This is a genomic window from Streptomyces sp. NBC_00212, from assembly GCF_045206365.1.
Lineage (GTDB): Bacteria > Actinomycetota > Actinomycetes > Streptomycetales > Streptomycetaceae > Streptomyces.
Window position 1 is genome coordinate 3,858,885 of sequence record NZ_CP108115.1, and the last position, 55,650, is coordinate 3,914,534.

The 55,650-nt window shown below is 70.5% G+C and carries 57 protein-coding genes and 1 pseudogene (2 of these 58 running past the window's edge); 25 read left to right on the plus strand and 33 right to left on the minus strand.

Annotated elements, in window-relative coordinates; translation table 11 throughout:
• The 4 genes from OHA17_RS17540 to OHA17_RS17555 all read right to left on the minus strand — a co-directional run.
• Window positions 1-590: the 5' portion of a hypothetical protein gene (locus OHA17_RS17540; RefSeq protein ID WP_406507397.1), read on the minus strand. The gene continues 409 nt to the left of window position 1, outside the view; 590 of the gene's 999 nt are visible here — the first part of the coding sequence; it begins with the start codon at window positions 588-590; the stop codon falls past the left edge of the window.
• Window positions 591-676: 86 nt separating this feature from the next.
• A complete protein-coding gene (locus OHA17_RS17545; RefSeq protein WP_398877683.1) occupies window positions 677-1,660 on the minus strand; it encodes an ABC transporter substrate-binding protein in 984 nt (327 codons plus the stop codon).
• Between the two features lie 84 nt (window positions 1,661-1,744).
• Window positions 1,745-2,413, minus strand: coding sequence for an ABC transporter permease (locus OHA17_RS17550; RefSeq protein ID WP_406507398.1), 669 nt, complete (start codon window positions 2,411-2,413; stop codon window positions 1,745-1,747).
• Between the two features lie 3 nt (window positions 2,414-2,416).
• A complete protein-coding gene (locus OHA17_RS17555; RefSeq protein WP_406507399.1) occupies window positions 2,417-3,097 on the minus strand; it encodes an ABC transporter permease in 681 nt (226 codons plus the stop codon).
• Between the two features lie 135 nt (window positions 3,098-3,232).
• Between OHA17_RS17555 and OHA17_RS17560 the strand changes: the two genes are divergently transcribed.
• A complete protein-coding gene (locus tag OHA17_RS17560) occupies window positions 3,233-4,378 on the plus strand; it encodes an ABC transporter ATP-binding protein (RefSeq protein ID WP_406507400.1) in 1,146 nt (381 codons plus the stop codon).
• Here OHA17_RS17560 and OHA17_RS17565 read toward each other — a convergent pair.
• Window positions 4,365-5,477, minus strand: coding sequence for an alpha/beta hydrolase (locus tag OHA17_RS17565; protein WP_406507401.1), 1,113 nt, complete (start codon window positions 5,475-5,477; stop codon window positions 4,365-4,367). The two genes, OHA17_RS17560 and OHA17_RS17565, sit on opposite strands and share 14 nt — an antisense overlap.
• A gap of 150 nt (window positions 5,478-5,627) precedes the next feature.
• Between OHA17_RS17565 and OHA17_RS17570 the strand changes: the two genes are divergently transcribed.
• The gene (locus tag OHA17_RS17570; RefSeq protein ID WP_406507402.1) at window positions 5,628-7,469 is read left to right on the plus strand and encodes a phosphatidylglycerol lysyltransferase domain-containing protein; all 1,842 of its coding nucleotides are present in this window, start codon (window positions 5,628-5,630) and stop codon (window positions 7,467-7,469) included.
• Between the two features lie 449 nt (window positions 7,470-7,918).
• Here OHA17_RS17570 and OHA17_RS17575 read toward each other — a convergent pair whose 3' ends face one another.
• A complete protein-coding gene (locus OHA17_RS17575) occupies window positions 7,919-9,394 on the minus strand; it encodes an MFS transporter (protein ID WP_398877673.1) in 1,476 nt (491 codons plus the stop codon).
• A 131-nt stretch (window positions 9,395-9,525) separates the two neighbouring features.
• On the opposite strand from OHA17_RS17575, the gene OHA17_RS17580 reads away from it, so the two are divergent.
• From OHA17_RS17580 to OHA17_RS17605, 6 genes are all read left to right on the plus strand, one after another.
• Window positions 9,526-9,984, plus strand: coding sequence for a MarR family winged helix-turn-helix transcriptional regulator (locus OHA17_RS17580; RefSeq protein ID WP_406507403.1), 459 nt, complete (start codon window positions 9,526-9,528; stop codon window positions 9,982-9,984).
• Window positions 9,985-10,000: 16 nt separating this feature from the next.
• Window positions 10,001-10,861, plus strand: coding sequence for a dihydropteroate synthase (folP, locus tag OHA17_RS17585; protein WP_406507404.1), 861 nt, complete (start codon window positions 10,001-10,003; stop codon window positions 10,859-10,861).
• Window positions 10,858-11,319, plus strand: a complete 462-nt coding sequence (locus tag OHA17_RS17590; RefSeq protein ID WP_406507405.1) for a nuclear transport factor 2 family protein — start codon at window positions 10,858-10,860, stop codon at window positions 11,317-11,319. Before folP ends, OHA17_RS17590 begins: the two co-directional genes overlap by 4 nt.
• Before the next feature lie 197 nt (window positions 11,320-11,516).
• Window positions 11,517-11,876 (plus strand): dihydroneopterin aldolase, encoded by a 360-nt coding sequence (gene folB, locus OHA17_RS17595; RefSeq protein WP_053731208.1) that lies wholly within the window; start codon window positions 11,517-11,519, stop codon window positions 11,874-11,876.
• Window positions 11,873-12,487 (plus strand): 2-amino-4-hydroxy-6-hydroxymethyldihydropteridine diphosphokinase, encoded by a 615-nt coding sequence (folK, locus tag OHA17_RS17600; RefSeq protein ID WP_053731209.1) that lies wholly within the window; start codon window positions 11,873-11,875, stop codon window positions 12,485-12,487. Before folB ends, folK begins: the two co-directional genes overlap by 4 nt.
• A gap of 49 nt (window positions 12,488-12,536) precedes the next feature.
• A complete protein-coding gene (locus OHA17_RS17605; RefSeq protein WP_406507406.1) occupies window positions 12,537-13,019 on the plus strand; it encodes a DUF3180 domain-containing protein in 483 nt (160 codons plus the stop codon).
• 42 nt (window positions 13,020-13,061) lie between these two features.
• Here OHA17_RS17605 and OHA17_RS17610 read toward each other — a convergent pair whose 3' ends face one another.
• The 7 genes from OHA17_RS17610 to dacB all read right to left on the minus strand — a co-directional run bounded on the left by OHA17_RS17610 (window position 13,062) and on the right by dacB (window position 21,538).
• The gene (locus OHA17_RS17610; RefSeq protein WP_406507407.1) at window positions 13,062-14,024 is read right to left on the minus strand and encodes a hypothetical protein; all 963 of its coding nucleotides are present in this window, start codon (window positions 14,022-14,024) and stop codon (window positions 13,062-13,064) included.
• Between the two features lie 68 nt (window positions 14,025-14,092).
• Complete coding sequence (gene folE, locus OHA17_RS17615; RefSeq protein ID WP_406507408.1) at window positions 14,093-14,698, minus strand: GTP cyclohydrolase I FolE; 606 nt, start codon at window positions 14,696-14,698, stop codon at window positions 14,093-14,095.
• Window positions 14,699-14,813: 115 nt separating this feature from the next.
• A complete protein-coding gene (gene ftsH / locus OHA17_RS17620; RefSeq protein WP_053731212.1) occupies window positions 14,814-16,841 on the minus strand; it encodes an ATP-dependent zinc metalloprotease FtsH in 2,028 nt (675 codons plus the stop codon).
• 202 nt (window positions 16,842-17,043) lie between these two features.
• Window positions 17,044-17,583 (minus strand): hypoxanthine phosphoribosyltransferase, encoded by a 540-nt coding sequence (gene hpt / locus OHA17_RS17625; protein ID WP_053731222.1) that lies wholly within the window; start codon window positions 17,581-17,583, stop codon window positions 17,044-17,046.
• 75 nt (window positions 17,584-17,658) lie between these two features.
• Window positions 17,659-18,729 carry a tRNA lysidine(34) synthetase TilS gene (tilS, locus tag OHA17_RS17630; protein ID WP_398877662.1) on the minus strand — a complete coding sequence of 357 codons (1,071 nt, stop codon included), beginning with the start codon at window positions 18,727-18,729 and terminating at the stop codon, window positions 17,659-17,661.
• 219 nt (window positions 18,730-18,948) lie between these two features.
• Window positions 18,949-20,088 carry a zinc-dependent metalloprotease gene (locus OHA17_RS17635; RefSeq protein WP_406507409.1) on the minus strand — a complete coding sequence of 380 codons (1,140 nt, stop codon included), beginning with the start codon at window positions 20,086-20,088 and terminating at the stop codon, window positions 18,949-18,951.
• 49 nt (window positions 20,089-20,137) lie between these two features.
• A complete protein-coding gene (gene dacB / locus OHA17_RS17640; RefSeq protein ID WP_406507410.1) occupies window positions 20,138-21,538 on the minus strand; it encodes a D-alanyl-D-alanine carboxypeptidase/D-alanyl-D-alanine-endopeptidase in 1,401 nt (466 codons plus the stop codon).
• 132 nt (window positions 21,539-21,670) lie between these two features.
• On the opposite strand from dacB, the gene OHA17_RS17645 reads away from it, so the two are divergent.
• Both OHA17_RS17645 and OHA17_RS17650 read left to right on the plus strand, forming a co-directional pair.
• Window positions 21,671-22,165, plus strand: a complete 495-nt coding sequence (locus OHA17_RS17645; RefSeq protein ID WP_053731216.1) for an inorganic diphosphatase — start codon at window positions 21,671-21,673, stop codon at window positions 22,163-22,165.
• Between the two features lie 125 nt (window positions 22,166-22,290).
• On the plus strand, window positions 22,291-23,946 hold the full coding sequence (locus OHA17_RS17650; RefSeq protein WP_398877655.1) for a threonine/serine exporter ThrE family protein: 1,656 nt from the start codon (window positions 22,291-22,293) through the stop codon (window positions 23,944-23,946).
• Between the two features lie 74 nt (window positions 23,947-24,020).
• On the opposite strand, the gene OHA17_RS17655 is transcribed toward OHA17_RS17650, so the two are convergent.
• A complete protein-coding gene (locus tag OHA17_RS17655; RefSeq protein ID WP_406507411.1) occupies window positions 24,021-24,719 on the minus strand; it encodes a DedA family protein in 699 nt (232 codons plus the stop codon).
• A gap of 136 nt (window positions 24,720-24,855) precedes the next feature.
• Between OHA17_RS17655 and OHA17_RS17660 the strand changes: the two genes are divergently transcribed.
• Window positions 24,856-25,221, plus strand: a complete 366-nt coding sequence (locus OHA17_RS17660) for a YbjQ family protein (protein WP_406507412.1) — start codon at window positions 24,856-24,858, stop codon at window positions 25,219-25,221.
• Between the two features lie 51 nt (window positions 25,222-25,272).
• On the plus strand, window positions 25,273-26,703 hold the full coding sequence (locus tag OHA17_RS17665; RefSeq protein WP_406507413.1) for a glutamate decarboxylase: 1,431 nt from the start codon (window positions 25,273-25,275) through the stop codon (window positions 26,701-26,703).
• 62 nt (window positions 26,704-26,765) lie between these two features.
• On the opposite strand, the gene OHA17_RS17670 is transcribed toward OHA17_RS17665, so the two are convergent.
• The 6 genes from OHA17_RS17670 to OHA17_RS17695 form a co-directional block, all read right to left on the minus strand.
• The gene (locus OHA17_RS17670; protein WP_406510745.1) at window positions 26,766-27,506 is read right to left on the minus strand and encodes an ABC transporter permease; all 741 of its coding nucleotides are present in this window, start codon (window positions 27,504-27,506) and stop codon (window positions 26,766-26,768) included.
• A 35-nt stretch (window positions 27,507-27,541) separates the two neighbouring features.
• On the minus strand, window positions 27,542-28,501 hold the full coding sequence (locus OHA17_RS17675) for an ATP-binding cassette domain-containing protein (RefSeq protein WP_406507414.1): 960 nt from the start codon (window positions 28,499-28,501) through the stop codon (window positions 27,542-27,544).
• A gap of 113 nt (window positions 28,502-28,614) precedes the next feature.
• Entirely contained in the window at window positions 28,615-29,256 is a 642-nt protein-coding gene (locus OHA17_RS17680) for a PadR family transcriptional regulator (RefSeq protein ID WP_406507415.1), read from the minus strand.
• A gap of 75 nt (window positions 29,257-29,331) precedes the next feature.
• A complete protein-coding gene (locus tag OHA17_RS17685; protein WP_406507416.1) occupies window positions 29,332-29,868 on the minus strand; it encodes a DinB family protein in 537 nt (178 codons plus the stop codon).
• Between the two features lie 136 nt (window positions 29,869-30,004).
• Window positions 30,005-31,462, minus strand: coding sequence for an aldehyde dehydrogenase family protein (locus OHA17_RS17690; protein ID WP_406507417.1), 1,458 nt, complete (start codon window positions 31,460-31,462; stop codon window positions 30,005-30,007).
• An 81-nt stretch (window positions 31,463-31,543) separates the two neighbouring features.
• Window positions 31,544-32,443, minus strand: a complete 900-nt coding sequence (locus OHA17_RS17695) for a helix-turn-helix domain-containing protein (RefSeq protein ID WP_406507418.1) — start codon at window positions 32,441-32,443, stop codon at window positions 31,544-31,546.
• A gap of 302 nt (window positions 32,444-32,745) precedes the next feature.
• On the opposite strand from OHA17_RS17695, the gene OHA17_RS17700 reads away from it, so the two are divergent.
• Window positions 32,746-33,246, plus strand: coding sequence for an ATP-binding protein (locus OHA17_RS17700; protein ID WP_398877639.1), 501 nt, complete (start codon window positions 32,746-32,748; stop codon window positions 33,244-33,246).
• Between the two features lie 113 nt (window positions 33,247-33,359).
• On the opposite strand, the gene OHA17_RS17705 is transcribed toward OHA17_RS17700, so the two are convergent.
• The 5 genes and pseudogenes from OHA17_RS17705 to rpmG form a co-directional block, all read right to left on the minus strand.
• Window positions 33,360-33,599: a DUF397 domain-containing protein gene (locus tag OHA17_RS17705; RefSeq protein WP_053724624.1), complete on the minus strand. Its 240-nt coding sequence runs from the start codon at window positions 33,597-33,599 to the stop codon at window positions 33,360-33,362.
• A 280-nt stretch (window positions 33,600-33,879) separates the two neighbouring features.
• A complete protein-coding gene (gene rpsR, locus OHA17_RS17710) occupies window positions 33,880-34,119 on the minus strand; it encodes a 30S ribosomal protein S18 (protein WP_398877637.1) in 240 nt (79 codons plus the stop codon).
• A 3-nt stretch (window positions 34,120-34,122) separates the two neighbouring features.
• A pseudogene (locus OHA17_RS17715) lies at window positions 34,123-35,269 on the minus strand (CobW family GTP-binding protein).
• Entirely contained in the window at window positions 35,266-35,553 is a 288-nt protein-coding gene (locus tag OHA17_RS17720) for a type B 50S ribosomal protein L31 (RefSeq protein ID WP_406507419.1), read from the minus strand. Before OHA17_RS17720 ends, OHA17_RS17715 begins: the two are co-directional and overlap by 4 nt.
• A 6-nt stretch (window positions 35,554-35,559) precedes the next feature.
• Complete coding sequence (rpmG, locus tag OHA17_RS17725; protein WP_053724628.1) at window positions 35,560-35,724, minus strand: 50S ribosomal protein L33; 165 nt, start codon at window positions 35,722-35,724, stop codon at window positions 35,560-35,562.
• Window positions 35,725-35,827: 103 nt separating this feature from the next.
• Between rpmG and rpmB the strand changes: the two genes are divergently transcribed.
• From rpmB to OHA17_RS17740, 3 genes are all read left to right on the plus strand, one after another.
• A complete protein-coding gene (gene rpmB / locus OHA17_RS17730) occupies window positions 35,828-36,064 on the plus strand; it encodes a 50S ribosomal protein L28 (protein WP_406507420.1) in 237 nt (78 codons plus the stop codon).
• Window positions 36,064-36,369 (plus strand): 30S ribosomal protein S14, encoded by a 306-nt coding sequence (gene rpsN, locus OHA17_RS17735; protein ID WP_398877629.1) that lies wholly within the window; start codon window positions 36,064-36,066, stop codon window positions 36,367-36,369. The genes rpmB and rpsN overlap by 1 nt, the downstream gene beginning before the upstream one ends.
• Window positions 36,370-36,433: 64 nt before the next feature.
• Window positions 36,434-36,910: a hypothetical protein gene (locus OHA17_RS17740; protein WP_406507421.1), complete on the plus strand. Its 477-nt coding sequence runs from the start codon at window positions 36,434-36,436 to the stop codon at window positions 36,908-36,910.
• Between the two features lie 21 nt (window positions 36,911-36,931).
• On the opposite strand, the gene OHA17_RS17745 is transcribed toward OHA17_RS17740, so the two are convergent.
• Together OHA17_RS17745 and OHA17_RS17750 are read right to left on the minus strand one after the other, a co-directional pair.
• Window positions 36,932-38,992 (minus strand): FUSC family protein, encoded by a 2,061-nt coding sequence (locus OHA17_RS17745; protein WP_406507422.1) that lies wholly within the window; start codon window positions 38,990-38,992, stop codon window positions 36,932-36,934.
• A 698-nt stretch (window positions 38,993-39,690) separates the two neighbouring features.
• Entirely contained in the window at window positions 39,691-40,815 is a 1,125-nt protein-coding gene (locus OHA17_RS17750) for a DUF2786 domain-containing protein (protein ID WP_406510746.1), read from the minus strand.
• A 391-nt stretch (window positions 40,816-41,206) separates the two neighbouring features.
• Here OHA17_RS17750 and OHA17_RS17755 point away from each other — a divergent pair, with 391 nt between their 5' ends.
• On the plus strand, window positions 41,207-41,872 hold the full coding sequence (locus OHA17_RS17755; RefSeq protein WP_406507423.1) for a DUF4232 domain-containing protein: 666 nt from the start codon (window positions 41,207-41,209) through the stop codon (window positions 41,870-41,872).
• Window positions 41,873-41,897: 25 nt separating this feature from the next.
• On the opposite strand, the gene OHA17_RS17760 is transcribed toward OHA17_RS17755, so the two are convergent.
• Entirely contained in the window at window positions 41,898-42,407 is a 510-nt protein-coding gene (locus OHA17_RS17760) for a carboxymuconolactone decarboxylase family protein (protein WP_406507424.1), read from the minus strand.
• A 48-nt stretch (window positions 42,408-42,455) separates the two neighbouring features.
• Between OHA17_RS17760 and OHA17_RS17765 the strand changes: the two genes are divergently transcribed.
• The 4 genes from OHA17_RS17765 to OHA17_RS17780 all read left to right on the plus strand — a co-directional run bounded on the left by OHA17_RS17765 (window position 42,456) and on the right by OHA17_RS17780 (window position 45,288).
• On the plus strand, window positions 42,456-42,995 hold the full coding sequence (locus OHA17_RS17765) for a MarR family winged helix-turn-helix transcriptional regulator (protein WP_406507425.1): 540 nt from the start codon (window positions 42,456-42,458) through the stop codon (window positions 42,993-42,995).
• 46 nt (window positions 42,996-43,041) lie between these two features.
• Complete coding sequence (locus OHA17_RS17770; RefSeq protein ID WP_406507426.1) at window positions 43,042-44,052, plus strand: aldo/keto reductase; 1,011 nt, start codon at window positions 43,042-43,044, stop codon at window positions 44,050-44,052.
• 88 nt (window positions 44,053-44,140) lie between these two features.
• A complete protein-coding gene (locus OHA17_RS17775; protein ID WP_406507427.1) occupies window positions 44,141-45,133 on the plus strand; it encodes an aldo/keto reductase in 993 nt (330 codons plus the stop codon).
• Window positions 45,134-45,165: 32 nt separating this feature from the next.
• Window positions 45,166-45,288, plus strand: coding sequence for a hypothetical protein (locus OHA17_RS17780; RefSeq protein ID WP_398877612.1), 123 nt, complete (start codon window positions 45,166-45,168; stop codon window positions 45,286-45,288).
• 2 nt (window positions 45,289-45,290) lie between these two features.
• Here OHA17_RS17780 and thpR read toward each other — a convergent pair whose 3' ends face one another.
• Entirely contained in the window at window positions 45,291-45,860 is a 570-nt protein-coding gene (thpR, locus tag OHA17_RS17785; RefSeq protein WP_406507428.1) for an RNA 2',3'-cyclic phosphodiesterase, read from the minus strand.
• Between the two features lie 116 nt (window positions 45,861-45,976).
• On the opposite strand from thpR, the gene OHA17_RS17790 reads away from it, so the two are divergent.
• Window positions 45,977-47,185 (plus strand): FG-GAP repeat domain-containing protein, encoded by a 1,209-nt coding sequence (locus tag OHA17_RS17790; RefSeq protein ID WP_406507429.1) that lies wholly within the window; start codon window positions 45,977-45,979, stop codon window positions 47,183-47,185.
• A gap of 115 nt (window positions 47,186-47,300) precedes the next feature.
• Here the strand turns inward: OHA17_RS17790 and OHA17_RS17795 are convergent, their stop codons facing one another.
• On the minus strand, window positions 47,301-48,638 hold the full coding sequence (locus tag OHA17_RS17795) for an MFS transporter (protein ID WP_406507430.1): 1,338 nt from the start codon (window positions 48,636-48,638) through the stop codon (window positions 47,301-47,303).
• A gap of 27 nt (window positions 48,639-48,665) precedes the next feature.
• A complete protein-coding gene (locus OHA17_RS17800) occupies window positions 48,666-49,109 on the minus strand; it encodes a MarR family winged helix-turn-helix transcriptional regulator (protein WP_053724836.1) in 444 nt (147 codons plus the stop codon).
• A 157-nt stretch (window positions 49,110-49,266) separates the two neighbouring features.
• Between OHA17_RS17800 and OHA17_RS17805 the strand changes: the two genes are divergently transcribed.
• Window positions 49,267-49,449, plus strand: a complete 183-nt coding sequence (locus OHA17_RS17805) for a ribbon-helix-helix protein, CopG family (protein ID WP_053724844.1) — start codon at window positions 49,267-49,269, stop codon at window positions 49,447-49,449.
• A 23-nt stretch (window positions 49,450-49,472) separates the two neighbouring features.
• Here OHA17_RS17805 and OHA17_RS17810 read toward each other — a convergent pair whose 3' ends face one another.
• On the minus strand, window positions 49,473-50,927 hold the full coding sequence (locus OHA17_RS17810) for an NCS2 family permease (protein ID WP_406507431.1): 1,455 nt from the start codon (window positions 50,925-50,927) through the stop codon (window positions 49,473-49,475).
• Window positions 50,928-51,131: 204 nt separating this feature from the next.
• Here OHA17_RS17810 and OHA17_RS17815 point away from each other — a divergent pair, with 204 nt between their 5' ends.
• Together OHA17_RS17815 and OHA17_RS17820 are read left to right on the plus strand one after the other, a co-directional pair.
• On the plus strand, window positions 51,132-51,422 hold the full coding sequence (locus OHA17_RS17815; protein ID WP_053724834.1) for a DUF2530 domain-containing protein: 291 nt from the start codon (window positions 51,132-51,134) through the stop codon (window positions 51,420-51,422).
• Window positions 51,423-51,528: 106 nt separating this feature from the next.
• Entirely contained in the window at window positions 51,529-53,946 is a 2,418-nt protein-coding gene (locus tag OHA17_RS17820; protein ID WP_406507432.1) for a cation-translocating P-type ATPase, read from the plus strand.
• Between the two features lie 108 nt (window positions 53,947-54,054).
• On the opposite strand, the gene OHA17_RS17825 is transcribed toward OHA17_RS17820, so the two are convergent.
• On the minus strand, window positions 54,055-55,650 hold the 3' portion of the coding sequence (locus OHA17_RS17825; RefSeq protein WP_406510747.1) for a sacsin N-terminal ATP-binding-like domain-containing protein. It continues 1,512 nt past the right edge of the window; only the last 1,596 of its 3,108 coding nucleotides appear in the window; its start codon lies off the right edge, out of view; it ends in the stop codon at window positions 54,055-54,057.

Genomic DNA, 55,650 nt, shown 5'->3' on the forward strand with positions numbered 1-55,650 from the left:
GAGCTGGCCGCACCGGCCTCGGCCCGTGCCTTCGCCTGGCGTTCGGCGCTGAGCGAGAGGCACTCCAGGGCTCGGGCAGCTGCGAGGTAGGAGGCCGGCGTCGGCGTGCTGCCCGACGGCATCAGCGCCTTGGGGCCCGCCTCCAGAGCGAGCTGACGCCGGCCTTCGAGGGCGCTGGCCCGCTCGGTCTCGGCGTTGGCGTAGCGCCGCAGCAGGGCCGCGTGCTCGCCGCGCAGCCCGGCCAGCTCCATGCGCTTGGTGCGCAGCTTGGCGTCGAGGCGGCCGCGCAGCTCGCGCGACTCCTCCAACTCGGTCTCCAGCTCGGCGATCCGCTCCTCGGTGCGCCACTGGTCGGCCGCGCGCGAGCGGGTCAGCTCGGCGACGCGGCGGCCCGCGGCCCGGTCCCAGGCGCGCATGAGCACCGAGCCGGTGACGCAGGCCGCAGCGGCCGCGGCGGCCAACGCCCGCAGCGCCGTGGGTTGGTCGAAGAGCCAGGCGCCACCGGCGCATATGACCGAGACGCCGGCGACGGCCGACGGCTGGAGGAGCCGGTGCAGCGGAGGGGAATGACGGTGGCGTCCACGTGGCATGGCCTGAAATTTACCGTGCGTAGACACCATATGGACCCCCGCCCGTCAATCTGTTCCCCTGTAGTTACTCGAATCGCCAAATTCGGCTACTTCTTGATCAGTCCCTTCGACTGGAGATAGGTCTTCGCGACATCGGCCGGCTTGGCCCGCTCGGCGTCGACCTTGCGGTTGAGATCGACCAGATCGGCGGTCGTCAGAGCCTTGGTCAGCTTGCCGAGCGCATCGGCTATCTCCTGGCCGCCCGCGTCCTTGGCATTGACGACCGGCAGCACGTTGTCCGCGTTCTGCAGCTTCTTGTCGTCCTGGAGCAGCACGAGTCCGTAGGTGTCCAGGGTCGCGTCGGTCGTGGTGGTCAGGACGAGCTGGTCCACCCCGTCCTTGACGGCCTGCTTGGCCTGCGGGGTGCCGACGCCCTTGGGGTCGATGCCGGTGACGTCGATGCCGTACTTGGAGGTCAGGCCCGGCGCGCAGAATGGCCGGATCTTGCACTCGTCACCGGCGGCGATCTTCACCTTGGCCTTGGAAGTGCCCAGGTCCGAAAGGGTCTTGAGGTTGTTCTTGGCGGCGAATTCCTTGGTCACCGCGAACGCGTTCTGATCCACGGCCTCACCCGCGGGCAGAACCTTCAGTCCGCGCGGCCCGGCGAGCTTGGTCAGGGCGGTCACGGTGGCCGCGACGTCGCTGGAGGCGACGGGCTTCGCGTTGGCGCCGTTCGCCTTGGCGTTGAGGAATTCGGTGAGCGTGGCCGCGTATTCCGGCACGACGTCGATCTCGCCCTTCTCCAGGGCGGGTTCGTACAGTTCGCGGTTCTTCACGGTGGTGACCGAGGTCGAGTACCCGGCGTCGGCCAGGACCTGCGAGTACAGCTCGGCCAGGACCGCGGACTCGGTGAAGCCGGCCGCGCCGATCACCAGCGAGCCCTTCTTCCCGCCGCCCGTACTGCTGGACCCGCCGGAACCGCTCGAACTGCTCTTGCTCTTCTCCAGACTGTCGCCGCCGCACGCGGCGAGCGTGCCGGCCAGGGCCAGGGTGCCGAGTGCCAGACCGGTCGTACGCAGGATCTTGCTCATGGAAAGGTTCACCATTCAGGAGACGTCACGGGATCAACGGGACCACGGGTACTGCGAGATCACAGGAGTCGCTGGAGCACGGGGTCACGCACGCTTGCGCAGCGGGCTGAACAGGCGGTCGACCGCCACCAGGACGCCCTCCACCAGCAGGGCGAGCGCCGCCACGAGCATCGCCCCCGCCACCACCTGCGGGGTGTTGTACACCGCGAACCCCTCGGTGACTATCCGGCCGAGCCCGCCGAGGCCGGCCATCGCGGCAATCGTCGCGGTGGCGATGATCTGGACCGCCGCCGAGCGGAGGCCCGTCATGATCAGCGGGTAGGCGAGCGGCAGTTCCACCTGGAGGAAGAGCTGACGCCCCGACATCCCCATGCCGCGGGCCGCCTCCACCGCCGCCCGGTCCACCTCGCGCATGCCGACGTAGGCGTTCGTGAGCAGCGGCGGCACCGCGAAAAGGACCAGGGCGATCACGGTGGGCAGATAGCCCGCGTTGCGCAGCGGGGTGACCATGAACAGGGCGAGCACCGCGAAGACGGGTATCGCCCGGCCGACGTTGGAGATGTTGACGGCGAGCGCGCCGCCCTTGCCGATGTGCCCGAGCCACAGCGCGAGCGGCAGGGCGACCAGGCAGGACACGACGAGGGCGAGCGCGCTGACGTACACGTGCTCACCGAGCCGGTGCCAGGCGCCGTCCTCCCCCGACCAGTTGGCGCCCGTGGTCAGCCACGTCCAGGCCTGTGTGAAGACTCCCATCGCTCAGACCGCCTTCGCCGTACGGATCCGGGTCCACGGGGTGAGCAGCCACTGGAGCCCGAGGAGCAGCAGGTCGGCGGCGATCGCGAGCGCCACGCACAGCACGGAGGCGGTGAGGATCTGCGCCTTGAAGAAGGTGGGCAGGCCCTGCTCGATGAGGTTGCCGAGGCCGCCGTGGTCGACGAGCGAGCCGATCGTGGTCAGCGCGACGGTGGCCACCGTCGCGATCCTGAGCCCGGCCATCAGCGCGGGCAGCGCGAGCGGCAGCTCGACCTCGAAGAGCAGCCGTATCCGCCCGTACCCCATGCCGCGGGCCGCCTCCAAAGCGTCGGAGGGCACCGATTCGAGCCCGGCCAGGATGTTCCGTACGAGAATCGTCAGCGAGTACAGCACCAGGCCCGTGACCACCAGGCCGGCCGAGAGGCCGAACACCGGGAGCAGCAGGGCGAACATCGCCAGCGACGGGACGGTGTAGAGCACGGTCGTGAAGCCGAGGACGGTGGCTGCGACGCCCTTGCGCCCGCGCGCGAGCAGCGCGAGGGGGAAGGCGATGAGCAGGCCTATGAGGACCGACACCGCGGTGATCCATACGTGCTGGACCGTCGCGTCGGTCAGCTCCTGGCTCCGGGAGCTGACGTACTCCCAGCAGATCCAGTCGTTCGCCGCCAGGCAGTTCTGCGCCACTCTCCCACCTCCCCCTGGTGTTCGATTCGTTCCTGAAGACCCTATCCCCGAGCACCGACAATCGCCTCGGGCCTTTGCATTACAGCAACATGGGCTTCACACAAGCGCGCCCGCCAGCCTTCACAATGGGGACCCATGATCCGGTTCGAGCACGTCACCAAGCGGTACGCCGACGGCACCATCGCCGTGGACGACCTGTCCTTCGAGGTGGCCGAGGGTGAACTGGTCACCCTGGTCGGCCCGTCTGGGTGCGGCAAGACCACGACGATGAAAATGGTCAACCGGCTCATCGAGCCGACCAGCGGACGGATATTCCTGGACGGCGAGGACATATCGACCGTCGATCCCGTTCAACTGCGGCGCCGCATCGGCTATGTGATCCAGCAGGTCGGGCTCTTCCCGCACAAGACGGTCCTGGAGAACACCGCGACCGTCCCGCACCTGCTCGGCGTGAAGAAGGCCGCGGCCCGCGAGCGCGCGGCCGAACTGCTCGACCTGGTGGGGCTCGACCCGACGACGTACGGCTCGCGCTACCCGGACCAGCTCTCCGGCGGCCAGCGTCAACGGGTGGGCGTGGCAAGGGCGTTGGCGGCCGATCCGCCCGTGCTGCTGATGGACGAGCCGTTCGGCGCGGTCGACCCGGTGGTGCGCGAGCGGCTGCAGAACGAGTTCCTCAGGCTCCAGTCGCAGGTGCGCAAGACGGTCCTGTTCGTCACCCACGACATCGAGGAGGCGGTCCGCCTCGGGGACCGCATCGCCGTCTACGGGCAGGGCGCCATCGAGCAGTTCGACGCCCCCGCCGCGGTCCTTGGCGCCCCCGCGACCGAGTACGTGGCGGACTTCGTCGGTGCCGACCGGGGGCTCAAGCGGCTCTCGGTGACCCCCATCGAGGAGGGCGACCTGGAGCAGCCGCCCGTGGTCCACCTCGACGACCCGCTGCCCGCCGACGTCGCGCGCTGGGCGGTCGTCCTGGACGGCGAGGACAACCTGCACGGCTGGATCTCCGCGGAGCAGGCCCGGGTGGGCAAGGGCACGGTCCGCGAGCACGCCCGCCGCATGGAGGCCTGGCTTCCGGTGGGCGCCTCGCTCAAGCAGGCCTTCGCGACGATGCTCCAGCACGACGCGGGCTGGATCGCCGTGATCGACCGCGAGGAGCGGGGCCGTTTCCTCGGCGTCCTCACCCCGGCCCGGCTCCACGAGGCGCTGCGCCGCTCCATCGACGCGGACGCCCAGGCGGTGCCCCGGACCGAGGTGAAGGTCGAGTCGGTCAGCTCGCGCTGAGCCGCCCGCTGATCCACTCCAGGGTCGGCGGGATCTCGCGGCGCCAGGTGTTGAAGTTGTGGCCGCCGTTGTCGAGGGTGATCGAGGAGACGCGTCCGGGCGCCTTGACCTTCTTGATGAAGGCCTGGGTCGGCTTGAAGTTCTCCTCGCCCGACAGCGAGCTCGTGACCAGGAAGGACGACTTGCCGGGCTTGATGTGGTCCAGGCTCCACAGCAGGTTGGCGCGGTTCTCCTCGTGCTTGTTGCCGTGGAAGAGGTCACCGGTCGTCGGGTCGTCGGCCGCCTTGTAGTACGCCGAGAGACCGGCGCTCGCCGCGAACTGCTCGGGGTGGTGCATGCCGATCTTCAGGGCGCAGTAGCCGCCGGTCGAGTTGCCGATGAAGCCCCAGTTCTGCGGCTTGGTGCCGACCCGGTAGTTCGCGGAGATCGCGCCCGGCACGTCCTTCGCGAAGAACGTCTCGGTCTGCGGGCCGCCCGGTATGTCCACGCACTCGGTGTCCCGCTGGCCCGCCACCGTCGGCCGCATCATGATCAGGATCATCGGCTGCATCTTCTTCTGCTTGGCCTGCGCCCAGGCCGTCTTCGGGTACCTGAGGCCCTTGAGCAGGTTCTCGGCGGTGCCCGGGTAGCCGGTCAGCACGATCGAGGCCGGGAAGGTCTTGTTCTCGTACGCCTTCTGGAAGTACTCGGGGGGCAGATAGACGTAGGCCGGGCTCGTTATCTTCGACTTCGCGCCGGCCAGCACGATCTTCTGGATCTCGCCGCCCAGCTGCGGCTTGCCCGCGCCCGGGGTGTCCGGCTTCTGCTTGCCGACGACCTGGATGTTCTTGCCGCCCGCCGAGTGGTCGACGACCTTGCCCATGTCCTGCTCCTGCCCGAACAGGTCCGCCCAGGACCCGTAGAACAGGAACGAGTTGTTCGCGGCCAGACCGACCGAGGCGAAGATCGCCAGCTGGGTCGCGAGCAGCAGCCCGATCCGGCCCGTCACGGCCTTCCAGCTGCGACGCGCCAGGCGCGGCCACAACCAGATGGTGACCGCGAACAGCACCACCGCCAAGAACACGGCGAGTGCCAGAACCTTGTTGCTCGTGAGACCCATGAGTCGATGAAACTTTCTGGCTGAGATTTTCCTGAGACCGAGGGAACCCGCCCCCCTGAAGTCCCGTCCTAGAGGGCGCAAATTGTCCGGCTGGACGGTGCGGACGCCGTCCCCCGGCCAACTGAATCTCTCGCGGAGTCACGGGAAGCGATGTCTGTCAGGATAGATGGGGACAAAAACGGATCGGTTCCGACTCGTGTACGAAAGGTCCTCCGCGGGCCGCGCCCCGAGTCGGTTCCCAAGCTGGTCGGTACGGCCTGCACGATCGTGGGCCTCCTGGACGTCGCGGCCGGAGTCTTCGATCGCGTCCGGCACAGTCGGTTCCACACCGTCAGCGAGGTGCTGCCGGGCACCTTCGGCCCCTTCGCGGCGGCCGTGGCGCTCTGCGCCGGCATCCTCCTGCTGCTCCTCGCGCACGGCCTGAAGCGCCGCAAGCGGCGAGCCTGGCGGGCCGCCGTGGTGCTGCTGCCCATCGGGGCGGTGGCCCAGTTCTGGTACCGGCACTCCATTGTGGGCGTGCTGATCTCATTGGTACTTCTCACGCTGCTCATCCGCCACCGGAGCGAGTTCACCGCGCTGCCCGACCCGCGCAGCCGCTGGAAGGCGGTGGCGAACTTCTTCCTGATGGGAGCGGGGTCGCTGGGCCTGGGCCTGGTCATCGTGAGCGTCCACCCCAACCGCACCGTCGGCAACCCGAGCATCGTGGACCGCATCCAGCACGTGATGTTCGGCCTCTTCGGCTTCGAGGGCCCGGTCGAGTACCAGGGCAAGACCAGCTGGACGGTCGGCTACTCACTCGGCGCGCTCGGCCTGCTCACCGCGGTCACCACGATCTACCTGGCCTTCCGCCCCGAGCACCCGGCCGCCCGCCTCACCCAGGACGACGAGCACAAGCTCCGCGAGCTGCTCGCCAAGCACGGCGCCCGCGACTCGCTCGGCCACTTCGCGCTGCGCCGCGACAAGGCCGTCGTCTTCTCGCCCAGCGGCAAGGCGGCCGTCACCTACCGCGTGGTCTCCGGCGTGATGCTCGCCTCGGGCGACCCGATCGGCGACGTCGAGGCCTGGCCCGGCGCCATCGAGCGCTTCATGGACGAGGCCAAGGCGCACTCCTGGACCCCGGCGGTCGTCGGCTGCTCGGAGACCGGCGGCGAGGTCTGGACCCGCGAGACCGGGCTCGACGCCCTGGAGCTGGGTGACGAGGCGGTGGTGGACGTCGCGGATTTCTCCCTCGCCGGACGCGCGATGCGGAACGTACGCCAGATGGTCAAGCGCATCGAGCGCAATGGCTACGAAACCCGCGTACGGCGCGTTCGTGACCTCTCCGACGGGGAGCTGGAGCGCATCCGCCGGGCCGCCGAGGACTGGCGCGGCACGGACACCGAGCGCGGCTTCTCGATGGCGCTCGGCCGCATCGGCGACCCGAACGACGGCGACTGCGTGATCGCGACGGCTCACAAGGCCGACGACGAGGGCGCGGCACCCTCCCCCTTCGGCGACCTGAAGGCCATCCTGCACTTCGTCCCCTGGGGCAAGGACGGAATGTCCCTGGAGATGATGCGCCGCGACCGCTCGGCCGACCCCGGCATGAACGAGCTCCTGATCGTGGCCTCGCTGCAGGCCTGCGAGAAGATCGGCGTACGTCAGGTCTCCCTGAACTTCGCGATGTTCCGCTCGGCGCTGGCGCGCGGCGAGAAGATCGGCGCGGGCCCGGTCCTGCGCATGTGGCGCGGCCTCCTGGTCTTCCTGTCCCGCTGGTTCCAGATCGAGTCGCTGTACAAGTTCAACGCGAAGTTCCAGCCGCGCTGGGAGCCCCGCTTCATGGTCTACCGGGCCCACGCGGACCTCCCCCGCATCGGCTTCGCCGTGATGCAGGCGGAGGGCTTCGTGAACCTGGGCCTCCCGGGCCCGCTCGCCCGCCTCACCCGGGCGGCGCGGCGGGACCGGGCGTGCGCGCACGTGGCCCCCGCGGAGCGAGAGGTAAGCGCGGCGTAGCACCACCCCAGCGCCCGAACCCCGGTCTGGGTCCCCCTGCGGGGGGCTCGGGCCGGGGTTCTGCGTTTTCCCCACCCCGCCCTTCCCTAGACCCTCCGGGGGTGGGGGGGTGCTGAGCTGCCCTCCTGGGGCTCCGCCCCAGACCCCGTTCGCGCCGTAAGGGCCCTCGTCCTCAATCACCGGACGGGCTGGGGATGCCTGTACCCCGGTGCTGTTAGGGGCGCGGGGAACTGCGCGAGCAACCACGCACGGTCCGAGGCCGAACGATCACGCATTCCGCCCTTGGCGTCATCCACTGGCCACAGCCGCCCCACCCACCCCCGGTGGGTTTCGGGAAGGGGTGGGGCGGGGGCCCAACGGGGTCTGGGGCGGAGCCCCGGCGCACCAGGGCGGGGCCTCCCGGGGTCTGGGGCGGAGCCCCAGGGAGCCCCGGGCCCCACCCCGGGCGGTCAGGCTCGCTCCAGCTCCGCCTCGACCGCATCCGCCGAAGACGCCTCGACCCGCCGCGCACGCGACTTGTCGGAGGACAGCCCGACCAAAGCCACGCCCACGACCAGCACGAACGCGATCCCGGCGAGCGCGAAGCTCAGCGTGAACTGCGATTCGGCCGGCAGCGGCGGCACCCCGGCCGGCAGGCCGGAGATGACCTTCGAGGCGAGGAGAGAGGTGATCACCGCGCTGGCGATCGCGGAGCCCACCGAGCGCGAGATCGAGTTGATCCCGTTCGCGATGCCGGTCTGGTGGTGCGGGACGCTCGCCACGATGAGCGCCGGCATCGCCGCGTACCCGAAGCTGATCGCGGCACCGATCAGCATGCCCGCGAGGATCACGGACGCCGTCGAGTCGTGCGCCCCGGTCAACCAGGCGAAGCCCAGGACACCGAAGGCGGCGCCCGCCGCGAGCGTGAAGCGCGCCCCGATCCGCCCCACGAGCTGCCCGCCCAGCGGCGCGGCGATCAGCGAGACGAGCGTGGTCGGCAGCAGGTATTCGACGGAGGCGCGCAGCACGGACGCCGAGAAGCCGTACCCGGTCAGCCTGTCCGGCATCTGCACCAGGTAGGAGACGCCGATGAACTGCGAGAACATCGCGAAGCCGAGGAGCAGCCCGGCCAGGTTGGTGAAGAGGACCGGTCGGTGGGCGAACATCCGCATGTCCACCATGGGCTCGGCGACCTTGCGCTCGACCAGGACCCAGACCCCGGCCATCACGACCGCGCCGACGAAGAGCCCGATCGTACGGCCGGAGGACCAGCCCCACTCGTGGCCCTGCGAGATGGGCAGCAGGAGCAGCACCAGGAAGGCCGCCAGGGTGGCCGCGCCGAACCAGTCGGTGCGCCCGCCCGTCTTCGTACGGGAGGCCGGCACGACCGCGATGACCGCGATCAGGGCGAGGACCGCGAGGATCACGGCGAGCCAGAACACCCGGTGGTAGTCGGGGTGCGAGCCCTGCGTGAGCAGGCCGGCGCCGACGAGCGCGAGGCCGCTGCCGAACGCCAGGGTGCCGCTGACCAGCGCCATCGCGCCGTGCAGCTTCTGCGGGGGGATCTCCTCACGCAGTACGGAAAGGGCCAGCGGGAAGATCGCGGTGGCCGCGCCCTGGAGCACCCGGCCGACGATCAGCAGCACCAGCGAGCTGGTGGTGGCGGCGAGCACGGAACCCGCGACCATGACGACGAGCACACCGATCAGCGTCGGCTTCTTGCCGTGCATGTCGCCGAAGCGGCCGAGCAGCGGCGTGAAGACGGCCGCCGAGAGCAGGGTCGCGGTGGTGACCCAGCTGACGCCCGAGGTGGTGGTGCCGAGGTCGTTCTGGATGATCCCGAGGATCGGCACGACCAGGGTCTGCATCATCGAGACGACCATGGCGGCGAGGCCGAGCACCAGGACGAGCCCTGTACCGCCGCTGGGGCGTTGGTTAGTGGTCACTTTTTCTTCCGTACGGCAGGAGGAGGTACTTGAGTCGATCGAAGCTTGATTACCTCAAGCAACTTAATGAAGGTAAACATCAAAGGTTTAGGTAGTCAAGTTTCGCTCGAACCGCGAGTACAGTGGACGGCATGCCTGGAACCAGCCGCCCGACCGCCGTCAGCAACGCCGCGCTCATGGACGCCATCTGGGACTCCCTGGCCGGCTTCTACGGCGACTTCACGTCGGCCGCCGCCGACGAGGGCCTCACCTCCAGCCAGGCCAAGACCCTGACCGTGCTGCGCCGGGGCCCCGCCTCCATGCGCTCGCTCGCCACCACGCTGCACTGCGACGCCTCCAACGTGACCGGGATCATCGACCGCCTGGAGGCCCGCGCCCTGGTGCGCCGCGAGCCGAGCGCCACCGACCGCCGCGTCAAGAACGTCGTCCTGACCGACGACGGCATCCGCACCGTGGAGACCGTCCGCACCGGCATGCTCGCCACCCACGGCGCCCTCGACGCACTGCCCGACGCCGACCGGGTCGCCCTCCACGATCTCCTCCAGCGCCTTTTCGCCACCCCCGAGCGTGGTCCGGGAACGCCGGGCTGACGCCTACGCTTGACGTATGAGTACGTGGAACGGGCGGGGGTCCGTCGAAGGCCTGCCCGAATGGGACCGCTGCGCGGTCATGGGCGTGGTCAATGTGACGCCCGACTCCTTCTCCGACGGCGGCAGGTGGTTCGACACCTCCAACGCCGTCAAGCACGGCCTCGACCTGGTGGCCGAGGGCGCCGACCTCGTCGACGTCGGCGGCGAGTCGACCCGCCCCGGCGCCTCCCGCGTGGACGAGACCGAAGAGCTGCGCCGTGTCATACCCGTCGTACGGGGCCTGGCCGCCGAGGGCGTCACCGTCTCCGTCGACACCATGCGCGCCCGCGTCGCCGAGCAGGCGATCGCCGCCGGTGCGGTCCTGGTCAACGACGTCAGCGGCGGCCTCGCGGACCCCGCGATGATCCCCGCCGTCGCCGCCACCGGCGCCCCCTTCGTCGTCATGCACTGGCGCGGCTTCAGCCAGGACATGAACAGCCGCGCGGTGTACGCCGACGTGGTCGGCGAGGTCGTCGCCGAGCTCCGCCACCGCATGGAGGCCGTCATCGCGGGCGGCATCGCCCCCGAGCGCCTCGTGATCGACCCCGGCCTCGGCTTCGCCAAGCAGGCCGGGCACGACCTCGCCCTGGTCGCCCACCTCGCCGAGCTGCGCGCGCTCGGCCGCCCCGTCCTGGTCGCCGCCTCCCGCAAGCGGTTCCTGGGCCACGTCCTGGCCGGCGACGAGGGCGCCCCGCCGCCCGCCCGGGAGCGCGACGCGGCCACCGCCGCCGTCTCCGCCATCGCCGCCCACGAGGGCGCCTGGGCGGTCCGCGTCCACGAGGTGCGGGCCACCGCCGACGCCGTCCGCGTGGCGCGCGCCGTCGAGGGAGCCCGGTGAGCCCGCGCACCGAGCGCGAGGCCGTCGAGCGCGCCAACACCGCGTTCTACGAGACGCTGGAGCGGGGCGACTTCGACGAGCTGTCCGACCTCTGGCTGGACGCCACCGAGGCCGGCGACACCGGGATCTCCTGCGTCCACCCGGGCTGGCCGGTGCTCTCCGGGCGCGGCGAGGTGCTCCGCTCGTACGCCCTGATCATGGCGAACACCGAGTACATCCAGTTCTTCTTGACCGATGTGAAGGTCGTCATCCTCGGCGACACCGCCCTGGTCACCTGCACCGAGAACATCCTCAGCGGCGGCCCCGCCGAGAAGAGCGGCGAGCTGGGTCCGCTCGTCGGCCAGCTCGTGGTCGCCACCAATGTGTTCCGCCGCACATCCGGAGGCTGGCGGCTCTGGTCCCACCACGGCTCGCCGGTGCTCGCCGAATCGGGCGACGAAGAGCCGGAAGAGGACTGAGTCCGGGCACGATTGGGGGCTTTGGAGGATTGAATCCGGAGCCATCGGGTAGGGGCGGCTACCAGGCCTGTCCGGTTCTGTCCATAGCCCCCGTGGGCGAGCACTGTCAGTGCTCGCAGGTAGATTCGATTGTGGGCACCGTGCCGCCCGCACGCGGCCGCATGTCCGTCTGACCAACGACAGCAGGAGTGATTCGCGTGGATCGTGTCGCGCTGCGCGGCCTCAAGGCCCGTGGGCACCATGGCGTCTTCCCCCGGGAACGCGAAGAGGGCCAGACCTTCATCGTCGACCTGGTGCTCGGCCTCGACACCCGCCTGGCGGCGGCGGACGACGACCTGGCGAAGACCGTGCACTACGGCGTGGTGGCGGAAGAAGTCGTGGACGTCGTCCAGGGCGAGCCCGTCGACCTGATCGAGACGCTCGCCGAGCGGATCGCCCAGCAGTGCCTCAAGCACGAAGGCGTCCAGGAGGTGGAGGTGGTCGTGCACAAGCCCGACGCGCCGATCACCGTCCCGTTCGACGACGTGACCATCACGATCACCCGGAGCCGAGTATGAGCGTGTATTCGCAAGGGGCCGCGCAGAGCGACCCGACCGTACAGCCGGTGCCCGCCTCCGTGGTCGAGCAGGTGGACGCGGCCGATGTGACGCTCTCCAACCCGCGCCGCGCCGTCATCGCGCTCGGCTCGAACCTGGGCAACCGCCTGGAGACGCTCCAGGGCGCCATCGACGCCCTGGAGGACACCCCGGGCCTGCGCGTCAAAGCCGTCTCGCCGGTGTACGAGACCGAGCCCTGGGGCGTCGAGGCGGGCTCCCAGCCCTCGTACTTCAACGCGGTCGTCGTCGTGAAGACCACCCTGCCGCCGGCCTCCCTCCTGGAGCGCGGGCACGCCATCGAGGAGGCCTTCGACCGAGTCCGCGACGAGCGCTGGGGCCCGCGCACCATCGACGTGGACATCGTTGCCTACGCCGACGTGATCTCGGACGACCCGGTCCTGACCCTCCCCCACCCGCGCGCCCACCAGCGGGCCTTCGTGCTCGCCCCCTGGCACGACGTGGAGCCCGAGGCACAGCTGCCCGGACACGGCTCGGTCGCCGACCTGCTGAGCGACGTCGGCCGCGCCGGAGTGCTGCCCCGCGCCGATCTGGAACTCCGGCTGCCCGAGTAGTCGTTACGCTTCTGAGGTCGATCTCCCAAGACCCGAAGGGCACTACTCCGTGAAGCAACTGCGCCTGGGCGTGCTGGCCGGTCTGTTCGTCGTCGCCGGGGTGCTCTCCTGGGCGGGCGCCCGGCTGTGGGACTCGGTCTCCACGCTGCCGAGCGTGCCGATCGCGGCGCCCATCGTGCTCGGGGTGATCGCGGTCATCCTGCTCGCCACCGCCCTGTCCATCCGCGCCCGGCTGCGCGCCCAGCGCGAGCGCCGGCCGGGGGCCAAGGGCGTCGAGCCCCTGATGGCCGCCCGCGCGGTGGTCTTCGGCCAGGCCAGCGCGCTGGTCGCGGCCCTGGTGTGCGGGATGTACGGCGGCACCGGCGTCTATCTGCTCAGCTATCTCGATGTGCCGGCCCGCCGCGACCAGGCGATCTACGCCGGCTTCTCGGTCCTGGCCGGCATCGGGGTCGTAGCGGCCGCCCTGTTCCTGGAACGCATCTGCAAGCTCCCCGACGACGAGGACACTGACGGCACTGCATCAGCAGCCTGACGGCGGGGCCCGATCACCCCGCCTGGCGTACCAAGTACCCGTTCACCAGAAACGTGGGATATAGGGCGAGTTGGAAGCTGTACACGTGTACGGCTTGGTCCCGAGCGCTGTGCAGGGACGCACCTCACGCACCTGCATCCAACCGGACTCGCACAACTCCAAGGGGTGCTCCTCCTGTTGGTAAGTGCCCCTGAGGGGCCAGCTGTCCGCTATCACCAGGTGCGAAGCCGCGCCGTCCGCCTTGGGCGTGAACCTTGCACCGATGACCTGGGCAAGTTCCGCAAGGAACGGCACGTTGCCGCTGATAACGGCCCGGGCCGTCCAACCCTTGAGGCGAAAGCCATCCCCGTCGACATAACCGTCGAGGAATCCCTCGAAGTCATCCATGTGCCGCAGCACTACCCTGGGGAACCGTTGCCGCATGTGGTGGGCATCGCCTCCCACGAACTGCCGCATCAGGTCTGCCAGATACGACGAAACCACACGCACCCGGTACCCTGGCACGTCCCTTTGCAGGTAGCCGGACGGGCGCGTCACCGGTTCCAGTCGCGCGACCAGCCCGGTCGCTGCGGTCAGACTGGCCGCATACCGTGCAGCGAACCGCTTGTCGTTTACGACCAGTGACACGTAGTTTTTGCCCACCGTGCCATCAGCACACGTCGCCCCTACGAAGTAACCGAATTCGTAGCCGGGTTGGATGGTGGGCCTCTCGCGGCACAACTTCCTCGCCTGAGTCCACAGGATCGCCTTCCCCACGGCGTCTGCGGCATGAACCCAGCCATCAGCCGTTCTCAGAAGCTGCCCAGGGGCGACGGTGAACACCACATGACCAGTCAGCACCTCTACAACCTCACGCGCCTTGACCGCCGCCACACCCTCGACCGCGGTCTGGACGCTCCCAGTCCCATCGAGCGTCCACAGGCGAGCGCCGACAGCCACATCACGTGCCCGTTTGCACCCGCCGACCACGTTCACCGTCTGCCGACTCGGCAGCCCGTACGCCATGGCGATCCTCTCGACCAGCGATCAACTCCACTGGTCGGGGACCATATCGGGCACCACTGACAATCGGGCTAGCGCGCCATGATCAGGCTGATTGCTTCAGCCCGGGTCGAGGCGTCCCTGAGCTGCCCACGCACGGCCGATGTCATGGTCTTCGCACCGGGCTTGCGGATGCCGCGTACCGACATGCACATGTGCTCGGCCTCGATCACCACGATGGCACCACGGGCTTCCAGGATACGCATCAGCGAATCAGCGATCTGAGTGGTCAGCCGCTCCTGTACCTGCGGGCGACGGGCGAACACATCGACAAGTCGGGCCAACTTCGACAGCCCGGTGATCTTGCCCGATTCCGCCGGGATGTAGCCGACATGAGCCACACCATGGAACGGGAGAAGATGATGTTCGCAGACGGAAACGATCTCGATGTCCTTCACCAGGACCATCTCGTCGTGCCCCAGGTCGAACGTCGTCGTCAGCACGTCCTCGGGCTCCTGCCGCAGACCCGCCAGGATCTCCCGGTAGGCCCGCGCCACGCGCGCCGGCGTCTCCTGGAGGCCCTCGCGGTCCGGGTTCTCGCCGACCGCTATGAGGAGCTCGCGCACGGCGTTCTCGGCCCGCTTCTCGTCGAACTCGCCGATCTGCGTCTCGCCGTCCAGCGTCACCGGGTCGGTCATCTGTGCCTCGTTCCTCGACTGTCGTTCATGCGCGTGGCCGGAAAACACCCGCGCCCCCACAGGCTAAAACCTGGGGGGCGCGGGATGCATTCCGGGGCCGGTGCGGCCCGGGTGCTCAGCTCTCGGGACGGTCCTCGGGGGCCGGGAGGGCCTCCGTGGGCTTGTCCATCGGCACGGAGCCATTGTTGGTGGCAGCGGCGCCGTTGGTGAGCGCCAGCTCCTTGGGCGAGAGCACCGGCGGCCTCGTCGACGGCGTACGCCGCGAGGAGCCGGTCCAGGCCGGACGGGCCGGGCGCTTGACGATGCCCGAGAAGACCTCGGCGATCTGCTCCTTGCCCAGCGTCTCCTTCTCCAGGAGCTGCAGGACCAGGTTGTCGAGGATGTCGCGGTTCTCGACCAGGATCTCCCAGGCCTCGTTGTGCGCCGTCTCGATGAGCTTCTTGACCTCTTCGTCGACGAGCGCCGCGACCTCTTCCGAGTAGTCGCGCTGGTGCGCCATCTCACGGCCGAGGAACGGCTCGGTGTTGTCGCCACCGAACTTGATCGCGCCAAGCCGCTCGGTCATGCCGTACTGCGTGACCATCGCGCGGGCGGTGGCCGTGGCCTTCTCGATGTCGTTGGCCGCGCCCGTCGTCGGGTCGTGGAAGACGAGCTCCTCGGCCGCGCGCCCGCCCAGCATGTACGCCAGCTGGTCGAGCATCTCGTTGCGCGTGGTCGAGTACTTGTCCTCGTCCGGCAGGACCATGGTGTAACCCAGGGCCCGGCCGCGCGACAGGATCGTGATCTTGTGGACCGGGTCCGAGTTGGGAGAAGCCGCGGCGACCAGGGCGTGACCGCCCTCGTGGTACGCGGTGATCTTCTTTTCCTTCTCGGACATGATCCGCGTCCGCTTCTGCGGACCCGCCACGACGCGGTCGATCGCCTCGTCCAGCGCGTTGTTGTCGACCAGCTTCCGGTCGCTGCGCGCCGTCAGGAGCGCCGCTTCGTTCAGCACGTTCGCCAGGTCGGCGCCGGTGAAGCCCGGGGTGCGCCTGGCGACGGCCGACAGGTCGACGTCCGGCGCGACCGGCTTGCCCTTCTGGTGGACCTTGAGGATCTCCAGCCGGCCCTGCATGTCCGGGCGGTCGACCGCGATCTGGCGGTCGAAACGGCCGGGGCGCAGCAGCGCCGGGTCGAGGATGTCGGGCCGGTTCGTGGCGGCGATCAGGATGACGCCGCCCTTCACGTCGAAGCCGTCCATCTCGACGAGCAGCTGGTTGAGGGTCTGCTCGCGCTCGTCGTGACCGCCGCCGAGGCCTGCGCCACGGTGCCGGCCCACGGCGTCGATCTCGTCGACGAAGACGATCGCCGGGGCGTTCGCCTTGGCCTGCTCGAAGAGGTCACGGACACGCGAGGCGCCGACACCGACGAACATCTCGACGAAGTCGGAACCGGAGATCGAGTAGAACGGGACACCGGCCTCACCCGCGACGGCGCGGGCGAGCAGCGTCTTGCCCGTACCGGGCGGGCCGTACAGCAGCACGCCCTTCGGGATCTTGGCGCCGACGGCCTGGAACTTCGCCGGCTCCTGGAGGAACTCCTTGATCTCGTGGAGTTCCTCGACGGCCTCGTCGGCCCCCGCCACGTCGGCGAAGGTCGTCTTCGGGGTGTCCTTGGTGATGAGCTTGGCCTTGGACTTCCCGAAGTTCATGACTCGGGAGCCGCCGCCCTGCATCTGGTTCATCAGGAACAGGAAGACCACGACGATGAGGACGAAGGGGAGCAGGGACAGCAGGATCCCGAGGAACGGGTTCTGCTTGTCGGGCGAGACGGTGTACCCCTTCGGGATGTCACCGCCCTTCACTCCGGTCTGCAGCTGGGTGGCCATGTCGGTCGCCTGGGCGTCACCGATGTAGTTGGCCTGAACCTTGCTGCTGCCCTTGACCTTCTGGCCGTCCTTCAGGTCGATCTTGATGACCTGGCTGTCACCAGTCGTGATCTTGGCCTGTTCGACCTGCTTGTTGTTGATCGCCTGAACGACATCGGATGTGTCGACCGTCTTGTAGCCGCCCGACGAGCCGACGACCTGCATCAACACGACCACGGCGAGGACGGCCAGCACGATCCACATGACCGGCCCACGGAAGTATCGCTTCACGTCCATCCATACGGAGCGAGAACGCCCCGTCCCTCCTGCCCGTAGGTAAATGCTGCTGTGAGTGTGACTAAGACTGTGTGTAAAGACTGTTCTTCGGACGGTACCCCAGCATTGTCACCCGTGGTCGCACGGTACGGGTGACAAAGGGCCCTTCCCCTGCTCCAACGGCGGGAAGAGGGCTGTGGTTCCCCGAACGGGCCGGGTTGCGTCAGCCGCCGTACACGTGCGGCGCGAGCGTCCCGACAAAGGGGAGATTGCGGTACTTCTCGGCATAGTCGAGGCCGTAACCCACGACGAATTCATTGGGAATGTCGAAGCCGATCCACTTCACGTCGATCGCGACCTTTGCGGCATCCGGCTTACGGAGCAGCGTGCAGACCTCAAGGGAGGCGGGCTCGCGCGATCCGAGGTTGGAAAGAAGCCACGACAGGGTCAGGCCCGAGTCGATGATGTCCTCGACGATCAGGACGTGCTTGCCCTTGATGTCGGTGTCGAGGTCCTTGAGGATCCGCACGACGCCGGAGGACTGGGTGCCCGCACCGTACGAGGAGACGGCCATCCAGTCCATGGTGACGGGGGTGGACAGCGCGCGGGCCAGATCCGCCATGACCATGACGGCGCCCTTGAGGACACCGACGATGAGCAGGTCCTTGCCCGCGTACTCCGCGTCGATCTTCCCGGCCAGCTCCGCCAGCTTCGCGTCGATCTCTTCCTTGGTGATGAGCACCGACTGGAGGTCGGTGCCCATGTCCTTCTCGTTCACCCGGGCCGCTTTCTTGGGGGGTTCTGTTGTCCGTACGCGAGCCGAGTTACGTGCGTGAGCTCAGCCCTGCCGAATGACCAGTCTGCCACCCTGCCGACGAGCCACGACGCGGCCGGGGAGATTGATGGCCCGCTGGCCGCGCCAGCTGGTGATCAGCTTGTCGACCTCCTCGACATGGCGGGCGAAGAGCGAACCGGCGGGCGCGCCCGCCCCGATGACCTCGCGGCGAACGATGCGGCGGCGCACGGCGGGCGGCAGCGCGTACAGCTTCGCGCAGTCCAGGAGCCCGGTGTCGTCCCGTACGGTCGCGTCCGCCTGGAGGGCCCAGGCGTCCAGGGCGTCGGCGTCGTCACGGGAGAGCTGGGCGGTGCGGGCGAGCGCCTCGACGACGCCCTTGCCGAGCGCCTTCTCCAGGGCGGGCAGGCCTTCCTGGCGCAGCCGGGAGCGGGTGTAGGCGGGGTCGGCGTTGTGCGGGTCGTCCCAGACGGGCAGCGCCTGCACCATGCAGGCCTTGCGGGCGGTCTGGCGGTCGAGCTCCAGGAAGGGGCGCCGGTAGCGGCCCGCCGCCCCCGAGACGGCGGCCATGCCGGACAGGGAGCGGGTGCCGGAGCCGCGGGCGAGGCCGAGCAGCACGGTCTCGGCCTGGTCGTCGCGGGTGTGGCCGAGCAGGATCGCGGCGGCGCCGTGGCGCTCGGCGGCGGCGTCCAGGGCGGCGTAGCGGGCGTCCCGGGCGGCGGCCTCGGGTCCTCCCTCGCGGCCCACGTGGACGGCGATGGCCTCGGCGGGCTCCAGGCCGAGGCCGGTCATGCGGGAGACGACCTCGGCGGCCCGCAGGTCGGAGCCGTGTTGCAGACCGTGATCGACGGTGATGCCGCCGGCGCGCAGCGAGAGCTTGCGGGATTCGAAGGCGAGGGCGGAGGCCAGCGCCATGGAGTCGGCGCCGCCGGAGCAGGCCACGAGCACGAGGGGCTCGGGCGGCGCGGTGCGCAGGCCGGTTCCGCGACCGGCGGTGGCTCCCGCGGTCACGGCGACAGCGGCGCTCTCATGGTCGCGGGAGTGTTCGTTCAGTACGTCGTGGAGTACGCGGCGAACCGCCAGGCGTATCGCTGCGACCGCAGGATGGGGACCCATGTCCGGTGCCCTTCGGTGTTGGGGGGTGCCTCTGGCGCGGAGAGGAAGCGGGGGGAATCAGAGGGAGCAGAGGGAGCAGGAGGGACGTTCAGTCACACAGAGTGCGTAGATGGTGACAGAACAGAGCCGTTACCCGAGCATTGCACGCCTACCCATGCCCCACGGTCCCTCGGATGGGTGATTCCCGCGTTGACACCCGCCCACCGGCGGCTTTTCGCGTCAGGAGTCCGCCTTGCGGTGCACCCGCGCCACCCAGTCCGCCGGATTGGCGATCTCGGTCTTGGTGGGGAGCGTGTTCGGCGATGTCCACACCCGATTGAAGCCGTCCATGCCGACCTGGTCCACCACGGCCCGCACGAAGCGCTCGCCGTCGCGGTACTGGCGCAGCTTGGCGTCGAGGCCGAGCAGCTTGCGCAGCGCCGTGTCGAGCCGGGAGGCCCCCTTGGCCCGGCGCTCCTTGAACTTCTCACGGATCTCGGCCACCGAGGGCACGACCTGCGGCCCGACCCCGTCCATCACGTAGTCCGCGTGGCCTTCGAGCAGCGACATGACGGCGGTGAGCCGGCCGAGGATCTCGCGCTGGGCCGGGGTCTGCACCAGCTCCACGAGCGAGCGCCCCTCCTCGCCCTCCTCGCCTTCGGGGCGGCCCCCGGCCAGGGACTGGGCGGCCTCGCGCAGCCGTTCCAGAACCGTCATCGGGTCGACCTCGGTCTCGCCGAGGAATGACTGGATCTCGCCCTCCAGGTGGTCCCGCAGCCAGGGCACGGCCGTGAACTGGGTGCGGTGGGTCTCCTCGTGGAGGCACACCCAGAGCCTGAAGTCGTGCGGGGCGACGTCGAGTTCGCGCTCGACGTGCACGATGTTGGGCGCCACCAGGAGCAGCCGTCCCCCGCCGCCCGGCGCCGCCGGGAGCTCCCGGCTCGCGGGCGCGAAGGTCTCGTACTGGCCGAGCACCCGCGAGGACAGGAAGCTGAGCAGCATGCCCAGTTCGACGCCGGTGACCTTGCCGCCGACCGCGCCGAGCACGGCCCCGCCGGGCATGTTCCCGCGGCGTTCCTGCATCTTGTCGAGGAGCGGCCGCAGGACCTCGCGGAAGCCCGCGACGTTCGCCCGCACCCAGCCGGCCCGGTCGACGACCAGGACCGGGGTGTCCTCGGGTTCGGCGTCCTCCGGGATCATCCGGGTGAACGCCCGTACGTGCTCTTCGGCGGCCTTGGCGTGCCGGCGGAGCTCGGCGACGATCTCACGTGCCTCGTCGCGGCTCACGTCGGGACCCGGCCGCACCAGTCGGGTCGCGGTCGCGACCGCGAGGTTCCAGTCGACCATCCCAGAGGTACCTGCACCGCCGATGCCAGTCATGCGTCAACCGTACGTGGTCGGCCCCGCGAGGGAACCCGGTCGGCGCCGCTCAGTGCGCCGTGAGCCGGGTGGCAAGACGGTCGAGCGCCTTCTGTACGGGGGCCGGGTCGGCGCCCGGCGGCCCAGCGGACAGGAACGCGAACGCGAGGAGGTGGCCGCTCGCGTCCACGACCGTCCCGGCCAGGGTGTTGACCCCCGCGCCGCCCAGCGTGCCGGTCTTCGCGCGGACCAGGCCGGTCGCCGCGGATGCGGTGCCGTACCGGGCGCTGAGGGTGCCGGTGAAGCCGGCGACGGGCAGGCCGGTGAGGATCGGGCGCAGTTCGGGCCTGGCCGGGTCGGCGGCCTTGGCGAGTAGCCGGGTGAGCAGGCCCGCGGTGACCTTGTCGACGCGGTTCAGGCCGCTGCCGTCCGCGAACACGGCTCCGTTCAAAGGGAGTTGGAGCTTGGCGAGCTGGGCGGGCACTGCCTCGGCGCCGCCCTCGAAGCTCGCGGGCCTGCCGGTCGCGATCGCGGTCGCGCGGTTCAGGGCCTCGGCGATGTCGTTGTCGCTGTTGGTCAGCATCCGCTCGACGATCTCGGGCAGCGGCGCCGACAGCGTGCTCGCCACCGGCTTGGCACCGGCGGGCGCGGCCCCCTGCACCGGCGCGTCCGCCTGCACCCCGCGGGCCCGCAGCAACTCGGCGAAGGCCCGCGCGGTGTCGCCCGCCGGATCGGAGGTGCGCGTCGCGGGCCCGCTGTCGGAATCGTCCGTACGCCCCTCGTTGGTCATCAGCGCGACGACCGGCGCGAGGTTCTCGTTCGCCCCGATCGGATGCACCGCGGGACCGCTGAACAGCGAGATGTCGTACGCCAGCTGTACGTGGTCGAGCGACCGCGAGCGCAACGCACGGGCCGTGTCGTCGGCGAGGGCGGCCAGGCGCGTCCTGTCCAGGGTGGGGTCGCCGCCGCCGACGAGGGTCAGCGCGGTGCCGCCGGCCGGGGCCATCACCCTGGTGGCGAAGCGGTGGTCGGGCGGGAGCGCGCTGAGCACAGCGGTCGCGGTGGCGATCTTCACGGTGGAGGCCGGTGTCATGGCCGCGTCCGCCCGGACGGCGTACAGCACCCGCCCGGTGGCCGCGTCCAGGACCGAGGCCGCCGGCTGCGGGCCGAGCGCCGGGTCGGCGAGCAGTTGGTCCAGGGCCGCGGGAAGGGCGGCCGGTACGGGGGCCGCGGCCGGGGCGCCGAGGGCCGCGAGCACGCTGGGCGCGCTCGGAGCCGGAGCCGGAGCGTCCGGCTCCGCGGGGGGCCCGTGATGTGCGCCACCCCTGGCTTCCCACGATGCGGCCCGGTCACGCTCGGCCGTACGCTGGCCTGAGTCCCACGGTCCGGCGAGGGCCACGGCCCCGGCCGAAAGTGCCAGGCCGACCGCCGCCGCACCCGCTGTGAGCTGCCATGTCTTGGGTCCCGGCACCGAGGACCAGCCCCTTTCGCGATCACACACCTGCGTGAGGGACACTTAATCACCAGAACTGCGTCCGGCCGGGAGCACGGCGGCGACGCAGCCCCGTCCGATGCATGTGCTGATCATGGAGGAGAGCCACCCGTGGAGTTCGACGTCACCATCGAGATCCCGAAGGGGTCGCGGAACAAGTACGAGGTCGACCACGAGACCGGCCGGATCCGTCTGGACCGTCGACTCTTCACCTCGACCAGCTACCCGGCCGACTACGGCTTCGTCGAGGACACCCTCGGCGAGGACGGCGACCCGCTGGACGCGCTGGTCCTGCTGGACGAGCCGACGTTCCCCGGCTGCGTCATCAAGTGCCGCGCGATCGGCATGTTCCGGATGACCGACGAGGCCGGCGGCGACGACAAGCTGCTGTGCGTCCCGGCGTCCGACCCGCGCGTGGAGCACCTGCGCGACATCCACCACGTCTCCGAGTTCGACCGCCTGGAGATCCAGCACTTCTTCGAGGTCTACAAGGACCTGGAGCCCGGCAAGTCCGTCGAGGGCGCCAACTGGGTCGGCCGCGTCGAGGCCGAGGCCGAGGTCGAGGCCTCCTACAAGCGCCTTGAGGCGCAGGGCGGCGCGCACTGACGCGCGATCTTCCGTGAACAGCGGGCGGTGCACCTTCACGGTGCGCCGCCCGCTGTCGTATCGGCTCATGACCGACCACATACTGGGCACACGCACCCAAGCGGCCGGAGGGAGGCACGGGACCAGTGGTGGCCGAGCAGCACGACACGGTCGAGGACCGCAAGCCGCAGTCCGACGAGGCACGCAGCGCCTTCGCACCCCCCGAGGGCGTGGAGCAGCCGCAGGTGCCCGAGGAGGACTCGCCCACCTCGGAGTTCGCGCTGCCCGCCGGCCTCGCCACCCCGGTCGTCGAGGCGCCCGCCGACCAGCCGGCCTCCGCGTTCGCGACGCCGAGCAGCTACAGCGCCCGTGACACCCCGAACGCCCTGATCACCACGGCGGGCCTGCCGCTGGTGCGGCTGTCCAAGGACGCGCCCTGGCAGGACCGGATGCGCACCATGCTGCGGATGCCGGTGGGCGACCGGCCGGTGGCCGAGCCGATCCAGAAGCACGACGACACCGGCCCCGCCGTGCCCCGCGTGCTCGACCTGACGCTGCGTATCGGCGAACTGCTGCTCTCGGGCGGCGAGGGCGCCGAGGACGTCGAGGCCGCGATGTTCGCGATCTGCCGCAGCTACGGCCTGGACCGCTGCGAGCCGACGGTCACCTTCACCATGCTGGCCATCACGCACCAGCCGTCCCTCGTGGACGACCCGGTGACCGCCAACCGCACGGTGCGCCGCCGCGGCACCGACTACACCCGGCTGGCGGCCGTGCACCGGCTCGTCACGGACATGACCAGCGAGGACCACGAGGTCTCCCTTGAGGAGGCCTACCGGCGCCTCGCGGAGATACGCCGAAACCGCCACCCCTACCCCGGCTGGGTCCTGACCACCGCCTGCGGACTGCTTGCCGGAGCGGCCTCCGTGCTGCTCGGCGGCGGTGTCGCGGTGTTCCTGGCGGCGGCGGTCGGCGCGGTCCTCGGCGACCGGCTCGCCTGGCTGTGCGCGTCCCGCGGGCTGCCGGAGTTCTACCAGTTCGTGGTGGCCGCGATGCCGCCCGCCGCGATGGGCGTCGCGCTCAGCCTGCAGTCCTCCTGGGACCTCAGTCCGTCCGCCGTGATCACCGGTGGCCTGTTCGCGCTGATCCCCGGGCGAGCCCTGGTGGCGGCCGTCCAGGACGGCCTGACCGGCTTCTACGTCACCGCCTCCGCGCGGCTGCTCGAAGTCGGCTACTTCTTCGTCGCGATCGTCGCCGGCGTCCTGACCGTGCTTTACGGCGGGCTCCAGATCCACGCCGAGCTCAACCCGGAGGGCACGTTCAAGCCCATCGACCGCCCGGTCGTCCAGATCCTGGCGTCGTTCGTGCTCTGTCTGACCTTCGCGGTCCTGCTCCAGCAGGACCGTTCCACCGTGCTGATCGTGGCCTCGAACGGCGCGGTCGCCTGGGTGATCTACGCCGCGATCGCGGTCACCGCGAAGGGCTCGCCGATCATGGCGACGGCGGTCGCGGCCGGCCTCGTCGGCCTCTTCGGCCAGCTGCTCTCGCGGTACTGGAACACCTCGGCGCTGCTGTACGTCACCGCCGCGATCGGCCCGCTGCTGCCCGGTAGCGCCATGTACTTCGGGGTCCTCTCGATCGCCCAGAAGCACACGGACCAGGGCATCGCCTCGCTCGCCAAGGCGGCGGCGCTGGCCCTGGCCATCGCGATCGGCGTGAACCTCGGCAACGAGATCGCCCGCCTCTTCCTGCGGGCACCGGGCGCGGGCCGCGCGGCGGCGAAGCGGACCCGCGGGTTCTAGGGCGTTACGAGCGGACCCGGCGGGCCAGGGCGTACGAGCGGACCCGGAGGTTCAAGCACCCCCCGGGTCGTGCTTCAGCGCTTGGCGTGGCGGCCGCCACGCTGCGGCGGCTGGCCGGGGCCGCCCTGGCCGGTCGCCGCCGGCGGGTTCTTCTTCGCCTTGGAGCGGGCCCGCAGGAACTCGATGGCGATCGGGGCGACCGAGACCAGCACGATCGCGACGAGGATCAGCTCGATGTGCTTGTGGACGAAGTCGACGTTGCCCAGGGCCGCGCCGAGCAGCGTGACGCCCGCGCCCCACAGGGTGCCGCCGATGACGTTGAAGGTGACGAACGAGCGGTAGTTCATGCCGCTGACGCCCGCGATGATCGGCGTGAAGGTGCGCACGATCGGCACGAAGCGGGCCAGGACCAGCGACTTCGGGCCGTACTTCTCGAAGAATTCGTGGGCCTTCTCGACGTTCTCCTGCTTGAAGAGCTTCGAGTCGGGCCGGCTGAAGAGGGACGGCCCCACCTTCTTGCCGAACAGATAGCCCACCTGGTCACCGATGACCGCGGCGAGCACGACGAGGACACACACCAGCCACAGCGGGGTGTCCAGCTTGCCGGTGGTGACCAGGAGGCCGGTGGTGAACAGGAGCGAGTCGCCCGGCAGGAAGAAGCCGATGAGCAGCCCGGACTCGGCGAACACGATGATCAGCAGGCCGGCCAGGCCGAAGGTCCCCAGCAGATAGTCGGGGTCCAGCCAGCTCGGCCCGAGGGCAAGGGAAGTCACGGGTACCGGGCTCCTGGGTGTGGGTGTCGGGCGGGCTGTCTGCCGTCGGCAGCCAAAGTTATCAACGTAACGCGCGAAGTCGTGGTTCCAGGGGCAGGCTGAGTAGGGCCGACAAGGGCTACCGAAGGGGAACCACATGGGCATCGAGGACTACGGCGGCGGACAGGGCCCGCAGTCGGACGTACTGGTGGTGACCACCAACGACGTACCCGGATACACCGTGCAACAGGTCATCGGGGAGGTCTTCGGCCTCACCGTACGCTCCCGGCACCTGGGCAGCCAGATCGGCGCCGGCCTCAAGTCCATGATCGGCGGCGAGCTGAAGGGCCTGACCAAGACGCTGGTCGAGACGCGGAACCAGGCGATGGAACGGCTCGTGGAGCAGGCGAAGGCACGCGGCGCGAACGCGGTCCTGATGATGCGCTTCGACGTGACGGAGGCGGCGGACGTGGGTACGGAAGTCTGCGCGTACGGGACCGCGGTGGTCCTGGCCCGGAACTGAACGCAGCCACTCTGCACCAACTCACCTCCCCCGAAAGGTGGTTGACCCTCCATGGCACTGCATCGCGGCGGCAGCGAGAAGGAGCACGCCGACGAGAAGGAGTACGCGCGGCTCGCGCTGAACCCCTTCTTCGGGGAGGCCGACCCGGTCGGCTCGATGACCTCCGCGCCGCCGCGGCACCGGCTGCCCGACCGGCCACTGGCCCCGGCTACCGCGTACCAGCTGGTCCATGACGAGCTGATGCTCGACGGGAACGCCCGGCTCAACCTGGCGACGTTCGTCACCACCTGGATGGAGCCGCAGGCCGGGGTGCTCATGGCCGAGTGCCGGGACAAGAACATGATCGACAAGGACGAATACCCGCGCACCGCCGAGCTGGAACGGCGGTGCGTGGCCATGCTCGCCGACCTGTGGCACGCGCCGGACCCGAACACGGCGGTCGGCTGCTCGACAACCGGGTCGAGCGAGGCGTGCATGCTGGCGGGCCTGGCCCTCAAGCGGCGCTGGGCGCTGCGCAACGCGGACCGCTACCCCTCCCGCGAGGCCCGCCCGAACCTGGTCATGGGTGTGAACGTGCAGGTGTGCTGGGAGAAGTTCTGCAACTTCTGGGAGGTCGAGGCGCGCCAGGTGCCCATGGAGGGCTCCCGCTTCCACCTCGACCCCGGGGCCGCGGCCGCGCTCTGCGACGAGAACACGATCGGCGTCGTCGGGGTGCTCGGCTCGACCTTCGACGGGTCGTACGAGCCGATCGGCGCACTGTGCGCGGCGCTCGACGATTTGCAGGAGCGTACGGGTCTGGACATCCCCGTGCACGTCGACGGGGCGTCCGGGGCGATGGTCGCGCCCTTCGTCGACGAGGACCTGGTGTGGGACTTCCGGCTGCCCCGGGTGTCCTCGATCAACACCTCCGGGCACAAGTACGGGCTCGTGTACCCGGGGGTGGGCTGGGCTCTGTGGCGCACGGCGGCCGAGCTCCCCGAGGAGCTGGTCTTCCGGGTGAACTACCTCGGCGGCGACATGCCGACCTTCGCCCTGAACTTCTCGCGGCCGGGGGCGCAGGTGGTGGCGCAGTACTACACGTTCCTGCGGCTCGGGCGCGAAGGCTACCGGGCGGTGCAGCAGACCACCCGCGACGTCGCGCGGGCGCTCGCGGAGCGGATCGAGGCGCTCGGAGACTTCCAACTCCTCACCCGGGGCACCGAGTTGCCCGTGTTCGCCTTCACGACGCTGCCGGAGGTGCACCGGTACGACGTGTTCGACGTCTCCCGGCGCCTTCGCGAGCGGGGCTGGCTGGTGCCGGCGTACACCTTCCCGGCGAACCGGCAGGACCTGTCGGTGCTGCGAGTGGTCTGCCGCAACGGCTTCTCCTCGGACCTGGGGGCGCTGCTCCTGGAGGACCTGGGCCGCCTCCTGCCGGAACTGCGCCGACAGCCCGGCCCGCTGGGCCGGGACGAATCGGTGGCGACGGCGTTCCACCACTAGGGCCTGTCCGGCGGGCTGGGCGGGGCGGGGAAGAGCCCCCCGCCCCGCCCAGCCCCGGCCCCCTACCCGCTCAGCCTCCGGAACCGCCCCACCGCCAGTGGCAGAAACAACCCCACCAGCACCACCGGCCATCCCACGGCCAACACCCCCGCATGTTCGGCCGCCCAGGACGAACCCCCCGCCCCCGCGCCGCACAGCTCCCGCACCGCCGTAGCCGTCGCGGACAGCGGGTTCCATTCCACGACCGCCCCCAACCACCCCGGCATCGACGTCGGCACGGCGAACGCGTTGGACAGGAAGCCGACCGGCCACACCAGGATCTGCACCGCCTGCACCAGCTCCGGCCGCCCCGCCACCATCGCCAGGTGAATCCCGACCCACAGCATCGCGAAGCGGAGGAGGAGCAGGAGACCCAGCGCCGCGAGGAAGCCCGCACCCCCGTCCGGCCGCCACCCGATCGCGCACCCCACGCCGATCATCACGACCAGCCCCGCCGCCGACTGCAGCATGTCCGCCACCGCCCGCCCGACCAGCACCGTCCCCGACACCATCGGCATCGAGCGGAACCGGTCGACCACCCCCTTGTTGAGGTCCTGCGTCACCGCCAGCATCGTGCCTTCGAGCCCGAACGCCATGGTCAGCGCCAGCATCCCCGGCACCAGGAAGTCGACGTACGGGCCGGACACGCCCCGCCCGCCTCCCACCAGGTAGCCGAACACAAGGAGCAGCATCACGGGGAAGACAAGACCGACCACCACCTGCACCGGCTGCCGCGCCCAGTGCGCGAGCTCGCGCCGCGTCATGGTCCAGGAGTCCGCGACCACCCAGCCGACCGCACTCACACCGCCACCCCCCGCTCGCACTCCGTCAGAGAGAGAAACACCTCGTCCAGCGTCGGTCTGCGCACCGCGATGTCCTCCGCCTCGATACCGGCCGCCGACAGTTCCCGTACGACATCGACGAGCACCCCCATCCGGTCCGCGACCGGCGCGCTCAGCAAGCGACGGTCCCGGTCCACGACCACCCCGGGCAGCCCCAACACCCGTACCGCGTCCGCAAGTTGAGAGTGGTCGGCCACCACCACCTCGATACGGTCCGAGCCCACCGTCGCCTTCAGCTCGTCCGCCGTGCCCTCGGCGGCCACCCTGCCGCCGTCGATCAGGGAGATCCGGTCGGCCAGCTGGTCCGCCTCCTCCAGGTACTGCGTGGTCAGCAGGACCGTCGTACCGCCGCCCACCAGCGAGCGCACCGCCTCCCACACCTCCGCCCGGCCGCGCGGATCGAGCCCGGTCGTGGGCTCGTCCAGGAACAGCACCTCCGGGTCAGTGATGAGCGACGCCGCCAGGTCGAGCCGCCTGCGCATGCCCCCGCTGTAGTGCCGCACCGCCTTGCGGCCGGTGTCCGCCAGGCCGAAGCGGACCAGGAGTTCATCGGCCCGCGCACCCGCCCGGCGCGCCCCGAGATGATGGAGCCGGCCGAACATCTCCAGGTTCTGCCGCCCGCCCAGCTCCTCGTCGACGGCCGCGTGCTGCCCGAGCAGCCCGATCCGCCGCCGCACCTCGCCCGCCTCGCGCCGTACGTCGTGGCCCGCGACCAGCACCCGGCCCGCGTCGGGGCGCAACAGCGTGGTCATGATCCGTACGGCCGTGGTCTTGCCTGCCCCGTTGGGCCCGAGCACCGCGTGCACCGTGCCGCGCCGCACGGCCAGGTCGAGCCCGTCGAGCACCCGCTTCGCCCCGTACCGCTTGCCGACTTCCTCCACGAGGACCGAGTTTCCGTTCACGTCCGCGTCGGGCAATCTCTTCTCCTTCAACTGCTCTCGCGCCTCGCGGATTCAGCAGCCTCCGCGGAGTAATCAAGCTTGACTACCTGATCGAAGGTAACCGATCACCCTCCACTCGTCAAACTTGATTAGCGATCGTCCCCGGGGTCCCGCTCACCTGTCGCGAACGGGTTCTCCTCGCCCTCGGCCAGGACGCCCACGAACGGCTCGCCCTCACCCGCGAAGACGTACGCCCCGCCCTCGATCCGGGCGATCAGGCCGCGGGTCCACTCCGCCTCGGCATCCGCGGAGTGGACCCACATGTTCATGATTTCGCCGATGTGGCCGAGCTGGCCCGGGCCCTCCTCCGGCGTGTAGTACTCCGTCGCCGAGGCGCGCCAGCCCGCCAGCTTGGCCAGCCGGTCACGCAGCAGGGCGACCGCCTCCGCGCGCGGCAGGTCCACCATGAAGCCGAGCGCCGCCGACAGGACGTCCATCTTCTGGTCGTAGGAGGCGAGCGCCTCGCGCAGCAACCGGAAGAACTCCTCGCGGCCCGCGTCCGTCAGCTCGTACTCCGTGCGCGGCGGCCCGCCGACCGTGCTGGGCGCCACCTCATGGGCGAGGAGGACGCCCTGCTTCGCCATCTGCTTGAGCGCGTGGTAGATCGAACCCGGCTTGGCGTTGGACCACTCGTGGGCGCCCCAGTACTCCAGGTCGTTGCGCACCTGATAGCCGTGTGCCCGGCCGTGCTGACGTACCGCGCCGAGGACGAGGAGACGGATGCTTGACATGGCCGCAAGCCTATGGCCCCACCCGTCACGGCTGGTGGCGACCTGGGGTCCCGCGCTGCCGCGCCCCCGGCCGTCTCAGCCGTTCACGAGATCCACCAGCTCGAACGCCGTCTTGCCGTCCAGCGACTCGCGGAGGATGTCCGCGTGCCCGGCGTGCCGGGCCGTCTCCTCGACGAGGTGCATCATCAGCCAGCGCATCGAGACCCGGCCCTCCTTCGGGAACCACGGGGCCGGCGGCAGCGGGAAGGTGTCGTCGAGCGAGGGGACCTTGCGGATGAACTCCTCGGTCTCGACGGCCACTTCGGCCCAGAAGGCGAGCATGCCCTCGGTGGTCTCGTCGCCGAGGAGCTGGAAGCTCTCGTGCCAGTTCGACTGGTCCCGCTGCTTCTCGTTGGGGCGCTGCTGTGCCATCCGCAGCCAGTTCAGTTCGGTCTCGGCGACGTGCTTGATCAGCCCGCCGAGGGACAGCGCGCCGGCGCTCGGGCGGCTGGTGTTCTGCTCCTCGGTGAGGCCGAGGACGGCGCGGCGAAGACCGCCGCGCTGGGCTTCCACAAAGCTGAGGAGAGCGCCGCGCTCGTCGCCGTGTGCCTCTGCGGGAACGTGAGTGGGCATGATCCGACCGCCTTCGTTCGAGTGCTGCATCCGGTGTCCCGGCCTGCTGACAAGAACCACGCTAGAGACGAAAGAGGTCAGATTCTGTCCTCTGTCAGCTGTCAGTTGTCCTCTGTCAGCGAGTCTCGGATTTCCGTCAGAACGGGAAGGGGCTGCGCTCGTGCTGGACCGAGATCCACTTCTGCGTGGTGAACGCCTCGACCGTGGAGTCGCCGTTCAGCCGCCCGAGCCCCGAGTACTTCTCGCCGCCGAACGCGACAAGCGGCTCGTCCTGGATCGTCGAGTCGTTGACGTGCATCATCCCGGTGTCGATCCGCTTGGCGAACCGCACCCCGCGCTCCACGTTGGCGGTGTGCACAGCACCGCTGAGGCCGTACGGGCTGTCGTTCGCCATGCGTACGGCCTCCTCCTCCCCGTCGAACGGGATGAGCAGGGCGACCGGCCCGAAGATCTCCTGGCGCAGGACGGGAGAGTCGGCGGGCAGGCCCGTGAGCACGGTGGGCTCCACCAGGTTGCCGCGCGTGCGGCCCCGTACGAGCGCCGTGGCGCCCTCGGCGAGGGCCTTGTCGACCAGTGAAGTCAGCGCCTCCGCCTGGAAGTTGTTGATGACGGGACCGATGTCGGTGGCGGGGTCCGCCGGGTCGCCGGTCCGGAGCGAGGTCACCTTCGCGAGGAACTTGCCGGTGAACTCCTCCAGGATCGAGCGGTCGACCAGGATCCGGTTCGCGGCCATGCAGACCTGGCCCTGATAGACGAAGCGGCTGAAAACCGCCGCGTCCACCGCGTAGTCGAGGTCGGCGTCGTCGAGGACGACCAGGGCGCTGTTGCCGCTCAGCTCCAGGATGACGCGTTTGAAGTGGCTGCCGGCGACCGAGGCGACGTGGCGGCCGGTGCGGTCCGAGCCGGCGAACGAGATCACCTTGGGCACGGGGTGCTCTATGAGCGCGTCGCCTATCTCGGCGATGTCGGTGACCAGGACGTTCAGGAGGCCTGCGGGCAGCCCCGCGTCCTTGAAGATCTTCGCTATGAGCCCGCCGCCGACGACCGGCGCGTTCTGGTTGGGCTTGATGACGACCGCGTTGCCCAACGCCAGTGCCGGGGCTATGGACTTGATGGTGACCAGGAACGGGAAGTTGAACGGGCTGATCACCCCGATCACGCCGACCGGGAGGCGGTAGACGCGGTTCTCCTTGCCGTCGACCGGCGACGGCAGGATCCGGCCCTCGGGGCGCAGCGCCAGCTGGATCGCCTCGCGCAGGAACTCCTTGGCGAGGTGGACCTCGTACACCGCCTTGAGCCGCGTGCCACCGAGCTCGGTGGTGATCGCCTCGATGATCTCCGCCTCGCGCTCCTCGGTGATGCGCAGGGCGCGCTCGAAGACGAGTCTGCGGGTGTACGGATTGGTCTCGGCCCACTCACGCTGGGCGCGCTCGGCCGCCCGGTAGGCCTCGTCGACCTCTTCGACGGTGGCGACCGTGATGGCGGCGAGCTTCTCCCCGTTGTACGGATCGAAGTCGATGATGTCCCACGACCCGCTGCCGGTGCGCCACTGGCCGTCTATGAACTGGTGGGCGAGGTCGGTGAAGAAGGACATGCCATCCCCTACTGCTGTGTCCGCCGGCTCCGCGCGGTCAACCGCGTTACTGGCCTGATGTGACGTCATCCTACTGATGAGTCAGCTGAGTTGAAGGAGTCCGCGCAGAAGATCGCGGCTTTCCTCCGGGCCTGGGCTGTCCTGCTGGAGCCGGGTCATCGCCCGTTCGTACTGCGCGACCTCCTCCGCCTTGTCCAAATACAGTGCGGAGGTGAGCTGTTCGAGATACACGATGTCCGACAGGTCCGACTCGGGGAACCGCAGCATCGTGAAGGCGCCGCTCTCCCCCGCGTGCCCGCCGAAGCTGAACGGCATTATCTGAAGGTTGATGTTGGGCTGCTCGGACATCTCGATGAGGTGCTTCAACTGCCCCCGCATCACGTCCCGTTCGCCGTACGGGCGGCGCAGCGCGGCCTCGTCGAGGACCGCGTGGAACTGCGGAGCCCGCTCCGACACCAGGGCCTTCTGCCGCTCAAGACGCAGCGCGACGCGCTTGTCGATCTCGGCGGCGGGCGCTCCGTGCATGCCCCGCGAGACCACCGCGTGGGCGTACGCCTCGGTCTGCAACAGGCCGTGCACGAACTGGACTTCGTAGATGCGGATCAGCGAGGCCGCGCCCTCCAGGCCGATGTATGTCTGGAACCAGCCGGGCAGCACATCGCCGAAACTGTGCCACCAGCCCGCGATGTTGGCCTCCTTGGCGAGCCCGAGCAGCGACTGGCGCTCCGCCTCGTCGCCGACGCCGTAGAGCGTGAGCAGGTCCTCGACATCCCTGGCCTTGAAGCTCACCCGCCCCAACTCCATACGACTGATCTTGGACTCGGACGCCCGGATCGAATAGCCGGCTGCTTCCCGCGTGATGCCGCGCGACTCGCGCAGGCGCCTCAGCTGAGAGCCCAGCAGAATGCGCCGGACCACCGAACCTCCGCCGGCCTCGACTGCGCTCGGCCGGGGGGATCCCCATGCCTCCCCTGCGGTCACTTCGCCGTCCTCCCCATCCAATGGTGGTGGGCAGTCTGCCATCAAAACGCTTCACCCCGTACCCGCGTGATTACGGAAATGGTCAAGGAGTGAAATCGGCCTGAGGAACTTCTGGGAACTTCTGAGGAAGAAATGAGCAAGAAACGGCACGGTCGGGGACAGGTCGGTCGCGTGCACGTGCATCTGCCCTTGCATCGGGCCGAAGCATTCGGAACCATGGTCCCCGCGCACCTGCGTGCTCAACTGCGTCTAGTCGCTTGCGTCCTGTACCGCCACGGCCGCGAACCACGGGAGTGCCTCGCATGGGGACGAATGGATCGACCATGCTGGAGCCTTTTGAGCCCTTGAGGCAGGCGCTTCCCCCCATCGACCCCTCGACCGTGTCGGGTTCCGCGTCCTGTGCGCTGCCCGCCCGTTACGAAGCGGTGCGCGGGGCACGGAAGTTCACCGGGTCCACCCTCACGCAGTGGGGCCTCGGCGAGCGCTTCGACGATGTCGCCCTGGTCGTCTCGGAACTCGTCACCAACGCGCTGCGGCACGCCCTGCCCGCCGACACCCCGCGCGAGACCGAGGTGCCGGTACGGCTCCATCTCATGCGCTGGACAAGCCGGTTGGTGTGCGCGGTGCGCGACCCCAGCAACGAGAGCCCGGTCGAGCGCGAGAGCGACGACTTCGGCGCGGAGTCGGGCCGCGGCCTGTTCCTGGTCGAGTCCTTCGCCGACAGCTGGGGCTGGCACCCGCTGTCGGGCGCGATCAGCGGCAAGGTCGTATGGGCGCTGTTCCGGCTGGCGCCGGCGGAGTGAGCTGACACATTTCAGAGTTGGCCGACTGCCAGCCGTCGTCCGTCATCGGTCATCTGCCATCTGTCGGCCGGCAGCCGTGCGCTGCCGCCTGCCAGTCGGCTATCAGTCGGCTATCAGTCGGCTATCAGATGGTCGAACTCGCCGTCCTTGATGCCGAGCAGCATCGCCTCTATCTCCGCCCTGGTGTAGACCAGGGCAGGCCCGTCCGGGTGGCGTGAGTTGCGTACCGCCACCCCTCCGCCGGGCAGTTTGGCGAATTCGACGCAGGATCCCTGCGAGTTGCTGTGCCGGCTCTTCTGCCACGCGGCACCCTGAAGCTCCGCTGCCGCCATGCCGTTGTACGCGTGGTGCAAGGTCGCTCCCGGGATGTGCGGACGTGCAACTGTGAATGGTCAACTGCCCCGGATCATAGCTGTGTTCATGTGCGCCTGCATGGGAAGATGCACGTGCACGCGGGGTGCCCGGGCGGTTACAGCCGCCACGGCCGCATCCCCGCACCGGAAGAAGAGACGCGTCCCGGGCCCTCAAGGTTCAAACACCCGCACGACCGCGCCCGCGTCCGCATACGCGACCGGCCCCCTCAGCACCTTGAGAGTGCCGACGGGGGCCGGGGGGCGGGGAGCGGATCCGGGGCTATGTCCGGGCGGTCGAGGAGTACGGCAGCAGGGCCATCTCGCGGGCGTTCTTGATCGCTCGGGCCAGCGCGCGCTGCTGCTCGGCCGAGACCCGGGTGACCCGGCGGCTGCGGATCTTGCCGCGGTCGGAGATGAATTTCCGCAGCAGGTCGGTGTCCTTGTAGTCGATGTACGTGATGCCGTCGCGGTCCAGCGGGTTGGGCCGGGGCTTCGTAGCGGTGCGGGGTGGCTTGGGCACGGGTCAGACCTCCAGGAAGGCGTCGAAGGCGGGCGGCAGACGCTTCCAGGAGTCGCGGCCCGCGGCGTACTCGGCGTCGGTGAGCAGGCAGGAGTCGAGCAGCGCGGACAGGCCGTCGCGGTCGAGGCCCGGCGAGGTGAAGACCAGGTGCTGGCAGCAGTCGCCGTGCTCGGGGTGCCAGTCGAGGGCGGCCGCCGCTCTGCGCACCGGCGGGACCATCTCCCAGGCCGCGTCGGGAAGGGCGGCGAGCCAGGGGCCCGCGCTCTCGACACAGAGCCGCGCCGCCCGCGGCGTCCCAGGCGAGCAGCGTGTCGGGCCGGTCGGCGAGCCAGAACCGCCCCCGGCTGCGGGCGGCCGCACAGCACAGGTCCTCCAACGCCTCGTACAGGCGCCCGGGGTGGAAGGGGCGGGTGCGGTGCCAGACGTACGTACCGACGCCGGCGTCGTCCGCGTCCTGCGGCAGCAGCGCGCACGCCGGATGCTGGCGGGCGGCAGCCGCCTCCACGTCGAATCCGGCAAGGGAGGCTTCTGCCAACTCCCCTGATTCATAAGGGATGTGACGGGCTGTCGGGTGCAGCTGGGCCAGCAGTGCGCGGTCCTCGTCGTCGGCCTCTCCCTCATCCACGATCGCGAGGACCGGGGCGTACTCCAGTTGGCGGGCCCAGGTGTCGGCGACCGTGCGCCGGTCGGAGGCCGCCGCGGCGAGCCCGACGTCGGCGAGGTCGTCGCCGTTGCCGAGGCAGGGCAGCAGGAGGGCGGGGTCGACGGCGGTGATGACGGAGGTGACGGTCAGCAACCCGCCCTGGGCGTCGATGACTTCGGCCATGGCCTTCGGCTCGACCGAGTCCCACAGTTCGACGATGGCGAGCCGGGTGGAGCCGCCGTCCGCGAGGCGCACGAGTTCGGGGACCAGGTCCTCGCGCAGGGCGCAGCACGCGCAGTCGTCGACCAGCGGGGCCTCGCCCTCGTCCCGTACGCCCAGGGTGTCGCGGACCGTGCGGCGGACCGTTCCCTTCGCGGCGGCGCCCGCCAGGTCGTGGTGGAGGGCGATGCTGCCGGGGACGGCGCGCAGCAGCCGCTCCACCACGGCCCGGCGGGCGTCGGCGTGCAGCCCGCCGACGATCGCGACGGGCAGCTTCTGACCGGTCATGCGGCGCCGGACCGCCGCTCGGAGCCGTCCTGGCGCCCGGACCCGTACCGGCGCTCGAAGCGCTCGACCCGGCCCGCCGTGTCCATCACGCGCGCGTTGCCCGTGTAGAAGGGGTGGCTCCGGTCGGAGATTTCGACGTCGACGACGGGGTAGACGTCGCCGTCCTCCCACTCGATGCGCTTCGCCGCGCTCGACGCCAGCGTGGAGCGGGTCAGGAAGGCGTGCCCGGCCGCCTTGTCGCGGAAGACGACGGGTCCGTACTCGGGGTGGATCGAAGGCTTCATCGCTGTTCAGCGCTCCTCTCGGAAGTCGACGTGGCGGCCGGCCACGGGGTCGTACTTGCGGATGGTCATGCGGTCGGGGTCGTTCCGCCGGTTCTTGCGGGTCACGTACGTGTACCCGGTGCCCGCCGTGGAGCGGAGCTTGATGACCGGACGGAGTTCGTTGCGAGCCATGCCCCCGAGTATATGGAAATGGTTTTCATTTGCAAGAGGGGTTAGGGTGGCCCCGGCCTCCCTGGCCCATCGCCCCCCATCCCTGCCTCCGAGAGGAACGACCATGTCCGCCCGCTGCCGGCTGACCGGCGCCGAACCCGGTTTCGGCAACCGCATCTCGCACTCCCACCGGCGTACGTCCCGCCGCTTCGACCCGAACGTCCAGCGCAAGCGGTACTGGCTGCCCAGCGAGGGCCGGTACGTGCGGCTCGTGCTCAGCGCCAGGGCCATCAAGACCGTCGACACCATCGGCATCGAGGCCGCCGTGGCCCGGATCCGTGGCCGTGGGGTGAAGGTCTGATGGCGAAGAAGAGCAAGATCGCCAAGAATGAGAAGCGGAAGCTGGTCGTCGCCCGGTACGCCGCACGGCGGGCCGTGCTGACCGCGATCATCCGCAGCACGTCCGCGAGCGAGGACGAACGGGCCGCCGCACGCCTGGAGTTGGGCCGCCAGCCGCGGGACGCGAGCGCCACCCGGGTGCGCAATCGCGATGCCGTGGACGGCCGGCCGCGCGGACACTTCCGTAAATTCGGTCTTTCGCGGGTGCGGCTGAGGCAGGAGGCGCATGCCGGATTCCTGCCGGGGGTGCGCAAATCCTCCTGGTAGGCGGCGCCGGTCCGGCTGGTAGCTTGCTGCGGTCCCAAACACCGTTCACAGGGGGAAGACAGCCGTGCACAGGCACATACGTACCGCGGGATTCGCCGCCGCCGGGCTCTCGGTCGCGCTCGTTCTGACCGGCTGCGGCAGCAGCAAGAGCGACGACAAGCCGGCCGCCACGTCGCCGTCCGGCTCGGACAGCTCCTCGTCGGCGCCGGGCGGCGACGGCACTCCGGCCAAGTCCAGTGACCTGCAAGGGAGTTGGACCGCGACGAGCGGCGGCAAGACCGTCACCATGGCCATCGCGGACAAGGGCGTGGCCCTGCTCTCCCCGCACGTGTGCTCCGGCACCGTCGCCGAGAACTCGGGCATGACCATGCTCACCCTGAAGTGCGCGGACGGGAACACCGAGCGCACCCAGGGCATGGCCACGGTCAAGGGCGGCGCCCTTGAGGTCAAGTGGGAGGGCGGCGGGACGGACTCCTTCGCCCGGGGCAAGGCGGGCTCGCTCCCGACCGGCCTCCCGACGGCCGGCCTTCCGACCCCGTAACGCCGAGAGTGCCCAACTCCCTTATGGCTTAGGGGTGTTGGGCACAGTCAGGGCATCGGTCAGGTCGTCGAGGCAGTGCACGACCAGGCCGGCTCCCCTGCGCACCACGCGGTCGGGCACGCCCTCGCCGTCCCAGGCGGCCAGGGCCTGCTCGACCCCCTCCCACCGCGGCACCCGCCGCTCGCGCACCGCCTTCGCTCCCTGCTCGGTGGCCTCCCGCAGCGCCTCGGCGAGCTTCGCGGCGGCCGGCACCGGGACCGCGTCCCGGTCCGGCAGATGTGCCTCCATCAGCATGGCCGTGCGCCCCAGCTGGCTGAGCGCGTGGGCGGCCTCCTCGGCCGCCGAACGCGAAAGGCCCCGGTGCCGCACCGGCTCGTGGGTGGCCTTGTCGAGCGCCTCCTGCCAGGCGATGCGGGCCGCGCGCGTATCCAGGAGCGCCTGGCGGATCTCGCCGGAGCCGCGCCCGGGATCGGCGTAGTGGGCGACGACTGCGGAGGCGTAACGACCGTTCGCGGCAAGCCAGTCGGCGAGCCGGGTGCGCAGGCGCGGCGTCTCCCAGGCCGGGTAGACGGCGTACGAGATCATCGCGAGCGCCCCGCCGAGCAGCGTCAGGAACACCCGGTCGGGCACGGTCTGGGTCCACTGGAGGCCGCCCATGCCGAGCAGGAACACGACGTACGCGGAGACGCAGCCGCTCAGCACCGCATAGCCCGTACGCATCAGCAAGTACGCCAGGAACGCGCAGGTCACCGCGATGGCGGCGGACAGGCCGGTGTCGGGGTGGGTGAGCTGGACGATGCCGGTGGCGAGCGCGACGCCGACGAGGGTGCCGCCGAACCGGGCGACCGCGCGGGCGTAGGTGAGCGAGAAGTCGGGGCGCATCACCATCACGGACGCCATCGGCGCCCAGTAGCCGTGGCCGAACGGCAGGACGTGGCCGAGCAGATAGCCCGCCGTCGCCACCGCGCAGACCCGTACCGCGTGCCGGAACACCGGGGAGCGGCGGCGGCCCAGCTCGTCGCGCATGGTGCGCAGGGCGACCGGCACCAGGCGGAGCAGGGTGGGCCGCAGGAGCGGTTCCGCTCCCCCGCCGGTGCCGCTGCCCTGGGCGGTTTCGACGACGTCCGCGAGCAGCGCGGTGAGCCGGGCGGCGGCCCGGCGGGCGGGGCCGGTGAGGATGGCACCGGTGTCGGGGGTGGCGAGCGCGGCCTCGGCGGCGGGCGGGACGACGGGGGCCTCGCCGTGCCGGATGGCCCGGGCGGCGGCGTCGAGGACGGTGCCCGCGGCGGCCAGCAACTCCCGTACCCGGTGGCGTTCGTCGCCCTCGGCGGGCACGCCGAGCGCGGGGTCGGCGAGCGAGGCGAGCACCGGCCGGATCCGCTCGGCGACGCCCCGGGCGCCGTGCAGTTCGGCGGGCCGGCGGCGGGCCTCGCGCGGGGTGACGGCGGCGGCGAGCCGGGCGGTCATCAGGGGCTCCGGGTCGAAGGAGGCGACCGGGTCGTGCCGCAGCCGCCGCGCGTAATCGGCCTCGGCGGCCAGTGCGTCGGCGAGCGCGTCGCGCTGGGCGCCCCATCTGCGGATCGGGAAAAGGACGACGAGGGCGGCTTGGACGACCCCGCCGAACGCGATCATCCCGGCGTGGCCGGCGGCGTCGACGAGCGAGCTCGGCAGGGTGACGGTGACCAGCATGATCGCCACGTTCGACGAGGCGATCACCCCGACGGTCGGGCCGACGGCCCAGGCGAGACCGGCCAGGAAGGTCCACAGCGCGAGCAGGACGAGAAAGAACGGCGAATGCGTGCCGACGAGGTATCCGAGAAAGGTCGAGATCGCGAGCGAGAGGCCCGAGGCGAGGGCGAGCACGGGCCTCGGGCGCCAGCTGCGCTGGTACGTGGCGATGGCCCCCTGGAACGCGCCGAACGCGGAGCTCGCGGCGACGGAGGGGCCGAAGAGGCTGAGGCTGATGCCGACGACGATGGCGAGTCCTGCCGCGCCGCGCAGGGCGACGAGCGGTTCGAGCCGCCGCCGCTCGACCTTCAGCCCCGAGCGGGCGGTCTCCCTCAGCGCCCGAAGCCAGCTCATGAGCCCGAGCGTAGCCGGAAGTGGGATGAGCCAGGCATTTTGGCTCCGCCGGGGGGTGTGCGGCGAGGCAGGGTGGCGCTGGGGCTCCGCCCCGGCCCCCGGGAGGCCCCTCCCCGCCTCTTCCCGCCCCTTCCCGCTGTGACACTCTGCGGCTCCGCCGCGTGGCCTCCGGGGGTGGGGGTGCGGCTTGGCGGGGTGTGCTGGGGCTCTGCCCCAGACCCCGTGGGCCCCTCCCCGCCCCTTCCCTAGACCCTCCGGGGGTGGGTGGGGTTCGGCTGCGGACCGTGAGTGGCTGGTCGCGCCCACGCGGCGGAGCCGCATATGTCACAGCCCCGCGCCCCTAGCAGCGTTGATCCTGGCGGGGTCGGCATCTTCAGCCTGTCCGGCGTTTGAGGACGAGCGCCCTTAAGGCGCGAACGGGGGTCCGGGGGCGGAGCCCCCGGAAGGGGTGCAGGGGACGGAGTCCCCGCAAGGGTCTGGGGCGCAGCCCCAGGGCTCAGCTCATCCAACCCCGCGCAACGGGCGGGAGGTGGGCGAACTCCCCGGGGGTGCAGGGGGCAGAGCCCCCGCAAGGGGGCTGGGGGCGCAGCCCCCAGAAGCAGAACCAACCAACCCCTTGCACGGGCGGGCGGGTGGGCAAACTCTCCCGGGGTCTGGGGCGGAGCCCCAGGCAGGGGCCCGGGGGGGCTCCGCCCCGGTCAGGGCGCTGGGGGCAGCCCGGGTGTGGCGCCTCGGTGGGCGCGGTCCGCTGCTGCGCGGCCGTCCCGCCAGCCCGACTCGTCCGACGCGCCCCTCACCCGCGTCGACACCGTCCGGGGGAACATCTCCTGCGCCCGCCCCTCGACCGCCACCGCCCGCGTCGCCAGGACCGGAAGCAGCGAGCTCCCGAACTCCGCCTCCACATCGCGGGCGGTCGCCGCGAGCAGATCGCCAAGCCGCCCCGCGTACGCGAGCAGGAAGGACTGGCGGAACGTCTTCGTGCGCTTGCGGCCACCCGCCCGCTGCGCGGCCTCCGCCTTCGTCATCGCTACCGTGCCCTGCACCAGGAGCGAGGTGTGGAGGAGCTCCACCGCCTCCAGGTCGCCCTCGAATCCGACCACCGTCGAGAAGCCGAGCTCCGCGTTCCACACGGCCCGGCAGTGGTTCGCGGACGCGACCGCGTCGAGCAGGATCGCCTTGGCCGTCTCGTACGGCGCGTCCACCCCGATCCGGCAGGCCCCCGGCACCTCGCCGCCCGGCCCGCGCCCCGCGAGCAGCGCCTCGTCCACGCTGTGCCGCGCCATCAGCTCCTGCGCCTTGGCGCTGAGCGCCTCCGCCTCCTCGGGGAACCCGGTCGCCTCGGCCTTCGCGAGCAGCGCCCGGATGCGGGCCAGCATCTTGGGTTCGCCGTGCACCGGCGGCCCGAGCAGCGGCGCCCCCGGCGCGGGCCCGGCCGGTTCGATCGCGGGCAGCGCTAGCAGCAGCCGGTAGAGCTCAAGGACGGCGGTGGCGTACGAGAACCGGTCCGACCGCCACGCCTCGCCGGGCAGCTCGTCCAGCTGCCCCTGCCACCGCGCGGGCAGCCGCTCGTAACGCCCGAGCTCGTCGCGGATGAGCCCGCTCAGGATGCGTACGTGCGGCTCGTCCAGGTCACGCCGTACGATCCGGGCGACATCGGCGGGCTGCCAGCCCCGGTCCCAGGCGCGCCGCACGAACTCCCGCCCCCGCAGGGCGAGTTCGGCATCCGCGTCCGGTGCGGCGGCGAGCAGCGAGGCGCCGGTGTCGAGGGCCGCGTCGCCCTCGATGTAGAGCGCCGCCGCGAACGCGCGGTCCACGGCCTCCATCACCGCGCCCCGGGTCCGTACGGCCGGGTCACCGCGGCGTGCCGCACTGCCATGGAACTGTCTCCTCACGAATGACGAATGACGAGCCCGCCCGCACCACATCCGCGCGCCTCGCCCCTGATCGTCCCAGGAATCGAACGGAACCACGAAACGCGGGCCGCGCCCGCGTCGCCCACAGCCTGTGGACAATTTCCCGGCGCGCCGACCCCGCGATCGGGGGCGCCCGGTGAAACCGTCTGGCGGTGCGGAACGTCCAGAAGGTGCCCGGCCCGCACGAGATCCACCCGGGTTCCATCCGGGTTCCATCCGGGTTCCATCCGGGTTCCATCCGCGTTCCGCTTGAGACCGGGCCCGCTGGGCATCCGAACGGACAACGAACGAAAGGACCGCCGTGTTGCGCCTGCGTACCGCCCCCATGGCCGCGATCGCCGTCATCGCCGCCGGCCTGACCCTGACCGCCTGCGGCAGCGACAACGGCGGCTCCGGCAAGGTCGCCACCGACACCCCGAGCAGCACCGCCCCCGGCAGCACCGGCGCCGCGTCCTCCTCCACCGGCGGCGACGGCGGCCGCACCATGGCCCCCTCCGGCGGCAGCACCGGCGGGGGCACGGACGCGGGGACCGGAACGGATGCCGGCGCCGGCCACTGCCTGACCTCTCAGCTCGCCTTCGCCGTCGCCCCGGGCAGCGGCGCCCAGTCGCAGGGTTCGCAGGGCGCCGTCACCATCACCCTCACCAACAAGGGCGCCAAGTCCTGTGTGATGAAGGGCTATCCGGGGGTCGACCTGGTCGGCGGTCCGACCAGGTGGCCGCTCACGCGCGGCACCGCCGAGACCCCGAAGACGGTCACGGTACGGCCGAACGCCACGACCACCTTCAACATCTTCTACCTGCCGTTCAACAAGGGCGACGGGCAGGAGTTCAAGCCGAAGGGCATCGTGATCACCCCGCCGGACGAGACCCACTCCCACACCCTGCCCTGGGAATTCTCCTCGGTCCTGCTCCAGGACGGGGCCACCCACCCGGGCACCTACATCAGCCCGGTCGGCTCCAAGTAGCCTACGGATACGGCGAGTTGACGCCTCACAGGCCCGCGCCCGTGAGGCGGTTGGCGAAGGTGGACATCGTGTAGGTGCCGATGCCGAGGACCACTTCGAGGGCGTTCTGCTCGGTGTACCCGTACGACAGGAAGTCCTTGACGGTCTCGTCCTCGACGCCGCCCGCCTTCGCCAGGACCGCGAGCGTGAAGCGGCGTACGGCATCGAGCTTCGGGTCGGCGAGGGGGCGCTGCTCGTGCAGGGCGCCCACCAGGTCCTCGTCGGCGCCCAGCTCGCGCAGCTTGCCGGTGTGCATGGCCACGCAGACGTGGCACTCGTTGCGGGCGGCCACCGTCATGATGACGACCTCGCGCGCGACCGGCTCCAGGGTGGTCTGCTCGAAGATCCCGCTCAGCTTGAGGAAGCCGTCCAGGAGGTGCGGGGAGGTGGCGAGCCGCGCGACCGGCGGGGTGAGCCGGCCCAGGTGGCGGATGGTCATCTCCATCGACTTGCGCGAGGCGGCCGGGGCCGATTCCAGGGTGTGCTCGGTGAACATCGGGTGACTCCACTTTCCGTACGGCCCGGATCAGGCCCGGGCCCTAGAATGGACAACGTGGTTGACGAAAAAAAGGTAAACCAGGTTGTCGATTCACGCAACGTCCCCCCCGGGGCCGCGGGCCGTCCCGACGCGCCCGGATACGAGCTCCCCCTGCTCCTCCTCGCCGGGTTCCGCTCGCTCATCGACCGGCTGCACGCCGAGCTCGCGCGCCAGGGGCACCCGGACATCCGGCCCGCGCACGGCTTCGCGCTCCAGGCCATCGGCCTGCCCGGGTCGACCGCCAGCGAGATCGGGCGGCGGCTCGGCGTCTCCAAGCAGGCGGCCGGCAAGACCGTCGATCGCCTCATCGCGCTTGGCTACGCGGAGCGCGCCGACGACCCCGGAGACGCCCGCCGCAAACTGGTCCGGCTCACCCCGCACGGCCTGGACGCGCTCGCCCGGTCGGCGGCCATCTTCGATGACCTGCGGGCGAGTTGGGCCGACACGCTGGGCCGCGACCGGCTGCGCGAACTCGAAGCCTCGCTGCGCACCGCCGTGCCCCCGGAGGCCTTCCGGCTCGACGCGTCCAGCTGGCTGGGCAGTTGAACGCGGGTCTTGCTTCGAGCGCACACGAGCAGGCTTTGATGGCCCCATGAAGTACACACAGCTCGGACGCACCGGACTCCAGGTCAGCCGTCTCGTCCTCGGCACGATGAACTTCGGCAGCGAGACCGACGAGGCCGCGAGCCACGCCATCATGGACACCGCCCTGGACGCGGGCATCAACTTCTTCGACACCGCCGACATCTACGGCGTGGACGAGGAGAAGGGGCTCACCGAGAAGATCCTCGGCTCCTGGTTCGCCAAGGGCGGCGACCGGCGCGACAAGGTCGTCCTCGCCACCAAGATGTACGGCGACATGACGCAGGGCAAGCCCTGGAACACCCCGTCCTGGCCCAACCACAGCAAGCTGTCGGCGGTCAACATCCGCCGCTCCGTCGAGGCCTCGCTCAAGCGGCTCGGCACGGACCACATCGACGTCTACCAGTTCCACCACGTCGACCGGGCCACCCCGTTCGAGGAGATCTGGCAGGCGATCGACGTCCTGATCACCCAGGGCAAGATCCTCTACGCCGGCTCGTCCAACTTCGCCGGCTACAAGATCGCCCAGGCCAACGAGACCGCCGCCCGCACCGGACGCCTCGGCCTGGTCAGCGAGCAGTGCCTCTACAACCTCGTCGAACGCCGCGCCGAGATGGAGGTCATCCCGGCCGCCCAGGAGTACGGGCTCGGCGTCATCCCCTGGTCCCCGCTGCACATGGGCCTGCTCGGCGGTGCGCTGCGCAAGGAGCGCGAGGGCACCGGCTCGCGCACCACCAAGGGCGGCCGCTCGGCGATGGGCCTGGCCGACCCGGTCGTACGGGCGCGGGTCCAGGCGTACGAGGACCTGCTCGCCAAGCACGAGCTCGAACCCGGCGAGGTGGCGCTGGCCTGGCTGCTCTCGCGGCCCGGCGTGACCGGCCCCATCGTCGGCCCGCGCACCCCCGAGCACCTCGAATCGGCGCTGCGCGCCGTGGAGTTGGAGCTGAGCGAGGAGCTGCTCGGCGCGCTCGACGAGATCTTCCCGGGTCCTGGCCCCTCCCCGGAGGCCTTCGCCTGGTAGTCACCTACGCCGACGGGCCGGTCCGGGTCAGGAAGTCCCGGCCCGGCCCCTTGCCTTGAGCGCGCTCGAAGACGTTGGCTTGATTCCCATGAAGTACACGCAGCTCGGACGCACGGGTCTCCAGGTGAGCAGGATCGTCCTGGGGACGATGAACTTCGGACCACAGACCGACGAGGCCGCAAGCCACGCGATCATGGATGCCGCGCTCGGCGCGGGCATCAACTTCTTCGACACCGCCAACGCGTACGGCTGGGCCGAGAACAAGGGCCGTACCGAGGAGATCATCGGCAGCTGGTTCGCCCAGGGCGGCGACCGGCGCGACAAGACCGTCCTCGCCACCAAGATGTACGCCAACATGGGCGTCGACGAGCCCTGGCCCAACCACCACAAGCTGTCGGCGGTCAACATCCGCCGCTCTGTCGAGGCCTCGCTCAGGCGCCTCGGCACCGACTACATCGACGTCTACCAGTTCCACCACATCGACCGCCTGACCCCCTTCGAGGAGATCTGGCAGGCCATCGACGTCCTGATCACCCAGGGCAAGATCCTCTACGCCGGCTCGTCCAACTTCCCCGGCTACAAGATCGCCCAGGCCAACGAGACCGCCGCCCGTACCGGACGCCTCGGCCTGGTCAGCGAGCAGTGCCTCTACAACCTCGCCGAGCGCCGCGCCGAGATGGAGGTCATCCCGGCGGCGGTGGACTACGGGCTCGGGGTCATCCCCTGGTCGCCGCTGCACGGCGGCATGCTCGGCGGCATCCTGCGCAAGGAGCGCGAGGGCTCGGGTTCGCGCTCCCAGGGCGGCATCGCGGTCCAGACCCTCGCGAAGCCGGGCGTGCGGGAGCGGGTCCAGGCGTACGAGGACCTCGTCGCCAAGCACGACCTCGACCCCGCCGACGTGGCGCTCGCCTGGCTGCTCACCCGGCCGGGCGTCGCGGGCCCGATCGTCGGCCCGCGCACGGCGGACCAGCTGGGCGCGGCGCTGCGGGCGGTCGAACTCGACCTGTCGGAGGAGTTCCTGACCGCGCTCGACGACATCTTCCCGGGCCCCGGGCCGTCGCCGGAGGCCTTCGCCTGGTAGGTCCGTAGGGTCTCGCAGGCGGTACGCGCCCGATGGTGCGTACGCGTTGGGGCGGGGGCGGTCAGCCGACGGCGGCCGCCACCGCCACGACGACGAACATCAGCACGAGCACACCGGCCATGATCCGGTTCCTGGTCTTCGGGTCCACCCCTTGAGCCTAACGGGCCCCGCCGAGCGGCCAGTGGGCGACCGCCTCGTAGCGGGGCCGCTCGCCGGGGGTGCCACCGCTCGGGAGGCTGCTGCGGATCAGCGCCAACTCGCTGACCTGCCACGGGCTGCCCTCGAACGCGGCGAGCCCGTCGACGTACGGCTTGAGGTCCATCGGCGTGCGGGATCTCGCCAGGGTGAGGTGCGGCACATAGCGGCGGTGCTGGTCCATCGGGATGCCGGAGCGGCGGGCGGCGGCGTCCGCGCGTTCGGCGAGCAGCCGCAGCTGATCGAGGCCGCCCGCGACGCCGGCCCACAGGGCGCGCCCGTCGAAGCGGCCGCCGCCGTGCAGCCGCAGCGTGAACGGGTCGGTGCGGCGGGCCGCCCTGCGCAGCCGCTCGTGCAGCTCCTCAAGGACCGCCTCGTCGGTCTCGCCCATGAAGGCGAGGGTGAGGTGCCAGCCCTCGCGTCCGGTCCAGCGCAGCCCTTGCACGTCGGACAGGGAGTCCAACTGCCTTACTGTGCGGCCGAGTTCATCGATGGCCGACGCTGGGGGAAGTACGGCGGCGAAGAGGCGCATGGGGACAGTCAATCAAGATCGGCCCCCTGTGCGGAGCCGCCGAAGGGGCGGGCGTAGGATCCCGTCGCTCGTTTCTGCGGGGCCCGGGCCCCGGCTTCCCTGGGGGGAAAACATCCATGCGGCTGACCATCCGCACTGCTTTGGCGACGGCTGCCGCCGTCGTGGGGTTCACCGCGACCGCGGTCGCCCCGGCCGACGCCTCCGTCGGCTTCGACCACTGCCCGGTGGGCAAGTTCTGCGTCTTCGACCATGCCGACAACCAGGCCCCGATGGACGCGTACGCCGGTCCGCAGGCCTCCGCCGAGCCGTGGGACGACGAGGCGCCGGCCGTCTACAACCGCTCCGGCGGCGACTTCTCCTGCATGTGGAGCCCGGCCGAGTTCCAGTACCTGGACCCGGGCCGCGACATGTACGTGCGCGACCCGGGCATAGGCACCGCCCCGCCGAAGCCCGCCCCGCCGCACGGCGCGAAGCCCCGCAAGGACGAGAACAGTTCGTTCCGCTGGGGCCGGACGCTGCGCGAGTGCCAGTCGGGCAAGGAGTACTCGGACTGGAACTCCGGCGACGGCGAAGACGCGAAGGCGCTGCCCTTCGGCGACCTCAACGGCGACGGCCAGGCCGACCTCCTCCAGCGCAACTGGAACGGCAGCCTCTACTTCCTGGACGGCGACGGGAACGGCACCTACCTCGGCCGCGGCTGGAACGGCATGACGCTGGCCCGGCACGGCGACCTCACCGGCGACGGCAAGGAGGACCTGCTCGCCCGGGACAAGGCCGGCGTGCTGTGGCTGTACCCGGGCACGGGCGACGGCCGCCTCGGCAAGCGTTCGCGCGTGGGCGCCGGCTGGTCCGGCATGCGGCGCTTCGCGCCGGTGGGCGACCTCGACGGAGACGGGCGCGACGACCTCATGGCCCTCGACAAGTCCGGGCACGCCTGGCTGTACCCGGGCAACGGCCACGGCGGCTTCGGCCACCGCAGGAGCCTGGGCGCCGGCTGGGGCTCGGCCCTGACGTTCACCGGCACGGGCGACCTCGACGGAGACGGGCACGGCGACGTCGTCGCCAGCGACATGGCGGGCAGGTTGTGGCGCTACCCGGGCGACGGGCACGGCGGCTTCGGCCACCGGGTCCTGATCGGCAGCGGCGGCTGGCAGAAGTACCCGACGCTGCTGTGCGTCGGCGACGTACTGGACGACCTCGCCTGGAACGCGCCCGACCTGCTCGCCAAGTCGGACCGCGAGCTCACGACGTACCCGGGCACCGGCAAGGGCACCCTGGGCGACGGGCACGAGGACTGGAACTGGGCGATGAGCGACATCTTCTGAGTCCACATCTCCTGAGTTCGCATCTTCTGAGTTCGCATCTTCTGAGCCCGCCCACGCAGGCAGAACGGCCCGGCCCCCGCATGCGGGGGCCGGGCCGTTCACGTTCGGCGTGCCGTCAGGCGGCCGTCACCAGGGCGGGATTCCTCGGGACGAATTCGAGGTGCCGGTGACCGGGCCGTACGTCGACCTTCAGGCGCAGGTTGGCCGCGCGGGCCAGCATCAGGCCCACGCCGATCGCCGCCGCACCGCAGATGAGACCGCCGAGCGCGAGGCTGAGGCGGACGCCGTAGACGTCGGTCAGCCAGCCGAAGAGCGGGCCGCCCAGCGGGGTGCCGCCGGTGAAGACCATCATGAACAGGCTCATCACCCGGCCCCGCATCTCGGGGTCGGTGGCCATCTGCACCGAGGCGTTGGCGGTCACGTTCACCGTGAGGCCGAGGATGCCGACCGGGATGAGCAGCGCCATGAACACGCCGAGGTCGGGCGCCCCGGACGCGACGAGTTCGAGCACCGCGAACAGGAACGCCGCGAGCGCCAGCATCCGAAGGCGCGTGGAGGACCGCCGGGCCGCGAGCAGCGCGCCGATCAGCGAGCCGATCGCCATCAGGCTGTTGAACACGCCGTACATTCCGGAGCCGCCGTGGAAGACGTCGGAGGCGAACGCGCTCAGCCAGATGGGGAAGTTGAACCCGAAGGTGCCGACGAAGCCGACCAGGACGATCGGCCAGATCAGCTCGGGCCGCTCGGAGACGTACGCGAGGCCTTCCTTCAGCTGGCCCTTGCCGCGCGGGGCGAGCTTGGTCGGCTGGAGTTCCTTGGTCCGCATCAGCGTCAGCATGATCAGCGGGGCGGTGAAGGACAGGCCGTTGGCGAGGAACGCCCAGCCGGGTCCGACGGCCGCCATGACGGCGCCCGCGACGGCGGGGCCGACGAGCCGGGCGGACTGGAAGTTCGCCGAGTTGAGGCTGACCGCGTTGCGCACCCGGTCGGGCCCGACCATCTCGGAGACGAACGACTGCCGGGTCGGGTTGTCGACGACGGTGACCAGGCCCGTGAAGAAGGCCGTCAGGTAGACGTGCCACACCTGGACGTGCCCGGACAGGGTCATCACGGCGAGGAAGAGGCCGCCGAGGCCCATCGCCGCCTGCGTCACGAACAGGATGTTCCGCTTGGCGAACCGGTCGGCTATGACGCCGCCGTACAGGCCGAACAGGAGCATCGGCAGGAACTGCATGGCGGTGGTGATGCCCACCGCCACGGAGGAGCCGGTGATCGTCAGGACCAGCCAGTCCTGGGTGATCCGGGCCATCCAGGTGCCTATGTTGGACACGATGGCGCCGGAGAAGAACAGCCGGTAATTGCGTACCGCAAGCGAGGAGAACGTCCCCCCGCCGCGCTTGTTGTAGGTGGGGGTAGGTGCGGGGGCGGAGTCTGCTCCGGATCCCGTACTCAAAAGGGCTCGCCTCCTAGTGATGCGCGTTTACAGGTGTGCGAGCTTCTCCAGGACCGGGGCGGCCGCGCGCAGCTTCGCCCATTCGTCCTCGTCCAGGCCTTCCGCGAGGGAAGCCAGCCAGGCGTTGCGCTTTCGGCGGCTCTCTTCGAGCATCGCCTCGGCCTCTTCGGTCTGGCTGACCACCTTCTGGCGGCGGTCATCGGGATGCGGCTCCAGCCGGACCAGTCCCTTCGCCTCAAGCAGGGCGACGATCCGGGTCATCGACGGCGGCTGTACGTGCTCTTTGCGGGCCAGCTCACCGGGGGTGGCCGAGCCGCAACGGGCCAGGGTGCCGAGCACCGACATCTCGGTCGGGCTGAGCGATTCGTCGACGCGCTGGTGCTTGAGGCGCCGGCCAAGACGCATGACGGCCGAGCGCAGGGAGTTCACGGCGGCGGCGTCCTCGCCACTGCCGTGGGACAGGTCAGACATGTTCGTTAGCATAACTCATTACTCTGGCTAAATACCACCGGGTTAAGCCCAGGTGTCCAGCGCCACACCGGTGACATCGCGCCACACTTCACCCGAACGAGTGAGACGCCTGCGAAAAGTGACGCGCGATGCCCCGGCGGGCGGCGACCCTCGCTCCATGGGGACCAGCGTGCTCAGCCTGCGGATAGACGGTGAGCTGCTCGAACGGCTCAGGCACCATGCCGCGAAACGCGGAATGAGCGTCCAGGACTATGTGGTCCGGACGCTCATTCGCGACGACTTCGACGAACGCTTCAACGCGGCGGTGGATGAGACGGAGAGGTTCTACGGCGCGGCGTGAACCGCCCCGCCGGGGGCTGTCCGCTACGTGAGTCCGAGCGCCGGCATCAGGTAGTAGAAGCCGAAGACGGCCGAGACGATGTACATCGCGATCGGGATCTCGCGGGCCCGGCCGGCCACCAGGCGCAGCACCGTGAAGGTGATGAAGCCCATGCCGATGCCGTTGGTGATCGAGTACGTGAACGGCATCATCAGCATCGTCACGAAGGCCGGGATGGCGATCGTCCAGTCCGCCCAGTCGATCTGCCCGATCGAGCCGGACAGGATCAGGAAGCCGACCGCGAGCAGCGCCGGGGTGGCGGCCTGGGAGGGCACCATCGTGGCGAGCGGGGTCAGGAACAGGGCGACGGTGAAGAGGCCGCCCGTCACGACGTTCGCGAAGCCGGTCCTCGCCCCCTCGCCGACGCCCGCCGTGGACTCCACGAAGCAGGTGGTGGCGGACGAGGACGACGCGCCGCCCGCCGCGACCGCGATGCCGTCGACGAACAGGACCCGGTTCATGCCGGGCATGTTGCCCTGGGAGTCGGTCAGGCCCGCCTCGTCGCTGATGCCCATGATCGTGCCCATGGCGTCGAAGAAGGTCGAGAGCAGCACGGTGAAGACGAAGAGGATGCCGGTCAGCAGGCCGACCTTGGAGAACCCGCCGAAGAGGCTGACCTGGCCGACGAGCCCGAAGTCCGGGCCGGCGACCGGATTGCCCGGCCACTTCGGGGTGGTCAGACCCCAGGACGGCACCGTGGCCACCGCGTTGATGATCATCGCGACGACCGTCATCGTCACGATGGAGATCAGGATCGCGCCCGGCACCTTGCGGACCATCAGCGCGAGCGTGAGCAGCACGCCGAGGACGAAGACCAGGACCGGCCAGCCGAGCAGGTGCCCGTTGCCGCCGAGTTCGAGCGGCACGGTGGTGTGCGCGGCGTCCGGGATGCGCGAGACGAAGCCCGAGTCGACCAGGCCGATCAGCATGATGAACAGGCCGATGCCGATCGCGATGCCCTTGCGCAGGCCGAGCGGCACCGCGTTCATGACCCGCTCGCGCAGGCCGGTGGCGACCAGGAGCATCACCACGAAGCCGGCCAGGACAACCATGCCCATGGCGTCGGGCCAGCTCATCCGGGGCGCCAGCTGGAGTGCGACCACGGTGTTGACGCCGAGCCCCGCCGCGAGCGCGATCGGCACGTTGCCGATGACGCCCATGAGCAGCGTGGTGAAGGCCGCCGTGAGCACGGTCGCGGTGACCAGCTGCCCGCTGTTGAGCTGGTGACCGTACATGTCCTTCGCGCTGCCGAGAATGATCGGGTTCAGCACGATGATGTACGCCATCGCGAAGAAGGTCGCGAATCCGCCACGGATCTCACGGGCGATGCTGGAGCCCCGCTCGGAGATCTTGAAGTAGCGGTCCAGGCCGTTGGTCGGCTCGGCGGGTGCCGGCGGCTGAGCTGCGGCGTCGACCTTGTCGGGGGCCGAGGGGGGCATGCGGAACCTCAGTCGTGAAGGGGCGGGGAAACGGCACGTACCCGAACTTCTTTGGACGTTTTAACGAACAGAATGAGTCAGCCGTAAGCCGTTTCAGTATGAATACATAAGTCGAAGATCACCATCTCCGCGCGTAGACCCAAGGGCCGACTGGACCGGCCGTAGACAGAATTTCCGGGAATAGCCGCGCCCTACACTGATCGCATGGCGAAGTGGACACCGAAACACGAGGCGCCGGAGCCCCTTGAGGGCCCCGTGGTCGCCACCATCACCGGCGGCACGATCCTCTGGTTCGTCCTCTTCCTCGTCCAGCTCCCCTTCTACGGCTGGTTCGACGACCACGGCCACCTGTGGTGGGTGTGGACCTGCCTGGCCGGCGGCGGCCTCGGCCTCATCGGCATCTGGTACGTCCGCGGCCGCGACGCGGCGATCAAGCGGCACGCCGCACAACAGGCGGCCGGCTCCGGACCGGACGCAAGAGCCGAAAGTCAGTAACCCGCGGGACCTGTGTACGGCCAGAGGACCATCCGTCTCCTCCCAGGGTCGGATGTTCGGCCGTCCCGGCAGGTGAAGCGCCCGTTCCCGCCGTACCGTCGAAATCATGACGCAGCGCGCCAAGATCGACGCCGGGGCGGAACTCGACCCCGTCCATCCCATGAAGTGTCCCGCGCCGGCGGGGCGGGCCGGCGGGCTGACGACGGCCGAGGTCGCCGAGCGGGTTGCGCGCGGCGAGGTCAACGACGTTCCGGTCCGCAGCAGTCGGTCCACCGCGGAGATCGTCCGCGGCAACGTCTTCACCCGGTTCAACGCGATCATCGGCGTGCTCTGGGCGATCATGCTGGTCGTGGCGCCGATCCAGGACAGCCTCTTCGGCTTCGTGATCATCGCCAACACCGGCATCGGCATCATCCAGGAGATGCGCGCCAAGAAGACCCTGGACGGACTCGCGGTCATCGGCGAGGCCAAGCCGACGGTGCGGCGCGACGGGCGGGCCGCCGAGATCTCCACCTCCGAGATCGTGCTCGGCGACGTCATCGAACTCGGGCCCGGCGACAAGATCGTGGTGGACGGCGAGGCGGTCGAGGCGGACGGGCTGGAGGTCGACGAGTCTCTCCTGACCGGCGAGGCCGACCCGGTCCTCAAGAAGCCCGGCGACAAGATGATGTCGGGCGCCTTCGTGGTCGCGGGCGGCGGCGCGTTCACCGCCACCAAGGTCGGCCGCGAGGCGTACGCGGCTCAACTGGCCGAAGAGGCGAGCCGGTTCACCCTCGTCCACTCCGAGCTGCGCAGCGGCATCTCCACCATCCTCAAGTACGTCACGTGGATGATGATCCCCACCGCCCTCGGCCTGGTCATCAGCCAGCTCGTGGTCAAGGACAACAACTTCAAGGACTCCATCGCCCGCACCGTGGGCGGCATCGTCCCGATGATCCCGGAAGGCCTCGTCCTGCTGACCTCGGTCGCCTTCGCGATCGGCGTCATCCGGCTCGGCCGCCAGCAGTGCCTGGTGCAGGAACTGCCCGCGATCGAAGGCCTGGCCCGCGTCGACGTGGTGTGCCTCGACAAGACGGGCACGCTCACCGAGGGCGGCATGGACGTCACGGAGCTGCGCCCCCTCAATGGCTCGGACGAGGCGTACGTACGCAAAGTGCTCGGCGCGCTGGGCGAGTCCGACCCGCGCCCGAACGCCTCCCTCCAGGCGATCATCGACGCCTATCCGGACAGCGAGGTGTGGCGCTGCACCGAGTCGCTGCCGTTTTCCTCGGCCCGCAAGTACAGCGGCGCCGCGTTCAGCGAGGGCGACGGCGAGAACAGCACCTGGCTGCTCGGCGCGCCCGACGTGCTGCTCAAGCCCGGCGACCCGGCCCTGTCGGAGATCGACACGCTCAACGAGAAGGGCCTGCGCGTCCTGCTGCTCGCCCGTGCCTCCCGCGAGCTCGACGACCCCGACATCGCCTCCGACGCCAAGGCCAGCGCGCTGGTCGTCCTCGAACAGCGGCTGCGGCCCGACGCGGCCGACACCCTGCGCTACTTCGAGGAGCAGAACGTCAAGGCCAAGGTCATCTCCGGCGACAACGCGGTGTCCGTCGGCGCGGTGGCCGGAAAGCTCGGCCTGCCCGGCGCGGCCAACACGGTCGACGCCCGCCAACTCCCCACCGACCAGGCCGAGATGGCCGACGTCCTCGACTCCAACGCGGTCTTCGGCCGGGTCACCCCGCAGCAGAAGCGCGACATGGTGGCGGCCCTTCAGTCGCGCGGCCACACGGTGGCGATGACGGGCGACGGCGTGAACGACGTACTGGCGTTGAAGGACGCGGACATCGGCGTGAGCATGGGCTCGGGCTCGGAGGCGACGCGAGCGGTGGCCCAGATCGTGCTGCTGAACAACAGCTTCTCCACACTGCCGTCGGTGGTGGCGGAGGGGCGGCGGGTGATCGGCAACATCACGCGGGTGGCGACGCTGTTCCTGACGAAGACGGTGTACTCCGTGCTGCTCGCGGTGTTCGTGGTGTGCTCGCAGGTGGAATACCCGTTCCTGCCCCGCCACTTGACTCTCTTGAGCACCTTCACGATCGGCATCCCGGCGTTCTTCCTGGCCCTGGCCCCCAACAAGGAGCGCGCCAAACCGCACTTCGTGCGCAGGGTGATGCGGTACGCCATCCCCAGCGGGGTGATCGCGGCGGTGGCCACGTTCGTGACGTACATGATCGCGCGGGCGTACTACTCGGGGCCGGGCGAGCTGGACGCGGAGACCAGCGTCACGACGCTGACGCTGTTCCTGGTCTCGATGTGGGTCCTGGCGATCATCGCCCGCCCGTACACGTGGTGGCGGATCGCGCTGGTCGTGTCCATGGGAGTGGCGTTCCTGCTGGTGCTCGCGGTGCCGTGGCTGCAGCACTTCTTCGCGCTGAAGCTGGTGGGGGCGGTGATGCCGTGGACTGCCGTCGGCATTGCGGTGGTGGCTTCGGGGGTGCTGGAGGTGGCGTGGCGGTGGGTCGTACGACGGTGGCCGGACTAGGGCGTTCGCCCACCCGCCCACCCGTTGCGCGGGGTTGGCTGGGCTGGGGGTCTGGGGCGAAGCCCCAGCGCGCCCCGGCCAGCCGCGTCCCCGTGCCGCCCAGGATGCCTAGTCGAACCAGCGGTCCCGTGCCAGTTCCTCCGTTCTCGACGGGTCTTCCAACAGCGCCGCCACCTCGAAGCGGCGGGGCCACTGGCCCGCTGCCCAGGCGAGGCCCGCTGCCACGCCCTCCAGGGTCGCCGCGTGGACCACTCCGTCGGCCGGGCGGCGCCAGTCCAGTTCCACGCCGCCTGCCAGGAGTTCCTCGTGTTCCACGTACGTCGCAGGCGTGGACGGGCCAAGGAGGGCCCGTACCGCGGCCGGCACCTCGTGCTCTACGCCCGTCGACGTCACCTCCGCCGACCCCAGCTCGCTCAGCCGCCCCACCTGGAGCAGCTCCGCGAGCTCGGCCGCGCGGGCCGGGGCCACCGGCAGCAGGGCCCGGCCGGTGGCGAGCGGGAGGAGGTCCGGGGCGTCCGCCACGACCGCCTCCGGCGCGTCGACGACCCGGACCTCGCCGTCCACCACCACCCTCAGTTCGTCCGGCAGTGTCACCTGCTCGGGGTCCAGGTCCGCCAACGCCGTGTACAGCGCGTGGAGTTGAGAGCCCGAGACCGGGCGCGTCCCATCGGCCAGGCGGCCGAGCAGCTCCGCCGCACCCCCCGGCTCGTCCAACAGGGCCGGCACCGACGTGCGTACCCCCAGCGCCCGCAGCACCTGCGTGTCGTCGAAGCCCGTCGCGTCCGCGGACTCGTACAGGCCGGAGAGGAGCGGGTCGGAGCCCGCCGCGCGCAGGCCCGCCGGGCGGCGGCCGCCGAGCACCGGGTGGTCGCGCAGCCACCAGGCGGTGTACGGGCGTACGGATTCGGTCGTGCCGTCGGGCAGCAGTACGCGCACCGGCTGGATCAGGGCGTCCCGCAGCGGCGGCCGGGCGAGCAGGGCGAGGGCCTGCGGCCAGCAGTCGTCGTCCACCAGGTCCAGGTCCCGGACCGCGATGATCTCGGTGGCGACAGGGGGGACCGGGGAGTCGGGGAGGCGGTCCAGGGCGTCTTCGGCCCAGACGTCCACCGCGTCCAGCAGGCCCGCGTCGTCCGGCTCGGCGAAATCGCCGTCGCGGGGCTCCAGTTCGTCCGGGTCGAGGACGACGTCGGTGGCGCGCACGAGGGCGAACGTGGCGAGCACCCCGCACGCGGTGAGCGGCTGCTCGCCCCAGCGGTCGGCCAACTCGCGGTCGACCTCGGCGAGTTCACCCTCCCGGATGACGGCGGCGAAGGGGGACCCGGGCAGGACGAGTTCACCGGCGGGGGCGAGTTCGCCGTCCTCGTCGGGCAGGGCGAGCGCGCCGAGCCAGGGTTCGTCGCCGGGTGCGAGATTCGCCTCGCGCACCAACGTCAGTACGGTGTCGGCGAGTTCGTCCGCGTCGAGGCCGCCGTCCTCGTCCCAGACTTCCCCGCTGTCGAGCGACGCGGCGACGGCCGCCCTCACCTGAGGGGTCGTCAGGACAGCGCGCGGGGTGGCGGGCAGCGCGCCGAGCTTTTCGAGCAGCGGGTGGGCGGCGTCCGGGTGGGCGACCTTCAGGCCGAGGCGGCCCAGGTCGGCCGGGGTGTCGGAGAGCGGCAGCAGGATCTGCCGGGGGCCGATCACGGTGCGGCCGCCCGCGAGCGG

Coding starts and splice junctions, on each gene's coding strand:
- OHA17_RS17545 (WP_398877683.1), bottom strand. CDS start 1,660: ATGAGCAAGATCCTGCGTACGACCGGTCTGGCACTCGGCACCCTGGCC.
- OHA17_RS17550 (WP_406507398.1), bottom strand. CDS start 2,413: ATGGGAGTCTTCACACAGGCCTGGACGTGGCTGACCACGGGCGCCAAC.
- OHA17_RS17560 (WP_406507400.1), top strand. CDS start 3,233: ATGATCCGGTTCGAGCACGTCACCAAGCGGTACGCCGACGGCACCATC.
- OHA17_RS17565 (WP_406507401.1), bottom strand. CDS start 5,477: ATGGGTCTCACGAGCAACAAGGTTCTGGCACTCGCCGTGTTCTTGGCG.
- OHA17_RS17570 (WP_406507402.1), top strand. CDS start 5,628: ATGTCTGTCAGGATAGATGGGGACAAAAACGGATCGGTTCCGACTCGT.
- OHA17_RS17580 (WP_406507403.1), top strand. CDS start 9,526: ATGCCTGGAACCAGCCGCCCGACCGCCGTCAGCAACGCCGCGCTCATG.
- folP (WP_406507404.1), top strand. CDS start 10,001: ATGAGTACGTGGAACGGGCGGGGGTCCGTCGAAGGCCTGCCCGAATGG.
- folK (WP_053731209.1), top strand. CDS start 11,873: ATGAGCGTGTATTCGCAAGGGGCCGCGCAGAGCGACCCGACCGTACAG.
- OHA17_RS17610 (WP_406507407.1), bottom strand. CDS start 14,024: ATGGCGTACGGGCTGCCGAGTCGGCAGACGGTGAACGTGGTCGGCGGG.
- folE (WP_406507408.1), bottom strand. CDS start 14,698: ATGACCGACCCGGTGACGCTGGACGGCGAGACGCAGATCGGCGAGTTC.
- ftsH (WP_053731212.1), bottom strand. CDS start 16,841: ATGGACGTGAAGCGATACTTCCGTGGGCCGGTCATGTGGATCGTGCTG.
- hpt (WP_053731222.1), bottom strand. CDS start 17,583: ATGGGCACCGACCTCCAGTCGGTGCTCATCACCAAGGAAGAGATCGAC.
- tilS (WP_398877662.1), bottom strand. CDS start 18,729: ATGGGTCCCCATCCTGCGGTCGCAGCGATACGCCTGGCGGTTCGCCGC.
- OHA17_RS17635 (WP_406507409.1), bottom strand. CDS start 20,088: ATGACTGGCATCGGCGGTGCAGGTACCTCTGGGATGGTCGACTGGAAC.
- OHA17_RS17660 (WP_406507412.1), top strand. CDS start 24,856: ATGGGCATCGAGGACTACGGCGGCGGACAGGGCCCGCAGTCGGACGTA.
- OHA17_RS17665 (WP_406507413.1), top strand. CDS start 25,273: ATGGCACTGCATCGCGGCGGCAGCGAGAAGGAGCACGCCGACGAGAAG.
- OHA17_RS17670 (WP_406510745.1), bottom strand. CDS start 27,506: ATGACGCGGCGCGAGCTCGCGCACTGGGCGCGGCAGCCGGTGCAGGTG.
- OHA17_RS17680 (WP_406507415.1), bottom strand. CDS start 29,256: ATGTCAAGCATCCGTCTCCTCGTCCTCGGCGCGGTACGTCAGCACGGC.
- OHA17_RS17685 (WP_406507416.1), bottom strand. CDS start 29,868: ATGCCCACTCACGTTCCCGCAGAGGCACACGGCGACGAGCGCGGCGCT.
- OHA17_RS17690 (WP_406507417.1), bottom strand. CDS start 31,462: ATGTCCTTCTTCACCGACCTCGCCCACCAGTTCATAGACGGCCAGTGG.
- OHA17_RS17700 (WP_398877639.1), top strand. CDS start 32,746: ATGGGGACGAATGGATCGACCATGCTGGAGCCTTTTGAGCCCTTGAGG.
- OHA17_RS17720 (WP_406507419.1), bottom strand. CDS start 35,553: ATGAAGCCTTCGATCCACCCCGAGTACGGACCCGTCGTCTTCCGCGAC.
- rpmG (WP_053724628.1), bottom strand. CDS start 35,724: ATGGCTCGCAACGAACTCCGTCCGGTCATCAAGCTCCGCTCCACGGCG.
- rpmB (WP_406507420.1), top strand. CDS start 35,828: ATGTCCGCCCGCTGCCGGCTGACCGGCGCCGAACCCGGTTTCGGCAAC.
- rpsN (WP_398877629.1), top strand. CDS start 36,064: ATGGCGAAGAAGAGCAAGATCGCCAAGAATGAGAAGCGGAAGCTGGTC.
- OHA17_RS17745 (WP_406507422.1), bottom strand. CDS start 38,992: ATGAGCTGGCTTCGGGCGCTGAGGGAGACCGCCCGCTCGGGGCTGAAG.
- OHA17_RS17750 (WP_406510746.1), bottom strand. CDS start 40,815: ATGGAGGCCGTGGACCGCGCGTTCGCGGCGGCGCTCTACATCGAGGGC.
- OHA17_RS17760 (WP_406507424.1), bottom strand. CDS start 42,407: ATGTTCACCGAGCACACCCTGGAATCGGCCCCGGCCGCCTCGCGCAAG.
- OHA17_RS17765 (WP_406507425.1), top strand. CDS start 42,456: ATGGACAACGTGGTTGACGAAAAAAAGGTAAACCAGGTTGTCGATTCA.
- OHA17_RS17770 (WP_406507426.1), top strand. CDS start 43,042: ATGAAGTACACACAGCTCGGACGCACCGGACTCCAGGTCAGCCGTCTC.
- OHA17_RS17775 (WP_406507427.1), top strand. CDS start 44,141: ATGAAGTACACGCAGCTCGGACGCACGGGTCTCCAGGTGAGCAGGATC.
- OHA17_RS17780 (WP_398877612.1), top strand. CDS start 45,166: ATGGTGCGTACGCGTTGGGGCGGGGGCGGTCAGCCGACGGCGGCCGCC.
- thpR (WP_406507428.1), bottom strand. CDS start 45,860: ATGCGCCTCTTCGCCGCCGTACTTCCCCCAGCGTCGGCCATCGATGAA.
- OHA17_RS17790 (WP_406507429.1), top strand. CDS start 45,977: ATGCGGCTGACCATCCGCACTGCTTTGGCGACGGCTGCCGCCGTCGTG.
- OHA17_RS17800 (WP_053724836.1), bottom strand. CDS start 49,109: ATGTCTGACCTGTCCCACGGCAGTGGCGAGGACGCCGCCGCCGTGAAC.
- OHA17_RS17805 (WP_053724844.1), top strand. CDS start 49,267: ATGGGGACCAGCGTGCTCAGCCTGCGGATAGACGGTGAGCTGCTCGAA.
- OHA17_RS17810 (WP_406507431.1), bottom strand. CDS start 50,927: ATGCCCCCCTCGGCCCCCGACAAGGTCGACGCCGCAGCTCAGCCGCCG.
- OHA17_RS17815 (WP_053724834.1), top strand. CDS start 51,132: ATGGCGAAGTGGACACCGAAACACGAGGCGCCGGAGCCCCTTGAGGGC.
- OHA17_RS17820 (WP_406507432.1), top strand. CDS start 51,529: ATGACGCAGCGCGCCAAGATCGACGCCGGGGCGGAACTCGACCCCGTC.